Origin of the sequence: Xanthomonas sp. NCPPB 1325 (genome assembly GCF_041477645.2) — a bacterium.
Taxonomy (GTDB): domain Bacteria; phylum Pseudomonadota; class Gammaproteobacteria; order Xanthomonadales; family Xanthomonadaceae; genus Xanthomonas; species Xanthomonas cannabis.
This window is the reverse complement of record NZ_CM192985.1, coordinates 1,322,061-1,378,676: the sequence shown is the minus strand read 5'-3', so window position 1 is coordinate 1,378,676 and position 56,616 is coordinate 1,322,061. Positions and strand designations below refer to the sequence as shown.

The following is a 56,616-nucleotide window of genomic DNA, read 5'->3' as shown; positions in this document are numbered from 1 at the left end:
GCCCGCTCGTGCAAGGTCTCGACATCGGCGTTGCCGGTTTCGATCACGATGCGCGGGGTGTCGCCCAGCACCGGCGCCAATGCCTGAGCCAGGTTGGCGATGGAGCGCTCTGAGTTGAGGTATTCGAAGCCCGGCGCCAGCGCCAGCCGCAGCACGCCATCGCGATGCCCGATAAACGCAGCGTTGGCGGCAAGCTGTCGCGACGGGCCATTCAAGCCACTGCGCGTGACCAGCTCCAGCCACTGCTCGGCATCGGCGATGCGGCCATCGTCGATCGGCGCCGCCGCATCGGTGGAAGGCGCCGGGGATACTGCTGCAACGTGCGACGGCGGTGTCGCCGCCATCGTTTCGGTTGCCGCTGCCGGGTCCGCAGCGTCCAAGGGAGGCGCCATGGCCGCTTCTGGCGTGGCCATGACCGAGGGCGACGCGATCGACGGGGCAGTGGCCGTCCCGGATGCGGGAGCCGAGGTCTCCGTCACTGCGGCAGGCGTCCTCACCGGTGCGTCGTCCACCGCCCAGGGTGGGGTGTCGTCAGTGCGCGCAGGCGCAGCGCCCGCGGGAACCGCCGAAGCAGCCAGCGAGACCACCGGCGCTGCCGCGACGGCAGCTGGCGCAGCGGCGGCAACTGCCACGTTTGGCGCAACCACTGCTTCCATCGCCGCTGCCGGCATCGCTGCAGGAGCTGCGGCCGCGGCAGCAGGCGCAGCGGCCTGCACGCCTGCGCCCGGCACGCGTGTGCCACTGCCGGCACCGGCCCCACGGCCGTCGTCGCTGCGACCGGCAGGCACCGCCGCCGCGGGCCGGAAGGCCAGCATGCGCAGCACCGCCATCTCGAACCCGGCGCGCGGGCTTGGCGCCAGATACAGATCGCGGCGCCCGTTGAGCGCCATCTGGTACCACAGCTGCACCACTTCCGGGAGCAGCTGCGCGGCAAACGGGGTCGGGTCGATCCCATCGCCCACAAAGGCCACCGATGGCACCAACTGCTGCACCTGCACCCGGTGCAGTGCCTCGGCCAGGGCTTCCAGCACGCCGCTCCAATCGGGCGAAAATTCAGCCAGCGCGGCCACCACCTGCAGCAGGCGCTCGCCATCGCCATCGGCCAGCGATTGCAGCATCGCCCCGACCTGGGTGCGATCGACCGTGCCCAGCATGGTGCGCACCACGTCCTCGCGCAGCGCGCCGCCGGCGTAGGCGATCGCCTGATCCAGCAGCGACAAACCATCGCGCAGCGAGCCATCGGCCGCCTTGGACAGCTGCACGATCGCCGACGGATCCGATTCGATCTGTTCGGCCGCCAGGATCCGCGTCATCTGCCCCTGGATCTGATCCTCGTCCAGCCGCTTGAGGTTGAACTGCAGGCAGCGCGACAGCACGGTCACCGGCAGCTTTTGCGGGTCGGTGGTGGCCAGCAGGAACTTCACATGCTCCGGCGGCTCTTCCAGCGTCTTCAGCAACGCATTGAACGCCGCCTTGGAGAGCATGTGCACTTCGTCGATCAGATAGACCTTGAACTTGCCGCGCGAGGGCATGTACTGGGCGTTCTCGATCACCTCGCGCACGTCGTCCACGCCGGTGTTGGATGCGGCGTCGATTTCCAGCAGGTCGATGTAGCGGCCGGCATCGATGTCCAGGCAGGCCGGGCACGTCCCGCACGGATCGGCGCTGGTGCCGGTCTCGCAGTTAAGCGACTTGGCGAAGATGCGCGCAATCGTGGTCTTGCCCACGCCGCGGGTGCCGGTGAACAGGAACGCGTGGTGCACGCGCCCACTGTCGAGCGCGTTACTGAGCGCGCGGACCACGTGTTCCTGGCCCACGAGTTCGGCAAAACGCTTCGGGCGCCACTTGCGGGCGAGAACGAGATAAGACATCGGGCAACCAGCTTGTTCTGAGCCGATATTGTGCCACGGCCCGTCTCATCGACTGCGCCTGCAAGATTCAGCTTGTGGTATGGGCCGGCGACCGCTAGAATTTGCGGCCCTGTAAGGCCCCGGTCGTGCAGGTACGGAGAGGTGTCCGAGTGGTTGAAGGAGCACGCCTGGAAAGTGTGTAAGCGTCTAAACCGCGCTTCGGGGGTTCGAATCCCCCTCTCTCCGCCAGTTTCATGATGTGCGCGATGACACCGTCGCAGCAGATCCCGGGCCACGCCAGTGGCCCACGTCTTATGGTGGCCCCGTCGGTCCCTCGCGACGCTAGATCGAAAATCCCGCCAGGGCCGGAAGGCAGCAACGGTATCGATTGATGCGGGCGCCGAGGTCAACCGGCGGGGACACCACCCCAACCTCCAGCACGCGCCGGGCCGGCCAGTCGCCGCCACAGCGGTACGCTTGCCTGCATCACGCGGCGACCACGTTCTGCAGTTCCATTGGCGTTCTGCAGGAACATCAGTGCGCTGTTGTTGGCGATGTTGCCGTGCAGGCCGTCGGTGTCGTGCTGCGCACCGCATGCAAACCCCTCGTCCGTCCCTGATGGCGGTCTTGGCGACAGCCGAGCGCCCGCACCAGGAAACTGCGCGCCAAAGGCGCCTACGACGCGGATTGATGCAACGCGCTGCGACGCCCGGCTGGGCGTGAATCGCTCATTGCGCTCGACCAGATAAGCGGCCGGGACACCACCGGAGCTTCAATGCGTGCCCGCTCCTGACCAGCTGCCGCAGTTGCACTAAGGGGTTCGTGTTGCGGACCGACCTGGCGTGCGCAGGGCCGGGCACTACACAAGCGCGTTGACACGCGCGACAGATGCCTGAAGCCGCTGGCCATCGTCAACGTGAGACTTGCAGTGCTCGGCACGCCACTGCGCTGCCTTCACCTACGCCTCCGGATGCAGCCAGCCCGCATCCCCTTCCAGGTAATGCTCGTGCTTCCAGATCGGCACGCGCGCCTTGACCTCGTCGATGATGTAACGGCAGGCGTCGAACGCGGCGCCGCGATGCGCCGCACTCACACCGACCCACACCGCCATCTCGCCGATACGCAGCTCACCCACACGATGCACGCACTGCGCCTGCACGATGGCGAAGCGGCCGACTGCCTCATCGAGCACGCGCTGGCCTTCGGCCTGGGCAAGTGCGGCATAGGCTTCGTAGCGCAAGCCGGCAACGCCGCGGCCCTCATTGTGGTCGCGCACCCAGCCCTCGAAACTGGCGAAGGCGCCGGCATGCGGATGTTCCATCCCTGCACGCAAGTGATCGACCGGCAGCGCAATGTCGGACAGCGCAAACACGGCGGTTGTCTGCTCGCTCACGTTCAACCTCCCGACACTGGCGGAATGAACACCACTTCGCTGCCGTCGCGCACCGCATCCTCCCAGCGCGCAAACGCCCCATCGACGGCGACGCGCAACTGCGCCGGCGTCCAGCGCAGGCCGTGCCGTGCATCGAGCTCGGCATACAGGCTCCGCAGGTCCTGGGCACTGGACTGCACGCGCTCGTCGGCCACCCCTGCCGCCTCGCGCAGGCTGGCGAAATACAACACCGTTACCGTGGCAGTCATCGCGCCGCTCCGATGTCGCGCTTGCCGCCACGCTTGGAGACCAACCTGGTCGGCCCGATGGTCATGGCGTGCGACAGCGCCTTGCACATGTCATACACCGTCAACGCCGCAACGCTGGCGCCGGTCAGGGCCTCCATCTCCACGCCAGTGCGATGCACGCAACGGACCGTGCACTGGATGTCCAGCACCTGCTCTCCAGCCCAATCGATCTCGAAACGGCAGGCATCGATCGGCAACGGATGGCAGAACGGGATCAGCTCATGCGTGCGCTTGACCGCCATCGTGCCGGCGATCACTGCCGTCTCGACGATGCCACCTTTGGCACTGCGCAGGCCGCTGGCACGCAACTGGGCTGCGACCGCAACCGGAAAACGCACCCGGCTGACGGCCGTGGCGCTGCGTGCGGTGACCGCCTTGTCCGAGACATCCACCATGGTGGGGAGCCCGGCATTATCCAGGTGGGTCAGGCGCGCGGAACGTGATTTGGGAGGCATGGAGAACTACACGGTGACAGGCAGGCAGGATGCGGCATTCTCGGTGAACGAGGCGCCTTGATGGAACAGCAGCTGTCAGCAGTGTGCATCCTTGCGCCAGCGTGCGACGCGCGGCAGCACGCAATCCGGCAGTCGCCCGGCGGTCGACCGATGATCCAGCGGCGCGGGATTGCAAGAAAACAACGTTTTTAAACGCCGTCGACGCGGTCATCGACAGCGAAATCTGCACTTGGCGCAGCGATCGCTGCACATCGTCCGCTGCGACTGCAGGACGCCCGGACGCGGTGACGTCCAGTCGGTGCCGCGCAATGCGCCAACGCGCGCGCATCAGCAAATCGCGCAAGCACGCGTGCGGCGCACATAGCGCCAGAAGCACGCCCGCACTCACCCGCCGATCAGAAACATCTCCACCGGTTTGCCCCGACGCGGCGCCGCCACCGCACGCACCTCGCTGTAGCGGTCGCCACGCAGGCTCCAGCGCTGACGCAGGTGGTCCGCCAACCCGTGCTCGCCGTCGGACAAGGCTGGCTTCAGATCATGGCCCTGGCTGGCAAACAGACAGGTATACAGATGGCCGTCGGCTGAAACGCGCGCGCGCTGGCAGTCGCCACAGAACGGCACGCTGACCGAACTGACGAACCCCACTTCGCCGGCGCCATCTGCAAATGCGTGGCGCTGCGCGACTTCGCCGGTGTAATTGGCATCCAGCGGCACCAGCGGCCAGCGTGCATGGATGCGCGCGTGCAGTTGCGCAGAGCTCACCACTGCCTCGGGTGACCAACCGTTGCAGCTCCCCACGTCCATGAATTCAATGAAGCGCAGCACGTGCCCGGTACCGCGGAAGTGCTCCACCAGCGGCAGCACCTGATCCTCGTTGACGCCACGCTGCACCACGCAATTGATCTTCAACCGCGTGAAGCCGGCCTGCTCGGCAGCCGCAATCCCGGCCAGCACCTGGGCGATATCGCCGCGGTCGCCGCTCATGCGTCTGAACAATGCCGGCTCCAACGCATCCATGCTGACGGTGATGCGGCGCAGCCCGGCCTGGCGCAGCGCCACAGCCTGGCGCGCGAGCAGGACGCCATTGGTGGTCAATGCCAGATCCTCGATGCCGTCGATCGCCGTCAGACGCGCGATCAGGGCCGGCAGGTCACGCCGCAGCAGTGGCTCGCCACCGGTCAGGCGGACCTTGGTCACGCCCACCGAAACAAAGGCCCGCACCAGGGTTTCCAGTTGCTCGAAACTCAGGCGCTGCTGCGCATCGAACCCGTAGTCGTCCGGCACGCGATCGGCCGGCATGCAATAGCCACAGCGGAAGTTGCAGGCCTCGATCACCGACAGGCGCAGGTCGCGCAACGGGCGGCCGTAGCGGTCCTGCATGGGCGCACCGGCCAGGGTGGGCAGGGTCAGGGCGCCCATCAGCGCACCGTGGCAGCGGTCGAGTCCGCCAGTGCCAGATACTGCCCAGGCACGGCAACACGATGGCCGCGCGCGCGCAGCACATCGGCATCGGCGTCGCTGGCGTAGTGGTACAGCAGCATGCGGCTCAACAGGTCCTGCGGGTACTCCCGCTCCAAATCGTCCACGCCAGTATGCGACGGGTTGCCGTGAACACCGCAGTCATGCGCGATGAGCTCGTTGTCGTCGGCATAACGCTTCAGCATTTCCGGGATCGGCCGGGTGTCGCCGGTCCACACCAGCGCGCCCTTCAGACGCAGCCCGTAAGCGGTCTCGGGCCAGTGGTGGCGTACCGGGAACACTTCCAGCCGCACCCCGTCGTGCCAGAAGGCATCGCCGACCGGCACCAATTGGAATGCGTCCCAGAAGTTCGCCCCGCCTTCTGCCAGCACGTTCGGGTAATCGGCAATGCGCCGCTGCAGCAGCGGCACCACCGGCGCGGGCACATACAGACGCGTGCGCCCGCGCCGCTCGGAGAAATAGCTGTCGACGAACACCCGCTCCAGCCCGCCGACATGATCCAGGTGCACATGGGTGATGAAGATCGCCTGCGGCAGCTGGCCGTAATGGGCCTGATAGGCAGTCAGCCCCTCGCTGCCGCAATCGATGGTCAACCACGGCGCGCGGGCGCGCTCGATGGTGGCCATCGGCGAACCAAGCGCCACCGCCGACGCATTGCCGACCCCTTGCACCCGCAACGCCCAATGCATCAGTAGCCCCGGCCCCAGGCCAGCTCATACGCGCGGTGCAGCCGCTGGTAATCCTTGTCGACCTCTTCGCGGCTACGGTTGCCGCGCAGCTTCAGCAGCGAACGGTGCAGCCGCTTGAGGTTACGCTCGCGCCAGCGGGTGGCCGGAATGCGCAGCACACCGCGGTCGAAATCGATCAACCAGCCATGCCCGCCGGCATCGAACAGGATGTTGTGCGCGTTGAGGTCGGCGTGATCCAGCCCGGCGCGATGAAACCGCGCAATCAGTTGGCCGGTGGCCTCCCACGGCGCGCCACGCCCGGCCACCTGCGCGTGGTCGGCCAGCGAGCGCACATCTTCAAGCCGCTCCATCAACAAGGCCGCGCGGTAGCCCAGGCCTTCGCGCAGATAGCAGGCTGCCAGCGGACGCGGCACCGGCAACTTGCGCTTGATCAGTTCGCGCATCAGCCGGAACTCGGCAAAGCTGCGCGTGCGTCCGGCACCTTTCCACAGATACCGGTCATGGCTCACCCGCGCCGCCATGCCGCCACGCAGGTACTGGCGCAACACGCTGCGGCCGAATGGCGCATCCACGAACCAGGCCCCGCCGCGGCCGCCCTCACCGACCGGCCGCGCCCTGTCGCCCCAGCGTTGCGGCGAAAACAGCCCGGCATCGGCTTGCCGCAGCCGTTCGCGGTCGAACAGAATGGCGCCGTACCCGCGGCCCTCGCGGTACGGCGTCAGCGCTTCGGTGGCGTCGAAAGAAACCATCTATCGAGTCTAACAACACCATGGCTGTAACGCCTGCATCGCTGTGTCTGCTGCGCTTGTCCGCCCTTGGCGATGTCACCCATGTGGTGTCGCTGGTGCGCACGCTGCAAGCGGGTTTCCCGCAGACGCAGCTGCACTGGATCATCGACCAGGCGGGCCTCAAGCTGCTCGACGGCCTGCCCGGCGTGCAGTTCCATGCCTACGACAAACGCGGCGGCGTGGCCGGCATGCGCGCATTACGCCGGTCGCTGGCGCCGCTGGGGCGCTTCGACGCCTTGCTGCAAATGCAGGTGGCCTTTCGCGCCAACGTGTTGTCGGCGCTCGTGCCGGCGCGCCGGCGTATCGGTTACGACCGCAGCCGCTCCAAGGATCTGCACGGGCTGTTCGTCAACGAACGCATCCCCGACCGCCCGGGCATCCACGTACTCGATGCCATCGGCAGCTTCGCCGAGCCGCTGGGCCTGCGCCAGACGCAGGTTCGCTGGGACCTGCCGGTGCCCGCTGACGCGCACGCCTGGGCACGCGCGCAGTGGGACGACGACGGCCGCCCGGTGCTGATGATTTCGCCCTGCTCCAGCCATGTGCGACGTAACTGGTACCCGGAGCGCCACGCGGCGCTGGCCGATCACGCGGCGGCGCAAGGCTGGCGCATCGTGCTGTGCGGCGGCCGCAGTGCCCTGGAACGCAGCACGGCCGACGCCATCGTCGCCGCCACGCGCGCGCCGGTGCTGGACCTGGTCGGCAAGGACACGCTCAAGCAGCTGCCTGCGCTGCTTGCCCGCGCAGACCTGGTGGTCACCCCCGATTCCGGGCCGATGCACATCGCCAACGCGATGGGCACCAAGGTGCTTGGCTTGCACGCGGCCAGCAACCCCAAACGCAGCGGGCCTTACTCGGATGTGCGCTATTGCGTGGACCGCTACGACGCGGCCGCGCGCAAACATCTGGGCAAACCGGCCGAGCAGCTCCGCTGGGGCACCAAGATCGAGTTCGAGGAGGTGATGTCGCTGATTACCGTCGACGACGCGATTGCCGCATTCGAACGCTATCGCGCCGATCATCCGCGCTGAGCATTGGCCGCTGCAGCCACGCGCGTACCGGCGCGTTGCGCGGTGCGCCTGCGCGGCGCGCAAACGTGACGCAGCGACCTCATCGTCCCGCGAGGCGATGGGCAACGCCCTGATCGCCAGCCGCCGGGACACGCACCGCCGGCCCCGCGGTCCCACTGACATACGCCAGCGCGATCACCCGATCACGTCTCAGGCGCCGGTTGCGCGGTAATCCTGATAGGACTTCTCTTCCACATACGACGAGCCCAGCGCCAGATTGATCTGCTTCTTGATCCGCGCACGCTCGTCGTTTTCGATGTACACGCTGCGTGCCAGCTGCACGAAGCCGTCGTCGAAGGTCTGCGACTGTTCCTTGAGCCGGATGTCGTCCTCGATCACCCACAGCCGCTCGTTGACGGCTTTGAGCTCGGCGCGCAGACGCACGATGTCGTGGCCGGCGGCCGGATGCGCCATCCAGCTGTTTTCCAGCGCGGACAACTCGTTGCGCACATTCGCCAGCTTGGCCGCATCGCTCATGCGCTCGGACTTGATCTGCAGGATCGCGATCTTGTCGAGCAGCTCACCAAAGGACACGGGCACCAGGATCTCGGACATGACAGGCCTCCAACGGGGATCGATCGGATTGTAGTCATCGCAGCCACAGCCGGCTGCGACACATAAACAAAAGCCCCCTTGCGGGGGCTGATGCAAATCTGGCGGAGAGGGGGGGATTCGCTCGGCACTACGCGCCTTCGCCCTGCGGGCGGCTTCGCCGTGCAGACAGCTGCGCTGTCTGTCGAACCCGGGGCTTCTCACCCCCCAACGCCGCCGGCGAAACTCACGCGGCACTGGCACAACTGCTCGCCCTAATCTGGCGGAGAGGGGGGGATTCGAACCCCCGAGGCGCTATAAACGCCTGCCTGATTTCGAGTCAGGTACATTCAACCGCTCTGCCACCTCTCCAGATGGTCCCCAGTGTCCTGGGGCCGTGCATCATACGGGCACACGCGCCAGGCCACAAGCGGCCTGGGCCAGTGTCGGTGTCACCGCCTGCCGGCCCGGCGTGAACCGGCGCTGCGGCACCGGCAATGGCTCGGTTGCTGCTGACCGTCCCGGCCGCGATGATGGTGGCGCATCTTCTCCCTGGCGACCGGCCCTATGCTCGAATTCGGACACCTCACCCACGTCGGCCTGCGCCGTGACCTCAACGAGGACACCTATTACGGCGACAGCGAGCTGGGGCTATGGCTGGTGGCCGACGGCATGGGCGGTCACGCCTGCGGCGAGGTGGCCAGTGCGCTGGCGCGCGAGACCATCGTGCGCGAAATCCGCGCCGGCACCCCGCTCGCCCAGGCCGTGCGCATCGCCGACGAAGAAATCATCAAGACCTCGCGCCGCTGCAACGATACGTTGCCGATGGGCACCACCGTGGTCGCCGCACGCGTGCTGGGCCAGCGCTTCGAAGTGGCCTGGGTCGGCGACAGCCGCGCGTATCTGTGGCGCGACGGCCGGCTGGCGCAGTTGAGCCAGGACCACAGTTATGTGCAGGAACTCATCGCCCAGGGCACGTTGACCAGCGAGCAGGCGCGCGCGCATCCGCATCGCAATGTGGTGACCCAGGCGCTGGGCGTCACCGACCCGGCGCACCTCAACGTTGCCACCATGCAGGGCGAACTCAAATCCGGCATGCAGCTACTGCTGTGCAGCGACGGCCTGACCGAGGAAGTGGACGATGCCGCCATCGCCGCAACCCTGTCGCAGGCCGACTGCAGCGCGCAGGAGTGCGTGGAATGCCTGGTGGCGGCGGCACTGGATGGCGGCGGCTCGGACAACATCACCGCCATCCTGGTGCGCAGCTACTGAGCAAGCCTGCGCGCCGTCGGCCTCGGACGTCGGCGCTGATCGCCTAACACAGCGCCGTGCTGCACCCGGCACAGGCCCACCATGGCGTATGCCGCGAGCGCGTGACGGCAGACGCCCCCGGTGCAGCCGTCCTAGCCTGCCGCAGCAACCTCCTCAACCGGCGCATCCCACAGTGCACGACCGGCTTTCTTGCGCAACTGCGCCAGCCGCGCCTCGTGCGCCTGCGTTTCCGACGCGGTGACCACGACCCGCGGCCGCGGCAACAACAAGGCCGGGTCGAAGGTGATCATGCCGCTGCCGTCCTCGGAGCGTTGGCCGGCATCGGCGCTGGCAAAGCCGATCTCTTCCTGCCCGGAGGTCAGCGCGATGTAGACATCGGCCAGGATCTGCGCATCGAGCAGGGCGCCGTGCAGCTGGCGATGCGAGTTGTCCACGCCCAGGCGCTTGCACAAGGCATCCAGTGAGTTGCGCTGCCCCGGGTAACGCTCGCGCGCCATCATCAAGGTATCGGTCACGCTGGCGCGATCGGTGATGCGGCCATAGCCGCTGCCCAGCAGCGAGAGCTCGTTATCCAGAAAGCCCAGGTCGAATGCGGCGTTGTGGATGATCAGCTCCGCACCGTCGATGTAGGCGAGAAACTCCTCCACCACGTCGCTGAAGAGCGGCTTGTCGGCCAGGAATTCCAGGGTCAGCCCGGTCACTTCCTGTGCCCCGGGCTCGAAGTCGCAATCCGGCTTCAGATAGCGATGGAAATTGTTGCCGCTGGGCCGTCGCTCCAGCAGCTCCACCGCACCGATTTCGACGACGCGGTTGCCCTTGCGCCATTCCAGGCCGGTGGTTTCTGTATCGAGAATGATCTGACGCATGAATCCTCTTACGCAGTTGCAGCGCCACTGCGCTGGGCGATGGCCTGGTTGCGGGCGAGCACGTCGACGCGCTCGTTGTCCGGATCGCCATTGTGCCCCTTCACCCAGCGCCAATCGATGCGATGGCGCTGGGTTGCCGCGTGCAGCCGCTCCCACAACTCGCGGTTCTTGACCGGGTCGCCGCCGGCAGTTTTCCATCCGCGGCGCACCCAGCCGGACATCCATTCGGTAATGCCCTGGCGCACGTATTGCGAATCGGTATGCAGCACGATCTGGCACGGCTCGGTCAACGTTTCCAGGGCCATGATCGCCGCCATCAGCTCCATCCGATTGTTGGTGGACACCGCTTCGCCGCCGGCCAATTCCTTTTCGCGGCCGTTGTAACGCAGCAGCGCTGCCCAGCCACCCGGCCCGGGGTTGCCGAGGCAGGAGCCGTCGGTATGCACTTCAATTGATTTCATCAGGTTCCAAGAGTTGCAATGAGGCGAAGGTCAGATCGTGGCCACCGGTTGCGGCCAACGCGACGGCAGCGCAATCGGTGTGGGCGCGATCGGTGCCGAGGCGCGCTTTTCCACTTCAAGTAAATACACCGCGCGCCACGGAGCGCGGCCAGGATCGGAGGAGCCGCGCCCGACACGCCAGATCGGCCCCAGGTAGCGCTCTGTTTCCACGCAGTGCAGGCCGGCGCGCTGCGCCAGCAGCCGCCAGCGATCCGGGCGCAAGGCCACCGGGCCGCGGCGCGCCCAATGAAACCGGTAAGGGCTCAGCGGGTTGAGCGTAAACAGCCACAGCCGGCCACCCGGCATCAACAGCCGCTCGCACTCGCTCAGGAAATCCGCCGCACCGCCAACCACGGCATGTTGCACCACGATGGCCTGCAGGCTTTCGGTTGGCAGCGGGAACGGCATGGCGCAGCGGGCATCGCCGGCGAACCGCCCCGCGCTGCGGAACAGGCGCAGCCCGCGCCCATCCAGCGACTCGCGTGGCGGCAGATCCTTGTTCGGCGTCAGCCACAACCACGGCTGAGAGGGACGCGTCTGCAGCGCCTCCAGTGCCAGGCGACGCTCGGACTGGAGCAGGCCGCGCCCTGCCCCCGTATCAAACCAGGATGAGACACCAGCTTGACGGGAGAATGGCGGGGCAGGCATGGTCCCAATTCTATGCGACTGATCGCCCTGCCCGCATTCGATGACAATTACATCTGGGCGCTGGTCGCCGCGGATGGCCGCGCCATCATTGTCGACCCCGGACAGGCCGAGCCGGTCATCGCTGCCGCACAGCACGATGGCGTGGTACCCACCGCCATCCTGTTGACCCACCATCACGCCGATCATGTCGGCGGCGTGGCCACGCTTCAGCAGCGCTGGCCGGACCTGGAGGTGTTCGGGCCTGACGACGAGCGCATTCCCGGCGACGCGCATCCGGTCGGTCAGGGCGAGCGCCTGACGCTGTTGGGGACGGCATTGGAGGTGCTGGAGGTTCCCGGCCACACCCGCACCCATATCGCGTTTGTGACGGACACCCACCTGTTCAGCGGTGATACCCTGTTCAGCCTAGGCTGTGGGCGGATGTTCGAAGGTACCGCTCCCCAGATGTTCGACTCGTTGCAGCGCCTGGCTTCCCTGCCTGGCGATACGCTTGTGTGTTGTGGCCACGAATACACCCTGGCCAACGCGGCCTTTGCGCTGCATGTCGATCCCACCAACGCTGCCTTGCAGCGCCGTCAACAGGAAGCCCAGGCCATGCGTCATGCAGCCCGTCCTACCCTGCCGATTTCGCTCAAGAGTGAACTGGCCACCAATCCGTTCTTACGTACCAACCGCCCCGAGATCCGCGCCGCAGTCACAACGCGCCCGACTGCAGCGGCATCCTCCGAAGTAGACGTATTCGCCGAACTTCGGCGCTGGAAAGACGAATTTCGCGCATGAGGCGGTTGGTGTTGGCAGTGCTGGCCGCGTTTGCGGCCACTGCACCGGCAGCGGCCTCGTCCAACGACGCAGCCCGCCTGAAACCCGCAGACGGCCCCACCGCATCGTCCACCGCACCCAGCATGCGTAACGGGCGGGAGATCTTTTCGGCATTTCTGGACGGCCGTGCCGATCCCGGCTGCGACAGCGAACACAGTGACACGCGCTGGGAGCAGCACTTCTCACGCGCCCCGGCCCGCCTGGCCGACGATGCACAGGATGTCCTGCCGCTGTTCGGTTATGTCGTCGATGAATTGCGCGCCGCCGACATGCCGACGGAATTCGCGCTGATTCCCTTCGTCGAGAGCGGTTATCGCCCCGGTGCGCGTAACGGCAGCGGCCCTGCGGGCCTGTGGCAGTTTGTCGCCACCACTGCACGTAACCACCATGTACCGGTGGGCGCGCAATACGATGGCCGCCTGTCGGCGGTGGATTCCACTACTGCGGCGGTGCGCTATCTCAAGACCTTGTACGGCATGTTCGGTGGCGACTGGCGACTGGCGCTGATGGCGTACAACGCCGGCGAGTACCGCGTGCTGCAGGCAATGCGCAGCGCCGGGGTGAATGCCCAGAATGCCAGCCCGTCGCAACTGCCCGGCATGTCCAAGGTCACCTACGACTACGTCGAAAAACTGCATGCGCTGGCCTGTGTCCTGGACCACGCGCAACAACAGGGTACGTTGCTGACCTCGCTGGACCGCCAGGTGCCCGTACTGACCGAGCACGCACTCCCCGCCGGCACCAGCCTCAACACCTGGGCCGGGCAGCGTGCCATCGAGCCGCAACTGCTGGCCCGCCTGAACCCTGCCGTGGCAGGTGCGCGCGCGGCCCCCAGGGGCGTCCATGTCCTGGCTCCGGCAGCGCCCGCGCAGCCCGGCTCCAGCGGTGCCGTCGTCGCCTCGACGACTCCAGTGATGGCCACGGATAACGGCGCCGCCTCCACCAGTGCTGTGATAGCCAAGGCGTCCGGCGCGCCCGCCCGGACCCACACGGTTCGCAACGGCGAATCTGCCTGGGCCATTGCCCGCCGTTACGGCATCACCGTGGCCACCCTGCTTGCCAGCAATGGCCTGGACAAGCGCGCGGTACTGAAGCCGGGCATGGTGCTGTCGTTCAACGACGCACCCTGAGGGCGCACCGGTCGGCGCCCCCACCGTTCCGGGTGCCGAACTCCCCGACCGCCATAGCCATCACGCTCTTGCAGAAGCGGCCCTGGCCGCGAGGGGGGCGTTCCCGGGAACAGTCCCCTCACGGCCAGGGCCGCTACCACCACGACACTACGCGCAGTGCGTAACGACCCGGCTAGCCGCTCGTGCCCGGCATCCTGCACTGGATAGCTTGCAACGCCGCCCGAGCGCAGGCCATGCGCGTCATTGCCACTGAACTGCCTTGTCTGGAAACGTTTTTCCGAGTCCAGGCAGCAGATTCTGCATGCGCCAAGCGCTGGCACAGGCAAGCACACCACCTCACCTTCGGACTGTTCGCACAGCACGGTGACAGGCAAAGAAAAAGCCCGGTTACCCGGGCTCGTTCCTGACACCATCCGACAGCGCGACCTTACAGCTGCGCTTCTTCGATCTGGATCTTGTACCGCTTGCGCATTTCTTTGACGTAGGCCTGCGCGGCATTGTTGCCATCGATCTGGCTCAGCTGCTCGCGCAGCATCGTCTGCTGTTCGGCCGGCATCTGCTTGAGGTCGCCCGGCGTCGCCTTGCTGATGACGAAGACCGCGAAACGACCGCCATCGAGCTCCACCTTTCCTGCCGATGGCTTGCCTGCAGTCGGACGCGGGGCACTGAAGATTGCGCGGTTTGCAGCCGGTGTCGGAATCGGCGCGGTACGCGGCAACCCCGGGATCGGCTGCACCTGCAGCTTCTCGCTGGCAGCCAGTGCCTGCAGGGTCTCGCCCTTCTGCACGCGCGCCAGCAGCGCATCGGCCGCAGCAGCCGCTGCTTTTTCAGTGCGATCGGCGTGAACCGCGGCAATCACCTTGTCGCGCACCTTGTCCAACGGCAACGCCTGTTCGGCGGTGTGATTGGTTACACGCAGCACCACGCTGTGGTTGGGCGCGATGGTGATCGGGTCGCTCACCGTGCCGTCCTGCACCAGCGTTTCGGAGAACGCCGAACGCAGCACCGCCGGGTTGGCGGCAATGCCGCTGGCCGTGGTCCGCGAGAACGGGCCCAGCGTCTGCACCGGCAGGCCGACCTGCTTGGCCGCAGGCTCCAGCGCGGTGGGGTTTTTGTAGACCTGATCCACCAACTTGCCGCTCACGTCCGCAAATGCCTTGTCGGCGTCTGCCTTGAGCTGCTCGGCGGCCAGCTGGTCACGCACCTGCTCGAACGACTTGCCCTGGCCGCCCTTGACCTCACGCAACTGGATCACGTGATAACCGAACTCGCTCTTGACCGGCCCGACCACGTCGCCCGCCTTCATCGAAAACAGTGCGTCTTCGAATGGCTTGACCATGGTGCCCTTTTCGACCCAACCCAGGTCGCCACCGGCAGCCTTGGAACCGGGGTCCTGCGAGTTGGCCTTGGCCAGTGCCGCAAAATCGGCGCCTGCCTGCTTGGCTTCCGCTGCAAGCTTTGCCGCCTTCGCCTCGGCCGCCTTTTGCGCGGCAGCATCGCTGCCGGCACTGATCAGGATATGCGACGCCAGACGCTGATCCGGCTCGACGAAGCGCGCCTTCTCTTCCTCATAGCGCTTGCGCAACGTCGCCTCGTCGGCTGCCGTGGCAGGCGGCATCGTGGCGGCATTGAGCTCCACATATTCGATGGTCACCGTCTCGGGCTGACGGAAGTCCTGCGCATGCGTGTCGTACCACTGCTTGATCTGCGCATCGCTAACGGGTGCGGTATCGGCCGCCGGCGCCGGCAGCATTGCCAACTCCACATCGCGCGTCTCGCCCATCAGCTTGAGCAGACGCTCGAACTCGGCCTTGGTTGCAAACCCCGATTCGGCCACGGCCTGCGGGATCACCGACTGCTGCAGGCTGTCGCGTACCAGCGCGTCGAACTGCGCAGGCGTGCGCGGCGGCGTGCCCTGTGCCAGCGCGGCGCGATACTGGTCGGGGCTGAACTTGCCGTCGACCTGGAACGCCTGGATGTTGGTGATGTAGTCGCGCACCGTCGCATCGCCGATCACGATGCCGGCATCTTCCGCGCCCAGACGCACCACTTGTTCGTCGACCAGCTGGTCGAGTACCTGCAGCTTGTTCTCGCGGGATTCGAACGTGCGCGGGTCGAAATTCTCGCCCTGGCGCTGACGTTCCTGCATGCGCGCCTGCTCGAAGCGTGCACGGAAATCCTGCGTGCTGATCTCATGGTGCTGCCACAGCAGCGAGACCGGCCACCATGACGGCGCCGATTTCCACCACGTGGGTGGCGCCTGTACCTTGGCCACGTTGTTGGCGCCAATGCCGCCCAGGTAGCTGTTGTCGATGACGAACAGGAACGGAATCATCAGCAACCCCAGGATGGCGGTAGCGATCCAGCCTGACGTCTTGTCGCGAAGTTTCTGCAGCATTGGCAAATCACGGCCTGTGGGCGAGCCGCGCAGTGTAACCCGCTTGACGCCAAGCACCCAGCCCGACGCCCGCCACCACAGCGCGGCGATGCATAAAACCGGATCACGGCGCAGAGGCCGCGGCGCCCTGGACGTGGTGGAGAGAAGGACAGACATGGCACCCGCTCCGCCATGCCCAGGCCATCTGTCTGCAGCGCTGCAACCGCCAAACCCACCGCGAGACAGACACCATAAAAAAAGCCCCCGGCACAAGGCCGAGGGCTCGGGTACAACTGGCGGAGCGGACGGGACTCGAACCCGCGACCTCCGGCGTGACAGGCCAGCATTCTAACCAGCTGAACTACCGCTCCGCTTTAAACTTGGACATCTTCCCCACCGCATTCGCAGCGCGAATGTTGTGGAGAAAACGAAGCCCCCAATCGCTCAGGGGCTTCGGTGTAACTGGCGGAGCGGACGGGACTCGAACCCGCGACCTCCGGCGTGACAGGCCAGCATTCTAACCAGCTGAACTACCGCTCCGCGCTTGAAACCTTGCCTGGTGCTTAGTGGTGGGTGCTGAGGGTTTCGAACCCCCGACCCTCTCCGTGTAAGGGAGACGCTCTACCGCTGAGCTAAGCACCCTAGCGAGTCGATTAGTTTACTGCATCCTTCAGGGCTTTGCCAGCCTTGAATGCGGGATTCTTCGAAGCGGCGATCTTGATGCTGTCGCCCGTCTTCGGATTGCGGCCGGTACGCTCAGCGCGCTCGCGGACCTGGAAGGTGCCGAAGCCAACGAGGGTGACGGCGTCGCCCTTCTTCAGCGCCTTGGTGATTTCGCTCACAACCGCGTCGACAGCACGGCCAGCTTCAGCCTTGGAGATGTCAGCGGCAGCGGCAACGCCATCGATCAATTCGGTTTTATTCATTCTTGAAACTCCCTTTGCGGCAGATGCCGCGGAATCGACAATCGGCGCTCTTGCCGTTAGCGAAGAACCCGACACAAGTGGTATCGCGTGACGCATCACATTTTGCCGCGCCCACGAGTCGTGCATTTATACCAGCGCCCCCAACAGCACGCAAGCCAAAACCCAATAACGACGCGGGTTTTGGCTTGTTTCGGGATGTCCTAGACAGCGCGCGTTAGTGCTTGACGCGCGTGCCGGGAGTGGTGCGCGACTTACCGCGGACGGCAACGCGCGATGCAGTCTTGCGCGCCTTTTCCTTGCCGGCCTTTTTCGGTGCCAGCGGGCGCTCCAACGCCAGGTCCAGCACTTCGTCGATCCACTTCACCGGCACGATTTTGAGATCGCGGGTGACGTTGGCCGGGATGTCGGCAAGATCCTTGCGGTTCTCGTCCGGGATCAACACCGTGCGGATACCGCCGCGCAATGCCGCCAGCAGCTTCTCCTTCAACCCACCGATCGCCGAGACGCGGCCACGCAGGGTGATCTCGCCGGTCATCGCCACATCGGCACGGATAGGCACCTTGGTCAGGATCGACACCAGCGAAGTCACCATCGCAATGCCCGCGCTCGGGCCATCCTTGGGGGTCGCGCCGTCGGGCACGTGCACGTGCACGTCCTGCTTCTGCAGGAAATCCACGTCGATGCCCAGCCGCTCGGCGCGCGAACGTACCACCGACAGCGCAGCCGATGCCGATTCCTTCATGACGTTGCCAAGCTGACCGGTGAGGATCAGGTTGCCCTTGCCCGGCACCAGCGTGGATTCGACCTGCAGCAACTCGCCGCCGACTTCGGTCCATGCCAGACCGGTCACAAGGCCGATCTCGTTTTCTTCTTCGGCGCGCCCGAAGTCGAAACGACGCACACCCAGATACGTGTCGAGATTCTTCGAACCAACCGTTACCAGCGCCTTTGGCTTGCCCTTCTTGGCCACGGCTTTCTTGCCCGCCGGCTGCGGGCCGGCCAGCGCGATTTCCTTGACCACCTTGCGGCAGATCTTGGCGATTTCACGCTCCAGGTTACGCACGCCCGATTCGCGCGTGTAATAGCGCACGACATCCTGGATCGCATCGGCACCGATCTCGATCTCTTCCGGCTTCAAACCGTTGGCCTTGATCTGCTTGGGCACCAGATACCGCATGGCGATATTGAGCTTTTCATCCTCGGTGTAGCCGGGGATGCGGATCACTTCCATGCGGTCCAGCAGCGGGCCCGGGATGTTGAGCGAGTTGGAGGTGGCGACGAACATCACCTCCGACAGATCCAGATCCACTTCCAGATAATGGTCGTTGAAGGAGTTGTTCTGCTCCGGATCCAGCACTTCCAGCAATGCCGACGACGGATCGCCACGGAAGTCCATCGACATCTTGTCGATCTCGTCCAGCAGGAAAAGCGGGTTCTTGCTGCCGACCTTGTTGAGGTTCTGCACCAGGCGGCCCGGCATCGAGCCAACGTAGGTCCGGCGATGGCCGCGGATCTCGGCCTCGTCGCGGATGCCGCCCAGGCTCATGCGCACGAACTTGCGGTTGGTCGCCTTGGCGATCGATTGGCCGAGCGAGGTCTTGCCCACACCCGGCGGCCCGACCAGGCACAGGATCGGCCCCTTCATCTGCTTCACGCGCGACTGCACAGCCAGGTATTCAAGGATGCGCTCCTTGACCTTGTCCAGACCGTAGTGGTCGGCGTCCAGCGTGTCTTCGGCCACCTTGAGGTCCTTGCGCACCTTGGTGCGCTTCTTCCACGGCACGCCCAGCAGCCAGTCCAGATAGTTGCGCACCACCGCCGCTTCGGCGGACATGGGCGACATCTGCTTGAGCTTGTTGAGCTCGGCCTTGGCCTTGGTCTCGACCGGCTTGGGCATGCCCGCCTCGGCGATCTTGCGGGCAAGCTCTTCCAGCTCACCCGGCGCGTCGTCCAGGTCGCCCAGTTCCTTCTGGATCGCCTTCATCTGTTCATTGAGGTAGTACTCGCGCTGGCTCTTTTCCATCTGCGACTTGACGCGGCCGCGGATGCGCTTTTCCAGCTGCTGCACGTCGATTTCGCCGTCCACCAAGCCAACCAGCAGCTCCAGGCGCTCACCGATATCGGTGATCTCCAGCAGGCGCTGCTTGTCGGCCAGGCGCACGCCGATATGCGCGGCGATGGTGTCGGCCAGGCGCCCCGGCTCGTCGATGCCGGCCAGGGTCTGCAGTAGTTCCGGCGGCAGCTTGCGGTTGGTCTTGACGTACTGCTCGAACAGCGACATCAGCGAGCGCGCAATCGCTTCCACCTCGCGCGGCTCACGAGCATCGCTGGCTTCGACCTCGGTGCCTTGGCCCTGCAGTGCGCCGTCCTGCTCGACGACCTTGTCGACAGTGACGCGCGACAGGCCTTCGACCAGCACCTTGATGGTGCCGTCGGGCAATTTGAGCAGCTGCAACACCTGCGCCAGGGTGCCGACGGTATACAGATCGCCGGCCGCCGGGTCGTCGGTTTCGGCCGACTTCTGCGCCACCAGCAGGATGCGCTTGTCCGCTTCCATGGCTTTTTCCAGCGCGCGCATCGACTTGTCACGGCCGACGAACAGCGGGATCACCATGTGCGGAAACACCACCACGTCGCGCAGCGGCAACACCGGCAGATCGAAAACTTCTGATTGGGACTGGGCCATGGGGCGCTCCGCAGGAATGGGGGTTTAGAGGCACAAAAAAGCCGATGGCCCCGTTATGGGGCCATCGGCGAGGTGTTGCAAGTAGCGCTCGGAAAGCCTTTAGCCGCGAGCGGGGCCAGGCCCGGGCAACGCGGCCGCAGGACTCAGTCGCCGGACGCGGCCTTGGCCGGAGCCGGTTGCGCCTGGTAGATCAGGTACGGCTCGGATTTGTGCTCGATCACCGACTCGTCCACCACCACCTTGCTGACGTTTTCCTGCGAGGGCAGCTCGTACATCGTGTCCAGCAGGACCGATTCGACGATGGTGCGCAGGCCACGGGCACCGGTCTTGCGCTTGAGCGCCTTCTTGGCGATCGCGGACAAGGCATCCGGGCGGAACTCCAGTTCCACGCCTTCCATGTCGAACAGCTTCTTGAACTGCTTGGTGATGGCGTTCTTCGGCTCGGTCAGGATCTTGATCAGCGCCGGCTCGTCCAGCTCCTCCAGCGTTGCAACCACCGGCAGGCGGCCGACGAATTCGGGGATCAGGCCGAACTTGATCAGATCTTCCGGCTCGACCTCTGCCAGGATCTTGCCAACTTCCTGCTTGCGCTCACTGCTCTTGACCTTGGCACCGAAGCCGATGCCGCCAGCGTCGTTGGAACGCTGCTGAATCACCTTGTCCAGGCCGGCGAACGCGCCGCCGCAGATGAACAGAATGTTCTTGGTGTCGACCTGCAGGAACTCCTGCTGCGGATGCTTGCGGCCACCCTGCGGCGGCACCGAGGCAACCGTGCCTTCGATCAGCTTCAGCAGCGCCTGCTGCACGCCTTCGCCGGACACGTCACGGGTGATCGACGGGTTCTCGCTCTTACGCGAGATCTTGTCGATTTCGTCGATATAGACAATGCCCTGCTGCGCCTTCTCGACGTCGTAGTCGCACTTCTGCAGCAGCTTCTGGATGATGTTTTCCACGTCCTCGCCGACATAGCCGGCCTCGGTCAGCGTGGTGGCATCGGCGATCGTGAACGGCACATTGAGCAGGCGTGCCAGCGTCTCGGCCAGCAGCGTCTTGCCCGACCCGGTCGGACCGACCAGCAGGATGTTGGACTTCGCCAGCTCGACGTCGTCGTTTTTGCTGCGGCTCTCGATGCGCTTGTAGTGGTTGTACACCGCCACTGCGAGCGTGCGCTTGGCGCGCAACTGCCCGATCACGTACTGATCCAGCACTTCAAGGATCTCGCGCGGCTTGGGCAGGCTGGAACGTGCCGACTGCGCCTTCTCTTCGAGTTCTTCGCGGATGATGTCGTTGCACAGCTCAACGCACTCATCGCAGATGAACACGCTGGGACCGGCAATCAGCTTACGGACTTCATGCTGACTCTTACCGCAGAACGAGCAGTAGAGAATCTTGTTGCTGTCGCCGGAACGACCTTGGCGGTCTTCGCTCATGCTTCTGTTACCCAGTTACCCCACCCGATGTACGGGGGTTCGATTTCGAGAATAGCACAGGGTCGGGAGGACATTCGCCCCACCCGACCCTGCCGGTTTTTCCTGCAATTTCAGCGACCTGGCGATCAAGACGGCTGGATCGACTCTTCCGGACGACGCTCGAGCACCTGATCGACCAGACCATAGGCCTGCGCATCGACCGCACTCTTGAAGTTGTCGCGCTCGGTGTCGCGCGCGATGGTTTCCAGCGACTGACCAGTGTGCTTGGCCAGGATCTCGTTCAGGCGCGAACGCAGGGTCAGGATTTCACGGGCGTGGATGTCGATATCGGTCGCCTGGCCCTGGAAGCCGCCCAGCGGCTGATGGATCATCACGCGCGAGTTCGGCAGCGCGTAACGCTTGCCGGCCGCACCCGACGCCAGCAGCAGCGCGCCCATCGAGGCCGCCTGACCGACGCAGATGGTGCTCACGTCCGGCTTGATGTACTGCATGGTGTCGTAGATCGCCATGCCGGCCGTGACCACGCCGCCGGGCGAATTGATGTAGATGCTGATGTCCTTTTCCGGGTTGTCCGCTTCCAGGAACAGCAGCTGGGCCACGATGACGTTGGCCATATGGTCGTCGATGGGACCGACCAGGAAGATCAGACGCTCCTTCAGCAGACGCGAGTAGATGTCGTACGCACGCTCGCCACGGCTGGTCTGCTCGACCACCATGGGCACCAGGTTCAGGGCTTTGGTCACAATGCTCATCGGTCTTCCTGTTGTGGCAGCGGCCTGTGCCGACGCCCGTGTTCGATATCCGCACCCTGACGACGGCAGGGCGCGGTTCTCTTGCTACCGCCTCAGACCCGGATGGCGTCCTGGAACGACAGCGGCTGCTCGGTGTGCTGGGCGCGCTCGGCGATCCAATCGATCACCTGCTCTTCCATCACACGGCTCTGCAGCCCACCCATCAGTTGGGGGTCGTTGCGGTACATCTCAATGACCTGTTCGGGCTCTTCGTAGGTCGAGGCGATCAGACGCAGCGTTTCGCTGACGCGCTTGGATTCCAAACGCAGTTCATTGCGACGGGCCACTTCGCCCACCAGCAGACCGACCAGCACGCGCTTGGCGGCGGCGTCCATGAAGCCCTGATGCGCGTCGTCCGGCACCTGGCCCGGATCGCGGCCGCTGCGGCGAACCTGCTCAACCTGCTGGGCCAGCATCGAACGCGCTTCGTTCTCGACCAGACGCGGCGGCATTTCGACGTGCGCGTAGGCGGCAATCAGCTGCTCGCCCACTTCGCGACGCAGGCGGTTCATCAGCGCGCCCTTGAGCTCGCGCTCCAGGTTGGTGCGGATGTCGGCGCGGAACTGCTCGGCATCGCCACTCTTCACGCCGAAGCTCTTGATGAACTCCTTGTCCACTACCGGCAGCACCGGCTCGGACACCTCGACCGCCTTGACGTGCACCTGCACGGTCTTGCCGGCCAGCTGCGGCACGCGCCACTCGGCGGGGAAATCGATGGTCAGGGTCTTGTCTTCACCCTTGGTCAGGCCTTCCAGGCCCTTTTCGATCTGGTCGAACATCACGCCCGAGCCCAGCACGCTGCTGCCGGTCTCCACGCCTTCGGCGGGCAGACGCTCGTCGCCGGCCTGCGACCAGGTCTCCAGCGCCACCAAGTCGCCGACCTGCGCGCCGCGCTCGACCGGATTCCAGGTGCGGCGCTGCAGGCGCAGGTTTTCGATCATCTGGTCGATGTCGGCATCGGTCACTTCGGCGGTATGACGCACCACCGACAGCTGGCTCACGTCGATGTCGCCGAAATCCGGCACCACTTCGAAAGTGGCGACGAAATCGAAGTCGCTCTCGCCCTGGTCGATCCGCGGGTTGCCGGCCAGGCGCAGCGAGTGCTCGCGCACCGCCGAATCGAAGGTCTCCCGCAGCAGGCCTTCCATCGCTTCGGCACGCACCTGCTGACCGAAGCGCTGCTCGATGACCTTGGTCGGCACCTTGCCGGGACGGAAGCCCTTGATGCGGGTGGTCCGCGCAAGTTCGCGCAGGCGGCCACCGACATGCGTCTCCAGGCGCTCCTGCGGCAGGGTGAAGGTCAGGCGGCGTTCCAGATTGCCGGTGGATTCGATCGATGCTTGCATGTTGACTCCTGCCACCGACAGCGCACGGCGTCGGCACGAGATGGAAGATGCGGGTTGACGGATGGCGAGAAAGCCGCCGAGCCTTGTAGTTTCGCCGATAACGGCGGCCGCTGCCAGCGGGATGCGTGCAATGGCACGCCTGGCGAGAAAAACCTGTGGTCTACATGGGCGGCGGCGGCCGGAACACTCACGGCCGCGCTGCACTGGTGCGAAAGGGGGGACTCGAACCCCCACGCCTTGCGGCGTCAGAACCTAAATCTGGTGCGTCTACCAATTCCGCCACTTTCGCAGTGCTGTACGCGCCCGCCATTGTTGCAGGGATGCTGGCAAAGAAAAAGCGCTGCTGCCGGTCCAGGGCGGTCTGCCGCCATTTCTGACCTTCCTGGCGGCCCTTGGCTCCCTCTTCGCAGCGCTCCCGACATCTACCAGTACGCTAGAGTCCGGTGAATGGTTCAGCGTGGCGCCCTGCTGCAGCATGAAGCAGTGCCGTGTTCTTGTGCACGGCGACAGCAATGTTTGCGAAAATTCCGTTAATCAGCCGAGAGAGACAACCGCCGCGATGAGAGATCGGTATCGGCAGATCGTGGCACTGTCGCGAGACTGCATCAAAGAGATCGACCTCAACGGGCGGATCACGGCAGTCAACGTCAACGGCTTGACCGTCCTTGGCGCCAGCCACCAGGACCAGCTGCTCTCCCGCCCGTGGCGCGAGTTCTGGCCGGCGGAGTCCGTGCACCTGGTGGATGCGGCAATGGCAGCATCGATCGATGGCACGGTGCACGAGTTCGAGGCGGCCTGCGTCAATTTCGTTGGCGTCCGGCAGACCTGGCAGGTGGTCACCAGCCCGTTGTTCGATGAGTTCGGCAATGTCGAAGCCATCCTGGCGGTCAGCAAGAACATCTCTGACCGCCGGGCACTGGAGGCGGCCTTCCACACGCTGGACCGCACCCTGAAGGCAGAGCGTGAATTCTCCATCGGCGCGCTGATGCTGGCACGCACGCGCGAGCATTCGCTGTCGACCGAGCTGCATACCTTGCGCGACCTGCACGAGCGCACCGAAGGCGACCTGGATATCGCGCGTGCCGCGCAGGGCGCTGCGGAGAAGATTTCCGAGCAGGCGCAGAAAGGCGAGGCAGTCGGCCAATTGCTTGCCGGCGTCGTGCACGACTTGAACAACGTGCTGCAGGCTGCCACGTCGGCGATCGATCTGGTGGTGCAACGCGGGCAGATCGATGCACAGGATGCCAAGCTGCTCGGCGTCGCCGATGCGGCGCTTCAACACGGCTCGGTCATGGCGCAGCGCCTGGTCGGGTTTTCGCGCCAATATCCGTATAGCCCCGAAGTGGTCGACCTGGCCGCCCTGGCCGAACAGCTCAACCCGCTGCTGGAGCAGGTGATCAGCGCGGACCTGCAGCTGCAGTTGCACAGCGATGCGGGCGGATGCTGCGCGATGGTCGACCGACACACGGTGGAACGCGCGATCTTGAACTTGGTCATCAATGCGCGCGATGCCTGCGACAGCGGCGGCATCATCCGTGTCGAGACGGGCTACGCACGCGTGACCGAGGCCGACGCAAGCCTGACCAAACCCGCCGGGGCCTACGTCACCATCGCCGTCGCCGATAATGGTCATGGGATGGATCAACAGGTGCAGTCACGCCTGTTCGAAGCCTACTTCACCACCAAGGGTGCAGACCGCGGCGCCGGCCTGGGCCTGGCGCAGGTCCACAGCGCCGTGCGGCAGGCAGGCGGTTTTGTCGAAGTCATTTCGGCGCCGGGTGAAGGCGCGCGCTTCCTGCTTGCGTTTCCACGCGTGGATCAGGCTTAGCATCTGATCGGCGGGTGCAAGAGCCGACACACTGCATTGCGCCGCAAGCAAGTGAGATACCGGTGTAAACCGCTGCGTAATGCGGCGCACCGCATCACCGATGCCACAGGCCGATTACTGCCGCCCGCCGGCACTACCTCGGTCGTGTCGGCACCATGCCGATGTAGTTCAAGAAGTCGGCGGGACGTCTGCAACGATGACATGCGCTCGCGCTGAGAGTCATCCAGCCACCTTTGTGAGCGATGCAGCCTTGCCAGTCACTTGCCGCGTAGCCTGGATGCCAACCGAACCGCCTGGTGACGCCGACTCGTCCTGACTGGCCCTTGCACCGGGAAAAGCGGCGCCCCCTGGCGCACTGATGCTGGCCTGCGTCCAGGCAGCCGCGCCCAACATCCGATGAATCGATAGAGGCAAAGGCGTGCGTGACACCTCGCGCATTCGCGCCGGGAGTGCGCGCTTCGTTGTTGCCGAATGCGGCCCTGATCCACAGGCCCATAGTCTGGCCTCCTGAACAGTCAGGGCCTCGCCAGCACCCATCCATTACCTGTCGCAACGCCGTCACTGGCGATCAGGGCACCGCGTTCGCCTCGGGCCACACGCCCCGCTGACAACGCGCTGATCGCATGCAATCCATGCCACCACTGTCGGCAGCCAATACCTTGAAGCCTCCCATCACTCCCCCACGCAGCCGCATTCCCCTGCGGTCGCACATCAGGACACCCGCCATGGGAAACAAACGAAATCGCAATGCATCACGTCTGCTCACCGCCATTGGAACCGCGCTGGCCTTCCTGCCCGTGATCGCGATGGCATCGCCTGCGCGTGGCACCCTGCTCAACAGCAACTTCCTCACCAGCTATACCCGCACCGCGCTTGCTGCATTGCTGCCTAATGACAAGGCCAGCGACCTGCCCAAATGCGATGTCAGGGTGGCCGAGTTCACCTATGCAACGGTCGGCGTGAAGGGTGAACCGACCACGGCGTCTGGCGTAGTGCTCGTGCCAGGCGGTGCCAGCTGCACAGGCCCCTATCCGTTGCTGAGCTGGGACCCAGGCACCGAACCGCAACGTGCCGCAGAGCAGGCCAAGGAGATTCGTGACGCAAAGGGCGATGACCCGCTCGTCACCCGACTGGCCGGCCAGGGATACGTGGTGGTCAGCACCGATTATCTGGGCTTGGGCAAGTCCACCTATCCATTCCACCCCTACCTGCACGCGGACAGCGAAGCCAGCGCGACCATCGATGCGATGCGCGCCGCCCGCCAGGTCCTGGCGCGGCTGAACACCCCGCTGTCGGGCAAGGTGATGCTGTCGGGCTACTCGCAAGGTGGTCACGCCGCCATGGCAACCCAGCGCGAAATCGAGGCGCACTATCCCAACGAATTCAAGCTGGCCGCCAGCGCACCGATTTCCGGCCCGTATGCATTGAGCCAGACCTTCCTGGACAGCTGGAGCGGACGCAATGCCGTTGGCGAAAGCACGTTCGGCCTGGTGCTGGTGACCTACGCCCTGGTCGGCATGCAGCACGCCTACCAGAATGTCTACCTCTCGCCGTCACAAGTGTTCAAGGACCCGTGGGCGGGAAAAGTCGAAGGCCTTTTCCCGGGCAAGAACGATCTGATCGATCTGGCCGTCGGCGGACTGCTGCCGACGATCGACAAGGTCGGCAGCTATTTCCAGCCGAGCTTCTACAAGGATTTCCCGCTCAACCCCAACAACCGGTTCCGCCAGGACCTGGCGCGTAACGATCTGCTGGACTGGACGCCACGGACGCGCACATTGCTCTGCGGCTCCTCCAATGACGCCACCGTGCCACTGAAGAACGCGAGCACCGCCATCGACGCCTTCAAGCGCCGCGGCAGCACGCAGGTCTCGGTGGTGGATGTGGGCACCGGCAATCCCGCCGACAACGATGCCCTGGCACATCTGGCCAGCAAGGAAAGCTGCATGATCGCCGTGCGCCAGCAGTTGCTGGACAAGCAACGCTGAACGCAGGCGCTTGCGCACAGCGACACGGGACGCACGCAACACCAGGACGGCGCGCAGCGCATTGCCGCCGTCTGCACAGCGACGATGCCGTTGCCAGGATGAAAAAGCCGGGCGCCATTGATCTGGCGCCCGACGCGCCAGCGGTCATTGCACACAGCAAGACGCGCTGGATGCCACGCAGGCCAGGATTGCCTGCGTCTGCGACAGGCATCCGCGCAAAGAAAAACAGCCACTCAACTTGAGTTGAGTGGCTGCCTGTCTGGTGGGCCGTCAAGGATTCGAACCTTGGACCTATTGATTAAGAGTCAACTGCTCTACCAACTGAGCTAACGGCCCTGAAACTGGTCGCACATTGTATGCGCGTTTTTGCTTCGTTGCAACACCCCGCGACGCATCGGGTCAAACTTTCCTGCACTTGCCTGTCATTCAGTGGGGTGGCTGAGGGGACTCGAACCCCCGACATCTGGAATCACAATCCAGTACTCTAACCAGCTGAGCTACAGCCACCACTGAAAACCTGCTTCCTACCGTACCGCCGATGGCGCGCCCGACAGGACTCGAACCTGTAACCGCCGGCTTAGAAGGCCGGTGCTCTATCCGGTTGAGCTACGGGCGCCCGGACCGAACTTCGCATTCCCACGCCGCCAGGAGCTCGGAATGGTCGGGGTAGAGGGATTCGAACCCCCGACATCCTGCTCCCAAAGCAGGCGCGCTACCAGACTGCGCTATACCCCGGCGGGACCTTTCAATCCCGAAGGCTGGAAAGGTCGGCTATTTTGGGAACGATTGGCCTCGCTGTCAATCACCCTGTGTAAATTGGACGATCCGGTATCCTCTCAACAACGCGCGCCAACTCGGCGAGCACCTACTTTCATGGAGAACACGCATGCGTAGCGGTAACCCGGCCCTCCGGGAATCCACGTTCCTCGACCTCGGCTCCGGCTCGGTGGTCACCCGCGATGGTCAGGCGATGACACTCAACGGCACGGTCAACAAGACCGGCCTGCTGTTGCTGATGGCGGTCCTCACCGCTGCGTTCGCATGGTCGCAATCGCTTGGCGCCGACGGCGTCCCGCTGCCGGCCGCACGTATCTACATGATTGCCGGTGCGATCGGCGGACTGGTGCTCGCGCTGGCGACCAGCTTCAAGCCGACCTGGGCGCCGATCACCGCGCCGCTGTACGCACTGGTGGAAGGTTTCTTCCTGGGTTCGATCTCGGCCGTGTACGAAGCACGCTTCAACGGCATCGTATTCCAGGCGGTCCTGCTGACCTTCGGCACCATGTTCGCGCTGCTGTTCGCGTACCGCAGCGGCATGATCAAGGCAACCGAGAACTTCAAGCTGGGCGTGGTGGCGGCGACCGGCGGCATTGCGCTGGTGTATCTGGCGACGATTGTCCTGGGCTTTTTCGGCGTGCGGATTCCCTTCATCCACGACTCGGGCCTGGTCGGCATCGGCTTCAGCCTGTTCGTGGTGGTGGTGGCGGCACTGAACCTGGTGCTGGATTTCGACTTCATCGAAAGCGGTGTCGAGCAGGGCGCACCCAAGCACATGGAGTGGTACGGCGCGTTCGGCCTGATGGTCACACTGGTGTGGCTGTACATCGAGTTCCTGCGCTTGCTGTCGAAGCTGCAGTCGCGGAACTAAGCCGGGAATCGGGAATCGGGATTGGGGAATCGCAAGCGCGTTTCCCTGCGATCGATGGCATGGAGTGGCTTCAGACATCTCCAAGCAAAAGAAAGGGCGCCCTGGGCGCCCTTTCTTTTTTGTGCGGCGTTGCCAGTGCGCTCAGAGGCGGCTGGCGATGGCCTTGGCAAAGCCCATGGTGTTGCCGGTGCCGCCCAGGTCGGGGGTCAGCGAGTCCTTGGCTTCCAGGGTGGCCACGATGGCTTCGCGAAGGCGCTCGGCGTTCTGCGGCTGACCGATGTGGTCCAGCATCTGCGCGGCACCCAGCAGCAACGCGCACGGGTTGGCCTTGCCCTGCCCTGCAATATCCGGCGCCGAGCCGTGCACGGCTTCGAAGATCGCCGCGTCCAGACCGATGTTGGCGCCCGGGGCCAGACCCAGGCCGCCGACCAGACCGGCACACAGGTCGGAGATGATGTCGCCAAACAGGTTGGTGGTCACGATGATGTCGAACTGCTCCGGACGCATCACCAGCTGCATGCAGGTGTTGTCGACGATCATTTCCTGGAACTCGATTTCCGGGTACTGCGCGGCCACATCGCGGGCCACCTTCAGGAACAGGCCCGAGGTCGACTTGATGATGTTGGCCTTGTGCACCGCGGTGACCTTCTTGCGGCCGGTGGCGCGCGCCAGGTCGAAGGCGTAGCGCACGATGCGCTCGGAGCCCTTGCGGGTGATCCGGGTGCCGGAGAACGCGGTCTCGCCATCCTCGGACACGGTCTGGCCTTCGCTCAGGTAGGCGCCTTCGGTGTTCTCGCGGACGGTGATCAGGTCCACGCCATCGGCGAAACGCGACTTGGTGTTCGGGAACGACTTGGCAGGACGCACGTTGGCGTACAGGTCGAACTTGCGACGCATGGCGACGTTGATCGAGCTGAAACCTTCGCCAACCGGCGTGGTCAGCGGACTTTTCAGCGCCACCTTGTTCTTGGTGATCGACGCCAGGGTGGACTCGGGCAGCAGATCGCCGTGCTTTTCCAGCGCGACCAGGCCAGCGTCGGCGTACTCGTAGGTCAGGCCAGCTTGCAGCGCATCGAGCACGAACAGCGTGGCATCCATGATCTCCGGGCCAATACCGTCGCCGCGGATGACCGTGATTGTCTGCGTCATATCGTTGGGTTTCCGAACTTGAAGGGGGGAGCGCCAGCCGTCGAACCCGGCAGATCGGCGCAAGGAGGTTTCACGGGCAATTATGCCCGATGCCGGTGAAGGCGCCCAAACCGACCTTGGTCTAAGAGCGGCAGGCATGGCGCGGCGGTCGCTGCGCGACCGACGGATGCGGACGCCGCAGACCCTTGCCAGGCCATGCGCCCGCTGCCTGGCGGACGCATGCGCGACGACGCAAACCACAGGTGCCGGCGGCCGTGCGAAGACTGCCGCCTACCGAGACCCCGGCATCAACGCGTCAACCTGCCCCCAAACCCCTGCCCGCCCCGAGCACCCGACCGTCCTGCGCGGCGCTTACTTCGACAGCGCAGCGGAGCCCACCAATGCGTGCGGCCGGCGTACGCCGCCGCGGGCACCCTCGCCACGCACGCTGTCGGCGTGGGGCGGCCGAGCACCCAAACGCAACGCGCCGCCCTGACAACGGCGCGGCGACTTGCCTTTGACGAATTCCCGATTCTCGATCGCCAATCCCGAGCGGCATGCAGCCGCCCGGGCTCGGCCCCTCACTCGTGCGCGTGCTGCGTCGGCGCCTGCGCGCCGCCTTCGAGCTGGTCGAGGAAATCCACTGCGCGGCGCAGATGCGGGATCACGATGGAGCCGCCGACCACCAGTCCGACCGAGAAGGTTTCGAAAAATTCTTCACGGCTCACGCCAGCCTCTTTGCACTGGGCGACGTGGTAGCTGATGCAGTCGTCACAGCGCAGCACCATCGAGGCCACTAGACCGAGCAGCTCCTTGGTTTTCACGTCCAGCGCACCGGCCTGGTAGGTCTGGGTGTCCAGCGCAAAGAAGCGCCGCACCACCTGGTTGGGCTCGGCCAGGATGCGCTGATTCATGCGTTGGCGAAATTCGGTGAACTCGCGCAGGCGGTCGGCGCTGCCGTCGTCGGAACCACTCATGCCTGACCGCCCGTGCTGCCGGCCAGCAGCGGCTCGAGCTTGCCGGCGCGATGCAGGGCCATCATGTCGTCGTAGCCGCCCACATGGACGTCGCCGACGAAGATCTGCGGCACGCTGGTGCGCTTGGCCAGGGCGACCATCTTGTTGCGCTCGGCCGGGTCCAGGTCGATGCGCACCTCGGTCCAGGTCTGGCCCTTGCTCTTGAGGAAGTTCTTGGCCGCCACGCAATACGGGCAGATGGCGGTGGAATACAGGGTGATATGTGGGCCGCCGGCGGCGTCCTGCACGGTATGGTCTTGGCTCACGGGAAACTCCGTGGTTGGTCTGAGGTCTGACACATGGTAGCGGGCGACTGGAATTTCCATGTCGTCACCGCAACACTGTGGATTAATTGCCGATTCACGCCGCTGCGCTGCGCTGCCCGCATGCTCCGCGCATCACCTGGGAGTTCCACTTGCGCCTGCTTCCGCTTGCCACCGCCCTTACGCTGGCCGTTGCCGTGGGTGTGGCACCCGCGCAGGAAAGCCGTCTGCCCGATATCGGTTCCTCGGCCGGCGAGCTGCTGACCCCGGCGCGTCAGGCCGAGTACGGCAAGATGATGCTGGCCGAGCTGCGCAATTACGACTACGTGCTGGACGACCCGCTGATCGGCGATTGGGTGCAGACCATGGGCACCCGGCTGGGCGCCAACAGCGATCAACCGCAGCAGCCGTTTACGTTTTTCATGTTGCGCGACCGCCAGATCAATGCGTTCGCCACCCTGGGCGGCTATATCGCGGTCAACGCCGGGCTGGTGCTGACCGCCGAGCGCGAGGACGAGGTGGCGGCGGTGCTGTCGCACGAAATCGCCCACGTCACCCAGCAGCATGTGCTGCGCGGGGTGGAGCGGGCCCAGCGTGACCAGATCCCGATCCTGCTCGGCATGCTGGCCGCGGTGGTCGCCGCGCAGCAGGCCGGCGGCAACTCCAAGGGCGATGCCACCATGGCCACCATCACCAGTGCGATGGGGCTGATGCAGCAACGCCAGATCGACTACACCCGCTCGAACGAATCCGAGGCCGACCGACTGGGCATCCGCACGCTGGTGCGCAGCGGATACGACGTGGACGCGATGGCCGGCTTCTTCGAGCGCATGTCGGTGGCGATGCGCGCCAACGAGGGCGGCTACAGCGCGCCGGACTTCCTGCAGACCCACCCGGTCACCACCACCCGCATCAGCGAAGCCAAGGCGCGTGCCGAGCAGATGAAGAAGAACACCGTGGTGCTGACCACCTCGGTGCCGGGCGGAACGCGCCAGGAACGCGTGGACCCGGCGGACCCGAGCCTGTCGGAGCCGTTGAGTCGCAACGGCAACGCACTGCTTCCCTATACGCTGCGGCTGCCGGTGGATGCACTCAGCCGCGGCGGCGACCAGCAGGGTTTCGACTGGGCCAAGGAACGCCTGCGCGTGCTCAGTGCAAGCACCCCGGACGCCGCCATTCGCGAGTACGAAAACCTGCGCCGCAGCGCCAAGCAGGGGCTGAGCGATGCGCAGCGCTACGGGCTGGCGCTGGCGCGGCTGCGCAACAGCGGCGGCCGGCCCAACGAGCCGGTGGCCGAGCTGACCAGCCTGCTCGAGACGCACCCGGACAACCTGTGGCTGGCGCTGGGCCTGAGCGAGGCGCAGGCGCGCGTGGGGCAGCGCGAAGCGGCCAATGCGCGCTTCGATGCGCTGCTCAAGCAACTGCCGAGCAACCGCGCGGTGGCACTGACCTATGCCGGCGCGCTCAACGAGCAGGCCAGCAAGGAGTCCGGCCAGCGCGCGCGGCAGGTGCTGGAACCGTTGCTGTACCGCAGTGGCGAGGACCCGCTGCTGCAGCAGACCTATGCGCGTGCCTGCGAGCTGGCCGGCGATCATCTGCGCGCCAGCGAAGCCTATGCCGAGTCTGCTTACTTGAATGGGCGCCCGGAGCAGGCGCTGATCCAGCTGGAAGCGCTGAAGAAGAAGGACCTGGACTATGTGACACGGGCACGCGTGGATGCCCGCATCGCCGCGATCACGCCAACGGTGCTGGAGCTGCGCCGTCAGGGCATCCGCGACCCGGACCTGTCCACGCGCTGATGTCGCCGGGGTACGACGAGCCGGCCCGACCGCCGCATCCTGCAACCGTCGATACCGCCGCTGCACTACCAGCCCAGCCCGCTTCACAGAACCGCAGTGTGGCTGCAGCCTGCGCCCGGCATGTCACATGAGAGTCACAAAACCGTAGTCTACTGGCGATCACCAAAGCCAGACGGTAAGCCCCGCGTGCAGAAACGCATTCTGATCGTCGATGACGAACCCGCGATCCGCGACATGGTGGCGTTCGCGCTGCGCAAGGGCGAGTTCGAGCCCATCCACGCCGGCGACGCCCGCGAGGCGCAGACCGCCATCGCCGACCGCGTGCCCGACCTGATCCTGCTGGACTGGATGCTGCCCGGCACCAGCGGCCTGGATCTTGCCCGCCGCTGGCGCAAGGAGCAGCTGACCCGCGAGATTCCGATCATCATGCTCACCGCGCGCGGCGAAGAGAACGACCGCGTCGGCGGCCTGGAAGCCGGCGTCGACGATTACGTGGTCAAGCCGTTTTCGGCACGCGAGTTGCTGGCACGGATCCGTGCGGTGATGCGGCGTACCCGCGAGGACGACGAGGACGGCAGCGTGGCCGTGGGCCGGCTGCGCATCGATGGCGCCGCGCACCGCGTGTTCGCCGGCGATGCGCCGGTGCCGATCGGCCCGACCGAATATCGTCTGCTGCATTTCTTCATGACCCACCCCGAGCGCGTATACACGCGCACCCAGCTGCTGGACCATGTCTGGGGCGGCAGCGTGTATGTGGAAGAGCGCACTATCGACGTGCACATCCGCCGCCTGCGCAAGACGCTGGAGCCGTTCGGCCTGGAGAACATGGTGCAGACCGTGCGTGGCTCGGGCTATCGTTTTTCTTCGGCGACCTGACGTGCCGCCAAGCCGCCCGGCCGCATTCTGGCCGGAGCGGCTGCCCACCTGACGCTTCGTGATCACGCCTTCCATGCCCCAACATATCCGTTCCGCCTGGCTCAAGACGCTCGGCACCCTTGCGCTGTTGCTGGGCGCTGCCGTCGTGGCCGGCGTGCTGATCGGGCATGTCTGGATGGCGCTGACGCTCACTGCATTGGGCGTCCTGGCCTGGCATTACTGGCGGCTGCGTCAGGTGCTGCGCCGGCTCACCGCACGTCAGCGTGCCGAGCCTGCTGCCGGCGTCGGCGCCTGGAACGAGCTGGACCGGCTGCTGTATCGCAGCCAGGCCGAAATGCGCGGGCGCAAGCGTCGCCTGATCGACATGCTGCGCACCTACCGCGCCGCCGCGCAGGCGTTGCCGGATGCGGTGGTGGTGGTGGACCGCAACAGCCAGCGCGTGCAGTGGTTCAACAAGGCCGCGGGCGGCCTGCTTGGGCTGCATCATCCCGGCGACATGGGCGTGTCGGTGGTGGAACGCCTGCAACCGCTGCCGCTGGCACATTGGCTGGCGGCCGGCCGCAATGCCGAGCCGATGCTGGATGCGCCCTCGCCCGTGGACCCGGACCTGCGCTTGAACCTGCGCCTGATCCCGTACTCGGACGACTACTGGCTGCTGGTGGCGCGCGATGTCAGCAAGCTGCTGCGCCTGGAGCAGGTGCGCCGCGATTTCGTAGCCAATGTCTCGCACGAGCTGCGCACGCCGTTGACGGTGGTGCACGGCTACCTGGACATGCTCGACCCGGAAGACTTCCCGGACTCGGGCCCGATGCTGGCGGAGATGCGCAAGCAGTCGCAGCGCATGGCGCAGCTGGTGGAAGACCTGCTGACCCTGTCGCGACTGGAATCGCAGGAAGAGCTCGGCGAAGAACACGTGGCGATGGCGCCGATGCTCTCCACCCTGCGCCGCGAGGCCGAGGCGCACAGCCAGGGCCGGCACACGGTGGAAGTGATCGACGAGGCCGGGGTGGATCTGCTCGGCTCCAACAAGGAACTGCACAGCGCGTTTTCCAACCTGGTGACCAACGCGGTGCGCTACACACCCGGCGGCGGCACGGTGACGATCCGCTTCGTGCGCGAAGGCGACGGCGCGGCGCTGGCGGTGCGCGATACCGGTTACGGCATCCCCGCCTCGCATCTGCCGCGCATCACCGAGCGCTTCTATCGCGTGTCCAGCAGCCGCTCGCGCGAGAGTGGCGGCACCGGGCTGGGGCTGTCGATCGTCAAGCACATCCTGGGCCTGCACCAGGCGCGCCTGGAGATCGAAAGCGAAGTGGGACGCGGCAGCGAATTCTCGTGTCATTTCGTCGCTGCACGCATCGTGCAGCGCGAGCACTCCCTGCCACTGTCACGCTCGGCGTGATATGTAGGGAGCGACTGTCGCCACCGGCCGCGCTGCAGCTGCGCGACACAGCGTGTCCGCGCCGCGGGGCGATGCGCTTGCGGCGACCACGCACACCATCTCCGTCTTGATGACCGATTCCATGGGCCACGCCAAACAACTGCACGACATCACACCGTCCGAGGACATCGCCACCGATCCGTTGCGTGAGCCGGCGCTGTACATCAACCGGGAACTGTCGCAACTGGACTTCAATTTCCGGGTGCTGGCGCAGGCACTGGACGAGCAGGTTCCGCTGCTGGAACGGCTGCGCTTTTTGTGCATCTCGTGCACCAATCTGGACGAGTTCTTCGAGATCCGCGCGGCCACCGTGCGGCACGCGCAGGAGTTCGGCCTGCCGCCGGCCCCGGACGGGCTGAGCCCGACCGCCATCCTCAACGCGGTGCACGACCGCGCGGCCAAGCTGGTCGAGCAGCAGTACCACGCATGGAATGAAGTGCTGCGCCCGGCGATGGAAGATGCCGGCGTGGCCGTGCTCGGTCGCTCGACGTGGAATTCCCGCCAGAAGCGCTGGCTGCGCGCCTACTTCCGCAACGAGATCATGCCGGTGCTGTCGCCCCTGGGGCTGGACCCGGCGCACCCGTTTCCGAAGATCCTCAACAAGACCTTGAACATCGTGGTGGTACTGGAAGGCCAGGACGCATTCGGGCGCGCCGGCCATCTGGCCATCGTGCGTGCGCCGCGCTCGTTGCCGCGCATCATCCAGTTGCCGGCCAGCCTGTCGCCGGAAGGCGCGCAGAGCTTTGTGTTCCTGTCCTCGGTGCTGTCCGAGTTCGTGGACGAGCTGTTCCCGGGCATGCAGGTCAAGGGCTCGTACCAGTTCCGCGTCACCCGCAACTCCGAACTGGTGGTGGACGAGGAAGAAGTCGAAAATCTCGCGCTTGCGCTGCGTGACGAGCTGGTCACGCGCGGCTACCGGCCGGCCGTGCGGCTGGAGATCGCGCACGATTGCCCGGCGCCGATCATGCGTACCCTGCTGCAGAACTTCGGTTTGAACGAGAACGCGGTGTACCGCATCGTCGGGCCGGTCAACCTGAGCCGCGTCACCCAGGTCTACGACCTGGTGCCGCGCCCGGAGCTGAAGTATCCCGCGTTCAATCCGCGCACCTTGCGCGACAGCGAAGGCATCTTCCAGATCGTCAGCAAGGGCGATGTGTTGCTGCATCACCCCTTCGATGCGTTCACTGCGGTGCTGGATGTGATCCGTCAGGCCGCCGTCGACCCGAATGTGCTGGCGATCAAGCAAACGCTGTACCGCACCGGCAAGGATTCGCAGATTGTCGATGCATTGATTCTGGCCGCGCGCAACGGCAAGGACGTCACCGTGGTGGTGGAGCTGCGCGCGCGCTTCGATGAAGAGGCCAACCTGGGCCTGGCCGACAAGTTGCAGGAAGCCGGCGTGCAGGTGGTCTACGGCGTGGTCGGCTTCAAGACCCACGCCAAGATGCTGCTGATCGTGCGCCGTGAGGGACGCAAGCTCAAACGCTACGTGCACCTGGGCACCGGCAACTACCACAGCGGCACCGCACGCGTGTACACCGACATCAGCCTGATCACCGCTGATGCGGAGATCGGCAACGACGTGCACATGCTGTTCCAGCAGTTGTCCGGTCTTGCTCCGCGCATGCAGCTGGATCAGCTGCTGCAATCGCCGTTTACGCTGCATGCCGGCGTGCTGAAGCGGATCGAACGGGAGACGCGCTTGGCCCGCAATGGCCGCCCCGGCCGCATCATCGCCAAGATGAACGCGCTCAACGAGCCGCAGGTGGTGCGTGCGCTCTATGCCGCCTCGCAGGCCGGCGTGCAGATCGACCTGATCGTGCGCGGCGCCTGCACGCTGCGGCCCGGCGTCCCTGGCGTGTCGGACAACATCCGCGTGCGCTCGATCGTGGGGCGTTTCCTGGAACACAGCCGGGTGTACTGGTTCGGCAATGACGGTGCGGCCGAGTTGTACTGCGCCAGTGCCGACTGGCTGGAACGCAACCTGCTGCGCCGTGTGGAAACCTGCTTCCCGATCCTGGACCCGGACCTGGCCAAGCGTGTCTACCGCGAAGTGCTGCAGAACTACCTGGACGACAACGTCAGCGCGTGGGAACTGGATGCCGAGGGCGTGTACCACAAGCGCACGCCGGCACCGGGCGAGCCGGCACATTCGGCGCAGATGACCCTGCTCGACCGGATCTGAGAGGCCGCGGCCGTGGCCTCTCACGTGGCCAACGGCCCATCGGCTACCATGCGGCCATGCCAATGCCCTCCCCCACGATTCCGCCCCTGCGCGATGGCGATTTTCTCGCCGCCATCGACCTAGGCTCCAACAGTTTCCACATGGTCATTGCGCGCTACCTGATGGGTCAGCTGCGCGTCGTCGACCGCCTGCGCGAGACCGTGCGCATGGCCGACGGCCTGGATGGCAAGGGTGGCCTGTCCAACGAGGCGCGCCAGCGCGCGCTCGAATGCCTGGCACGTTTCGGTCAACGCATCCGCGAAGTTCCTTCGCTGCGCGTGCGTGCGCTGGCGACCAACACGGTGCGTCAGCTGCGCTCGCCGCAGGCCTTCCTGATGCCGGCGGAGACCGCGCTGGGCCATGCGATCGAAGTGGTCAGCGGGCGCGAGGAAGCGCGCCTGATCTACCTGGGTGTGGCGCATGCGCAGCCGCCCAAGCCCGACCAACGCCGGTTGGTGATCGACATCGGCGGCGGCTCGACCGAGTTCATCATCGGCCGCGGCTTCCAGACGCTGGAGCGCGAAAGCCTGCAGGCCGGTTGCATTGCCAGTACGCGGCGGTTTTTCCCCGGCGGCAAATTATCGAAGAAGAAATGGAAGGATGCGCTGACCGAGATCGGCGCCGAGTTCCAGCAGTTTGCCGGCCAGTACAAGGCGCTGGGCTGGCATGAGGCGATCGGCTCGTCCGGCACGCACAAGGCCATCGGCGAGATCTGCGCGGCGATGAAGCTGACCAAGGGCGCGATCACGGCGCAGGCGTTGCCGGCGCTGCGCGAGGAGTTGCTCAAGGCCAAACGCATCGAAGACATCCAGTTGCCCGGCCTTGCCGCCGAGCGCCGCCCGATCATCGCCGGCGGCATCCTGGTGCTGGAAGCCGCGTTTCAGGCACTGGGGCTGGAGAAGCTGATGGTCAGCAAGGCAGCGATGCGCGAAGGCATCCTGTACGACATGCTCGGCCGCGGCGGCGAAAACGACCCGCGCGACAGCTCGGTGGCCTCGCTGGTGCAGCGCTATGGCATCGATGAAGTCCAGGCGCAGCGCGTGGAAGCCACTGCCTGCCGGCTGTTCGACCAGGTCTGCGAATCCTGGCAACTGGACGGCGACGATGCGCAGGTGCTGCGCCGCGCCGCACGCCTGCACGAGCTGGGGCTGATCATTGCGCACAGCCAGTACCACGTGCACGGCAGCTACATTCTGGAACACTCGGATATCGCCGGGTTTTCCCGGCAGGAGCAGCAGGTGCTGGCGTCGCTGGTGCGCACGCATCGACGCAACGTGCCCAAGACCGCGTTCGAGGCCCTGCCCGACCGCCTGCTGTTGCCCACCCGCCGCAAGGCCGCGCTGCTGCGGCTGGCGGTGTTGCTGCACCGCGCGCACGAGTCGGACCCGATTCCGACCCTGGAACTCACCGCCGACGACACGCGGCTGTCGTTGATCCTGTCGCAAAGCTGGATCGACTCGCGCCCGCTGCTGCGTGCCGACCTGATCGGCGAAGTCGAAAGCATGGCCGGCCTGGGGATCGCGTTCAAACCGTTTGTGACCTGAGGCCTTCGGCCTCAGGCGGGATTTGGGGATTCGGGATTGGGGATTTGTTGATCCCGGCAGACCATGTGTTGCGGGCTTTCTGACATTTGCACAGCCCGCTCCTGCGAATCCCGAATCCCGAATTCCCACTCCCGTCGCGCTTGTCACCGCCACGTCTTATCGGCGCAACACCAATGCCATCGCCTTGCCCGAAGCTAGCGAAAACGGGAGAACGGCATGCGCTATGCGATCGTTACCGAAACCTATCCCCCCGAGGTCAACGGTGTTGCACTGACCGTCCATGGGTTGGAAACCGGCCTGCGCGCACGTGGGCACCAGGTGGATGTGGTGCGCCCGCGCCAGCGCGTGGAGAGCGATGCAACCGACGCGTTACTGGTGCGCGGCGCGTCGCTGCCGCGCTACCCGGGGCTGAAATTCGGGCTGCCGGCCACTCATCGCCTCATTCGCCATTGGCGCACGACGCAACCGGATGCGATCTACGTGGCCACGGAAGGCCCGTTGGGCTGGTCGGCGATGCGTGCGGCACGCCGGCTGGGCATTCCGGTCGCTTCGGGCTTCCACACCCGCTTTGACGAATACCTGCCCGACTACGGCGCGGCCTGGCTGCAGGGCACCGCATTGCGCTGGATGCGGCGGTTCCACAACCAGGCCGATGCCACGCTGGTGCCCACTCGCGAGCTGCTGCAGTTTCTGCGCAATGACGGCTTTGCACGCGTGCAGCTGCTGGCGCGCGCCGTGGACAGCCAGCAGTTCGATCCGCGCCGTCGCGATCCCGCGCTGCGCGCCGAATGGGGCATCGATAGCGACGGCTTTGCGGCGATCTATGTCGGGCGCATCGCCAACGAAAAGAATCTGCCGTTGGCGATCCAGGCATTTCGCACGCTGCAACGGACCCGCCCCAAGGCGCGCTTCGTCTGGGTGGGCGATGGCCCGGCGCGCGATAAGATCGCGCAGGAGCACCCCGACTTCATCTTCTGCGGCATCCAGCGCGGCGAGGCACTGGCGCGCCACTTCGCCAGCGGCGACCTGTTTCTGTTTCCCAGCCGCAGCGAGACCTTCGGCAACGTGACGCTGGAAGCGATGGCCAGCGGCGTGGCGACGGTCGCCTTCGACTACGGTGCCGCACGCGAATATCTGCGCAGCGGCCAGAACGGCGCAGCGGTGGACTCCGATGATGCATTCGTCCAGGCCGCGGTTGCGCTGACCCGGGACGACCCACTGCGCCAACGCCTGGGTACGGCCGCAGCGCAGGCAATGAAACGCCTGCATCCGGACAACGTGGTGTCCGATTTCGAAGCCTTGTTGCTGGGCATCACCGCGGCACGGGGGCGTTATGTCGTCAACGCGGCTTGAGGTCTTGCGCGGCCATGAAGCGCGCTGGTGCAGGCGCGCCAATCACTGGTGCCGGCGCCACCCGGTACGGCGCGCCTTCGCCACCATCAGCCGGCTGGGCGATGGCGTGTTCTGGTACAGCCTGATGGGCCTGCTGGTGGTGCTCGACGGCATGGACGGGGTTCGCGCCTCGGCGCATATGGCCGCCACCGGCGTGCTGGCATTGACGCTGTACAAGGCGCTCAAGCGCTGGACCCGACGCCCGCGCCCCTACGCGGCCGATGTGCGCATCCGCGCGTGGGTGGCGCCGCTGGACGAGTTCAGTTTCCCCTCCGGCCATACCTTGCACGCGGTGTCCTTCAGCATCGTGGCACTGGCGTACTACCCGTGGCTTGCGCCGCTGCTGGTGCCGTTTTCGGCCGGCGTGGCGCTGTCGCGGGTGGTGCTGGGCCTGCACTACCCCAGCGATGTGCTGGCGGCCACGGCGATCGGCGTGCTGCTGGCAAACCTGTCGTTGTGGGGGCTGCCGGCGATGTTGGGGTAAGCGCTGGCGGTTTGCGTGAGGGCGGCTTGCTGACAGGTAAGCGTCAGGGCAAACGGACAGTCACCAGGACGGTGCCGAGTAAGCAGCAAGACTTCTTCGCCGCGGCTTTCTCTTGCCGGGACATTGCCCTGCTTCATGGGGGAGAAGGTGCCCCGCAGGCGCTGATGAGGGTCCGTGCGAAGCCTCATTCATTCGGCGTCGATTGGTGTTTCGCACAAGTCGAAAAGAGCCACGACGCAGCAATTGCGACTTCAGCGCGTGGCTTCGCCCCGTACCCTCACCCCTACCCCTCTCCCGCAGGGAGAGGGGATCTTGCGCTGAAGGTATGCGGTGAGCTGACAGAAAGCTGCCCACCCACGCACAGTCCCACGGCGTGCGACCGGCAGATGTCTAAAAGGCGATCGCCAGCCTCCGGCGTAGTTGCAAGAATCGTTCGCACACCAATCGCTGCGCAGCCGAAACGCTTCTCCGCTTCCCGCTTCCCGCTTCCCGCTTCCCGCTTCTCCGCTTCTCCGCTTCTCCGCTTCTCCGCTTCTCCGCTTCTCCGCTTCTCCGCTTCTCCGCTTCTCCGCTTCTCCGCTTCCCGATTCCCGATTCCCCATTCCCCATTCCCCATTCCCCATTCCCGCCCCGTCCTGCCGCCGTACAATGGCGCAATGACGACCCTGTTCATTTCCGACCTGCATCTGGACCCGGCCCGGCCGGCAATCACCGAGCTGTTTCTGGACTTTCTGCGCACGCAGGTGCCCGGCAGCGACGCGCTGTACATCCTGGGCGATCTGTTCGAGGCCTGGATCGGCGATGACACGCCCTCCACCGCTGCCGATGCGGTCGCGGTGGCACTGCATGCGGTGGCCGACGCCGGCGTGCCGGTGTTCTTCATGGCGGGCAATCGCGACTTCCTGGTCGGCGATACCTACGCGCAGCGCGCGGGCTTCCGCATCCTGCCCGACCCCACCGTGATCGATCTGTACGGCCATACGACGCTGCTGATGCATGGCGACCTGCTGTGCACCGACGACACCGCCTACCAGGCGTTCCGCGCGCAGACGCGCGACCCGGTGTTCCAGGCGCAGTTCCTGGCCCAGCCATTGGCCGCGCGCGTAGCATTCGCGCAGCAGGCACGTGCAGCCAGCCAGGCACGCCATGCCGAACTCAAACAAGGCGACCAGTCGCGCTTTGAGACGGTCACCGACGTGTCGCCGGCCGAGGTGGAGGCCACCTTTGTCCGCTACGGACTGGATCGAATGATTCACGGGCACACCCACCGTCCCGCGATCCACACGCTACAGGCCGGCGAGCAGACCTGCACGCGCATCGTGCTGGGCGACTGGTACGAACAAGGTTCGGTGCTGCGCGTGGATGCCGATGGCGTGTCACTGGAGCAGCTGGCGCTGTAGTCCACGCGGCGCGGCGACAGCGCGCGCAGGCATCGGGCGTTCGGCGCGCTATACGCTGTTCAACCAGCCAGCCTCGGCGATGGAGCCGCGAGCCACTTGAGCGCACGACATCACTGCGTGCTACGTGCACGCTCGGCGTAGTCGACGAAATCGGCATTGACCACGTCGTACCAGAGCAATGTGCCATCGGCCTGGACGCGGAAGCGGTCACGCACCGGGCTGGTCTGCGGATCACCGGGGCAGCCGTCGCCGTGGCGCTCGCGCACCGCGAAGTCGAAGGCGTCCGTGGACGGCACATCGCCGTCTTCGTCGATGATGCTGATGCAGTTGTCCGGGTAGGCGTGGTCGCTCTGCAGCCGCGCTTCGAGCACATGCAGGGCGCGGGCCCGGGCATCGTTGGCGGTCGCCGGCGCCGGGGCTTCCACGGTGGGCGTGGGTGCGGTGGCGGCGGGCTCGGCCGGTTGCTGGCGGCAGCCGGCAGCGGCCAGTGCGACCAGACACAGCAGCGCATAACGCAGGAAGGTGGACATGAGGGCTCCGCTCGACAGGACGTGGCCGGCAGCGGCCGGCGGTGCGTCTAGTCTGCGCGATCGCCGTGCCCGGGTGTAGCGCATTGGCCCGGCACCTGCCGGTGCCGGACCGTGTGGAACGCGCAGCAGGATCAGCGGAAGCCGGCGATCGTGGCCTTGGTGTTGACCAGCACGCGCTGATTGTCGGCGGTGCTGGCATTGCCCATCGGCACGCCGTTGTAGCTGATGTTGGGGTTGGACCAGTAGTTCAACCGCGGGCAGCCGCTGGTGCAGTCGTAGGCCATGATGGTGCGCCAGCTGTTGCCGTAGCGGTAGCCATGGCCGTACGCATAGGGCGAGGTGCTCGGGTCGTTGGTGGCATCGTGGCGCGCACTCTGCAGATGCCCGATTTCATGCGCGAAGCTGTAGTAGCCGGTGGCGCAATCCCAGTACACCGAGGCGAAGGCGCTTGCGGCGGTCGAGCCGATCCCCGACGCCAGACCGCAGTAGCTACTGTTGTCCAGCACGATCACGCCCACATCGGCGGTGTAGGTGTTGCGGCTGGTGTGGATGCTGTCCATGTAGCCGTCGTTGGTGACACGGAAGCGCTGCAGGTCGGTGGTGAAGTTGCCGGTTTCGGTGTAGCTGGTGGTCTCGTAGCGCGCCAGTTGCAGGGTGATGCCCACGTTGCTGTTGATGTAGCCCTGGTTGGCCTCGGCCACCGCCAGCTGCACCAGCGACTGCATGTTGCCGCCATAGGCGGTGACCGCCTTGTTGGTGGCCACCACCAGCACGCGGATGGTGGCCGGGCTGCCGGACGATGCGGCAGCGGCGGTGACGCGTCCGTCGCCGGGCATGTCGAAGCGCGGCAGCAGGCTGTATTCGGCCGGATGCTCCTGCGGCATGCGCTGCTCGTCCACCTGCACCAGCACGTGGCGGCCATCGGCGAACGGACGCAGGCGATACAGCTTGCCGGCGTAGCGGATGGTGCCGGTGACGGTGTCGCCGCTACGCACCAGGATGGCCGAGTTCAACGGGTCCACACCCGACAAGGTGCGCGCGCGGGTGCCGGCGCGCGGGCCGAGGTTGCCGTACCAGACGCTGTCGCCGCCTTCCAGCGCATCCACCTTGGCTTGGGTGGCGGTGATGGTCTGGCCGTCCAGCTGCAGTTCCAGCAGTTTTTCCGTCGCGGTCACCGCGCCGGCGTCGAGCTGGACCACCTGTGCGTTGGCAGTGGACGGGGCGGTCAGCAGGCGTTGCAGCGCAGGTTCGGCTGCAGCGGTGGCAGTGGCGCTGCGGCTGAGCGCCGGGCCGGTCTGGTACAGCGGCTTGCCGGCAGCGGCGGCCGACCCGGCCAGGCACATGGCCACCAGGCCCAGCGTGGTGCACATCGACTTCGACTTCATCGTCTCTCTCTCCTTAGACATGGAAGTTACGGATGCGAAACACCGGGCCCCTGTCCCCGGGACGTCATTAGGGCGCGCCACAAAGGACAGATTGCAAGTTGTTACAAAGGAAAATTACAGTTTTGTGATGTTTGCCGATGACTGGATGCGATTCCGGCGGCGACATGGGAGGAACCAGCGCACAGTCCGGTGGGTCAGTCTCGGCACCGGGGGAACGCAGCGGCGAGGACACGTGCAGAATCTGGGCAGCACGCTGCCCCGCTACATGCGGGGGGCGTTGCGTTGGGCCATGCGCAGAGCGGGACAACGGCAGACCGGTACGGTCGGCGCACCGCTTGGCGTTGGGTCAAACCAAATGACAGCGACACTGGCTGATCGGTGCACGCGTTCGGCGGGGCGGTGTCGGCACGCATGCCACACCGTCTCGTGCGCGCATCGGCGCAGCGATCAGCCGGCCTGCTCCACCAGATCGGCCAGTTCATCCTTATCGAACCCGGCGAGCAACCGCGCCTGGATATTGAACGGCCCATGCAGGTAGCCGCCGGCGTACTCGCGCAATAGGGCCTTGAAGCGCGCACGCGGCTCGACGCCGGCCTGTTCGCAATACCAGCGGTACCACCGCGAGCCGGCCGCGACATGGGCCACTTCTTCGCGCAGGATGATGTCCAGCACGTCGGCGGTTGCCGCATCGCCGAGCGAGCGCAGCTTGACGATCATCGCCGGTGTCACGTCCAGGCCACGCGCTTCGAGCACGCGTGGCACCAGGGCCATGCGTGCCAGGCCGTCGTGCGCGGTTTTCTCGCACATTTCCCACAAGCCGTTATGCGCGGCAAAGTCGCCATAGTCGTGGGCATGCGCCTGCAGGCGCGCGCGCAGCAGCATGAAGTGGCGCGATTCGTCGTCGGCAACTGCCACCCAATCGGCATAGAACCCCTCGGGTAGCCCGCGAAAGCGATACACCGCATCCCAGGCCAGATCGATGGCATTGAGCTCGATATGGGCGATGGCATGGATGAACGCGGCGCGCCCTTCCGATGTTCCCAATCCGCGTCGCGGCAGCTCGCGTGGATGTACCAGGATTGGTGTTGGCGGCCGCCCCGGCATGCGGATCGGTTCGGGCGCAGGCGCCGCCGAATCGATCATGAGATGGCCTGCGCGAAAGGCCGCGGCGTACTGCTGGGTCAGTGCAACTTTCTGCAGCGGGTCGGCCTGGTCCAGGCACAGGCGCGCAGCAGCGAACAGATCGGTGCGTTCGAACGAACCGATGCTCATGCCGTCGGCCACGAGTGACCGCTTGCAGCAGCCACCCAGCACGCCCGCAAGCGCCCGCAGGCGTCCTGCCTTGCACAGCTTGCCGGCAGCATCAGCGCGGCCAGTCGGACGCGCCACCGCGGTGACTCAGGCGCGACGACGCTTCTTGGCATCGTCCGAGCGCAGCTGCTGGATGCGTTCGAAATAGCCCAGCTCGATGCCGGTGATGTACTCGCCGTTGAAGCACGAGGAATCGAACTGCTTGATCTCCGGATTGCCTTCGCGCACGGCCACTTCCAGGTCTTCCAGATCCTGGTAGATCAGCCAGTCGCAGCCTAGGAATTCCTGGATTTCCAGCTCGCTGCGGCCATGCGCAATGAGCTCTTCGGCCGCCGGCATGTCGATGCCGTAGATGTTGGGGTAACGCACCGGCGGCGCGGCCGAGGCCAGGTACACCTTGCGTGCGCCAGCGTCGCGCGCCATCTGCACGATCTGCCGGCTGGTGGTGCCGCGCACGATGGAATCGTCCACCAGCAGCACCACGCGGTTGCGGAATTCCAGATGGATCGGATTGAGCTTGCGACGCACCGACTTCTGCCGTTCGCCCTGCCCCGGCATGATGAAGGTGCGGCCCACGTAACGGTTCTTGACGAAGCCCTCGCGGTATTTCACGCCGAGCACGTTGGACATTTCCAGCGCCACATCGCGCGAGGTGTCCGGGATCGGGATGATGGTGTCGATGTCGTGGTCCGGACGCAGGCGCAGGATCTTTTCGCCCAGCTTCAGGCCCATGCGCATGCGCGCCTTGTGCACCGAGATGTTGTCGATCATCGAATCGGGACGCGCGAAATACACATATTCGAAAATGCACGGCGCGTTGTTGGTCGGCGAAGCGCACACTTCCGAGAACAGCTCGCCACGCGCGGTGATCACCAGCGCCTCGCCCGGGCGCACGTCGCGCACGCGCTGATAGCCCAGGATGTCCAGCGCGGCCGATTCGGAGGACACGATGTATTCGGTGCCTTCGGCGTGCTCGCGCTTGCCCAGCACCAGCGGACGGATGCCGTGCGGGTCGCGGAACGCCACCAGGCCCAGGCCCAGTACCACGCTGACCACCGCGTAGCCGCCCTTGCAGCGGCGGTGCACACCGGCCACCGCGCGGATTGCCGCTTCGGGGGTGAGCATGCGCTGCGCGTCCAGCTCGTAGGCGAACACGTTCAGCAGCACTTCGCTGTCCGAATCGGTGTTGATGTTGCGGCGGTCGGCTTCGAACACCTGCTGGCGCAAGGCCTCGGTGTTGATCAGGTTGCCGTTGTGCGCCAACGCGATGCCGTAGGGCGAGTTGACGTAGAACGGCTGCGCCTCGTCCATGCCTTCCGAGCCGGCGGTCGGGTAGCGGCAATGCGCGATGCCGACGCGGCCTTCCAGCACCGCCATCTTCTTTTCGTCGAAGACGTCGCGCACCAGGCCATTGGCTTTTTGCACGCGCAGGCGCGTGCCGTCTGCGGTGGCGATGCCTGCGGCGTCCTGCCCACGATGCTGCAGGACGGTCAGGCCGTCATACAGCTGCCCGGCGACGTTCTGGTTGCCGACAATACCGACGATGCCACACATGGTGCGCGTTCTCCGCTTCGGCTTGCGCCGTTACTGTGAAGGTGGCCGTGCCTGGCCTTGGGATTCGACCCGAGCCGGGTCGCTTTCTCCGCCGCGAACCTGCGCCGGATCGATATTGGCCGGCATCGCCTGCGTCGGATCGCGTCCGTCGCTGGCAGCTTTGCCGGGTTTGCCAAGCGCACGCGTGATGGTGTCGCTCAGGCCTGAACCGCCAAGTGCCTTGCCCAGGTCCGTATTATCGCCTGCCGAGGGCAACTTCCCCAACTCCGTTGGCAAGTTGCCGAGTTCCATCGATGGCATCTCCATCGATGGCATCCGCCAGGCCGGCAGCTGCGCGCGCATCCAGCCCGCACCGGGCTGGAGCATGGGCAGCAGCACCGACTGGCGCCAGGACGGCTCCCGCGGCAGCGGGGTGAAGCCCATCAGCAGCACCAGCACGCTGGCCAAGAACGCGCCGCGCACCACGCCCAGGCCGAAGCCGAGCATGCGGTCGGTGCCACCGAGTTTGACCGCGTCCACGCCGGCGCGGATCACCATGCCGATCACCGCCACGCTGATCAGCACGCCGACAAACACCATGGCGTAGCCACCGAACGACTCGGTAGCCGAGGGATGCTTGCCATCGGCCAGCCAGCGCGCCGCCGCGCCGCCAAACAGAAAGGTGGCCCAGCCGGCCAGCAGCCACGACAAGGTGCCGACCACGATGGCGACGAAGCCGCGCAGCAGCCCCAGCAACGCCGACACCACAATGATGACGCCCAGCACCATGTCGATCACTGGCGAGGTCTCCGCGCGGCGCGCGCGCCGTTGCTGCACTCTGGCTCGGTCGTCATTGCCCTCCCCTCCGTGGGTGCGAGGCGTTCAAAAAATCCAGCCGCAGCCGGCAGCGCAATGCGGGCAGCTAGCGGACACATGGCGGTGCGCCAGCCGTGCAGTGTACGAGCGGCTGCCGCACACGCAGCGGCCGCGCTTGCTTGCGGCCGGCGCAGGCGTTTACGGATGCGGGCGCACCATGCCGGAAATGCCGACCTTGGCGGCAACCTGCGCACGCAACTGCTCGGCATCGCCGCGATTGGCCACCGGCCCGACACGCACGCGGTTGAGCGCGCCCTTGTCGGTACGAACCTGTTCGACGAAGGCGCTGAAGCCGGCGGCGCGCACGCGGTCGCGCAGGGCGTCGGCATCTTCGGCGCGCCCGAATGCGCCCAGCTGCACGGCAAACCCGACGCCGCTCGCGGCAGGTGCTGGCGGCGCGGTCGGCGCAGCGGCAACCGGCTTGGCAACTTCGGGCTTGGCAGGTTCTGGCTTGGCCGGCGCTGCCTTGGCAACGTCTGGCTGGGCGGGTGTCGGCTTGGGCGCTTCGGCCGGCTTGGGTGCCGCTGCGACCGGCTTGGCCGGTTCCGGCGGAAGGCTCTCGGTCTTTGGCGCAGCCGGCGCGCTGGCAGCGGCCACACTGCTGCTCGGTTTAGCAGTCGGCGCGGGCGTCGGCGTCGCGACCGGTGCCGGTGCGGCGGCATTCGCGTCCAGCGTCACCACCTGCGCATTGACGTCGCTGCGCACCTTCACTGCCTGCAGGCGGGCCGATTCGGCCTGGGCCTGATCGGCATACGGCCCCACGCGCACGCGCCAGGCGGGGCGACCACCGATCTGGGTCTTCTCGCTGAAGCCAGGCAACTGCGCCTGCTTGAGCCGCGCAATCACCGCATCGGCATCGGCGCTGGTGGCATATGCGCCAAAATTCACCGCGTAGTTGCCGGCCGCCACTTCTGGCGCCGACGGCGCGCTGGAGGGGTTGGCGAGATCGGCGGCATCCGGGTTGTCCTGCACCGCTGCAGGCGCGCCGGGGGCACCCGCCATACCCAAGGCGCCACCAGCCGGTGCATTGCCCGGGGTGACCAGCGGCAATTCACGGGTTTCGAATTCGCCATTGCCGGGCGCGGCAGGCGCTTCGAGCGGGACGTCGGCCACGCCGCTGGATGGCGCGGGGCCCTTGACCAGCATCGGAAGGAAGATCACGGCAAGTGCCACCAGAACGATGGCGCCAATCAGTCGCTGTTTCAGAGCAGTGTCCACAGAAGAGAGCTAAAGGCGGCGTGGCGGGGTGCCGCGGCGATTATAAGGCCGGCGCCACCCCGCCGACCCTAGTGGGCTGAACGAAGTACGGTTAGCGCGTCGGCAACGGTAAGAAAGGAGCCAAAGACCAATACACGGTCGCCGGGCCGGGCGGCGGCCAGCACCGCGCGTAGCGCATGCGCGACATCGGCATGACACGCCGCCTGGGCCGCGGCCGTGCCCTGCAGACGCTGCTGCAAGGCCTGCGCCGATTGGGCGCGGACGCCTTGTAGCCCCGCCAGCGTCCAGTGATCCACCTGCGCCGCCACTGCCTCCACTACGCCCACCGCATCCTTGTCCGCCAGCGCGGCATAGACGGCATGGGTGACGCCGGCGATCGGCTGCGCGGCCAGTGCCTGACCCAGCGCGCGTGCAGCCTGCGGGTTGTGCCCCACATCCAGCAGCACCTCCACGCCGGCGACGTCCATGCGCTGCAGGCGCCCCGCCACCTGTGCGTCGGTCATGCCCTGCGCCCAGGCCGCTGCGGGCACGTCCATCGGCAGCGCCTGCAGCGCCGCGATGGCGGCTGCGGCATTGGCCAGCTGCACCGGCGCCAGCAGGGCCGGCATCGGCAGCTCCAGGGTCACGGCCACATCGCGCCAACGCCATTGCCGGGCGTCGATCGGCTCGAAGAAGTAATCGCTGCCGGCACGGATGGCATTGGCGCCCAGTTGGTAAGCGCGTCGCAGCACGCTGGAAGGCGGGTCGATTTCGCCCAGCACCACCGGTTTCCAGGCGCGGATGATGCCGGCCTTCTCGGTGCCGATCGCTTCGCGATCCTCGCCCAGCCAGTCGGTGTGGTCGATATCCACGGTGGTGATCACCGCCACGTCCGAATCGACGATGTTGACCGCATCCAGGCGCCCACCCAGGCCGATTTCCAGCACCGCCAACTCCAGCGCGGACTGCTGAAACAGCCACAGCGCGGCGAGCGTGCCGTATTCGAAATAGGTCAGCGTGGTATCACCGCGCACCGCCTCGACCGCAGCAAACGCTTCGACCAGCTGTGCGTCGCTGGCCTCGTTGCCGTCGATGCGCACGCGTTCGTTGTAGCGCAGCAGATGCGGCGAGGTGTAGGCGCCCACCTTCCAGCCGGCCGCGCGCCCGATCGCCTCGATGAAGGCCACCGTCGAGCCCTTGCCGTTGGTACCGCCCACGACAACGACGTGCCTGGCGGGCGCTTCGATCTGCAGGCGCGCCGCAACCTCGCGCACGCGCTCCAGGCCCATGTCGATGACGCTGGGATGCTGCTGCTCGATGTAGGCGAGCCAGTCGGAGAGAGAGTCGGTGGCGTTCATGGCAAGGGTTGCACGAAAGAGGGTCACATTATTGCCGTTTGTACTTGTGCAACGCACACTGCAGGGCTGCTCAAGACATCGCGATGCTTCGTCAAACGAAGTGCACGAAATCGACCAGCACATTGGCGAACGCCGCCACGCACACAGTCAAGCGTCTTCAGCGACCACCGCAATACGCATGCCCAGCGCAGACCGTTGACCACGCAACCGCACCGGCATCTGCTGCTCCGGATGACGTCGGTACAGTGCTTCGTCGATGCACAGATGGCCTGGAAACCGATGCGCGAGCGGCCCGCCACTCAACCGGTATTTGCAGGTCCGCGCAGTGCGTACATAGGCGGCCTGCATGACATGCACTTCTTCAACCTCAGCACCGGCGATGCGCGTGTAGACCCAAGGCCCACCTCTGGCCAGCACCAGCCAACACAAAAAACCCAGTAACGGCGGCGCGAGACAGACCGCCAAAATTGTATTGACCACGTGCTTGCCGATGACCGCCTTCCATCCACCGCCGCGGTACGCCTGCACAACGACAAACGCCGTCAATCCAGCACCCAGCAGCCACATCGGTGCGATCCAGCGTTGTCCGGATAGAAACGGTGCGGGAATGAGATCGGAAAACGCCCCGAGCACCAACACCGATCGCACTCGCAAACAGCGTGTAACGAACGGCGTTCGGCCAGCCGCGGATTGCGACGGTGTGACGCGTCATTGCGTGCCCTGGCGCCTTGCCTAGGTCGTCTTACAACGCCCGATGCTTGGCCTCGCCGAAAAACGGCGTGTGGTGGGCGCAGTCGTTCAAACGGACCACTTCGAGATGATCGACGTCGTCGCCTTCGAGCAGGTTTAGCGTGGTGGGCGCCTGGCGGAAGCTCCACAGCTTGGACAGCGGCAGGCCGAGGATCTTGCACAGGATCACGCGATTGACCGCATCGTGCGCAACCACCAGCAAGGTGTCGTCGGCACCCAGCCCATCGGCGGCACGCGCCAGGCCGCGCCAGCTGCGGTCCAGCACCTGACGCAACGATTCGCCGCCCGGCATCAGCACGGTGTCCGGCTCTTCGCGCCAGGCGCGCAGGCGGGCGGGATCCTTGTCGTTGATCTCGCTGGCCAGCAGGCCTTCCCACTCGCCATGGGCGATTTCCTGCAGGTCGGCATCGGTCTGCAGCAGGCTTTCGCGCGATGCACCCAACGCAGCCTTGGCGGTAGCCTGCGCGCGCGACAGCGGCGAGGCCACTGCGCGGTCGATCTGCAGCGTGTGCAGCCGTTCGCCCAGCGCACGTGCCTGCCCTTCGCCCACCGGCGACAGCGGGATATCGATCTGGCCCTGGTAACGGCCTTCGGCGTTCCACGGCGTCTCGCCGTGACGAGCAAGCAGGATGCGCATGCGCTGAGAGTTCCTTGGGGGAGGGGCGGCTCGCTGCGGCGAAACCGGACCGCATCATAACCGCTCCCCGCCCCCTGCCCGGCCGACCCAGCGCACACCCGGCGCCTTCGGTACCTGCAATGCGGGCGCCACCACAGTCATGATCCAGCGCAGATCGCTTTGTGCAGCGGTCGAGCGGGTCATCGCCGGGTCGGAGGTCCAGTCGCTGCTGGCCGACCCCCGGTTGCCGTCGAACCCCAGACCGACCAACTGCCCTGCGCATCCATTACCGCCACGCCGGCGTTGCTGCCACTGATGTCCATCTCCGACACGAAGTTGACCGGCACCGAGCCCAGGCGCGTATCTTCGAACCGGCAGCGCTTGGCCCTGATCGCCGTCAGCGACGGCTTGGGCGCGTCGAACGGGGCGGCGCCAGGTGCCTTTGGCGGCCAAACCACCCCGCGTGGTGAACGGCGTGCACGCCACGCCCGCGGATGCACGCAGCGGCAGGCCTCCGCTCAGGCGCGTCCCAACGCCGGATCGCTGCGACTGGGCCGGCCGGTTTCCAGATGCCCTGCCAGCCGGCGGCGAAATGCCGCACCCGGTTGCTCCACCACCACGTCGTACCAGTGATCGCTTGCCGCCCGCGCCAGATGGATGGTCTGGCGCTGGCCACCGGCCAGCTGCAGCGAGCGTGGACGGGGGTCGCCGTGGTCCAGCGCGCGCAGTTGCAGCGTGCAGGCCTGTTGCCCGGCATTGCCGATCTCCAGCACCAGCGCATCGCCCTCCTGCCGCGCTTCCAGCCACGGCGCCGCCTGCTGCGCCGATGCGGGCCGCACGACGCCGGCAAACTCGCGCAGGAATCCATTGGGCCCGTGCACGCGCAAGGCATACGCGCCATCTGGTGCAGCGCCCAGCGGCACATCGTCGAGCTGCGTGCCCGGCAACACGGTGTAATACCAGGGCCCGCCGCTGGCGGCGCCACTGTAGACATTGAAGGCCGCCGCCGCGGTGCCGGTGTTGACGAACTGCAGCTGCAGCGCTTCGCCCGCGTGTTCGCGCGCATGCACCTGCAGGGCGTAGGGCAACGCGCGTGCCGGACGTTGCCCAGGCTCCTGGCGCGGCATGCGCGCCGTTCCCGGTGGCGCCGGCTTCGGCTTGTTGCGGATCGCGGCCATGCGCGCACGGTAGTCGTCGATGGAGGGCAAGGCGCTCAGCGCCGAATCGTCCGGCTTGCGGAAGTCGAACACGCTGGTGAGATCGCCGCTGACCGCACGACGCCATGGGCTGATATTCGGCTCGGCCACACCGAAGCGACGCTCCAGCAGGCGCAGCACCGAGGTGTGGTCGAACACCTGCGAATTGACCCAGCCGCCCCGCGTCCAAGGCGAGATCACCAACATCGGCACGCGGATGCCCAGGCCGACCGGCACACCGTTGTACGACTCGCCGCACACATCGACATTGCTGCGCCCCATGCGTGCATCCAGCGCCGGCAGCGGTGCCGGCACATGATCGAAGAAGCCGTCGTTCTCGTCGTAGTTGATGATCAATGCAGTCTTGGCCCAGACCTCCGGATTGGAGGTCAGCGCGTCGATCAAACGCGCCACCAGCGATTCGCCGTAGGCCGGCGGTGCTTCGGGATGTTCGCAATACGCGGTGGGCGGAATGACCCACGACACCTGCGGCAGGCGATGGGCCTGCACATCGGCTGCAACGGCCGCAATCAGGTGATCGGCCTGGGTGTGTGCTGCGTTTTCTGCGGTGGACCCAGGCACGCAGGCACGTGCGCGCCGATAGCGCTCGTCGGCGCGATCGAGCCCCCGGTAGTGCGCAAAATACGCCAGCGAGTTGCAGCCGAAGTTGTCGTATTCCTGATACACGCGCCAATCGATGCCGGCGGCCTGCAACCGCTGCGCATAGGTGGTCCAGCCCATCGCCGCGTAACCGGGCTTGTCGCGTGCCATGTCGGCAGTCCAGTTGCCATCGTCGGCGTTGTCGGCCACCTGTGCGCGCAGGTCGCCCACGCTCAGGCCGCTGGTGCCGGTGAACAGGTACATGCGGTTGGGATTGGTCGGCCCGTGCATCGAGCAGAAATAGCCATCGCAGATGGTGAAGGCGTCTGCAAGCGCGTGGTAGTACGGGATGTCCTGACGCTGGAAATAGCCCATCGTCAGCTCGCCCTTGTACGGCACCCAGGCGTCGTATTCGGCCCAGCGTGCCGGGTCCTGCCCGTGGCCGGCTTTCCAGGAGTGATCCAGGCTCTTGATCAGCGGCGCGCAGGTGGTTTGCGAATCGAACGCGAACGGCAACAGGCGCCGTCCATCGGCCGCGGGCTGGCTCCAGACCGGGTTGCCGTCGCGCAGTTGCAACGCATGCGGGTCGCCGAATCCGCGTACGCCGCGCAGTGCGCCGAAATAATGATCGAACGAGCGATTTTCCTGCATCAGGATCACCACATGCTCGATGTCGCGCAACGTGCCGGTGCGCGAATTGGCCGGCAGCGCCAGCGCGCGCCCGATCGACGAAGGCAGCGCCCCGGCCGCAGTGAGTGCAGCAACCCGCTTGAGGAAATCGCGGCGCGAAGCAGATGACGTCATGACCAAGTTCCTAGCGAAGCCCATGCAATGCAGCGCGCAATGCGGCTGCAGAGCAGGTGTATAGCGGGCGAGCACGACAGTTTTGCGACAGCCACCGTCATCAATGTTTCATGAGCCGTTGACACCCTGCGTCGCGAAACGCCGGTGTTGCACCGCGCGTCCGCCCTCAGCCGTGCTCGAACAGGATTCCCCCATGACTTCCGCTCGTCGTTTTGATGTCACTCCGCTGGCGCTCGCCCTGGCCGCGCTGCTTCCCGTCATGGCGCAGGCCGCCGACCCGGTGACCGCCAGCATGGCCGACGCACCGGCAACGCCGGCCGATGCCGCAGGCAATGCAACGCAGCTGGACGCCATCAACGTGGTCTCTCAGGGCAGCACGCGGCAGGTGCAGCGCATCAGCCGCCAGGACATCGAACAACTCACACCGGGCAGCAGCGCCTTCAAGGCCGTCGAAAAACTTCCCGGCGTGCAGTTCCAGTCCGCCGACCCGTTCGGCACCTATGAGTGGTCCACGCAGGTGACCCTGCACGGCTTCGATCAGAGCCGTCTGGGCTACACGCTCGACGGCATCCCGCTGGGCAACATGAGTTACGGCGTCACCAACGGCCTGCACATCACCCGCACCATCATTTCGGAAAACCTTGGCTCGGTGGAAATCGCGCAAGGCGCCGGCGCGCTCGGCACCGCCTCCAATACCAATCTCGGCGGCACCATGCAGTTCTATTCGGCCGATCCGCAGACCACGCCCGGCGCGCGGTTGGTGCAGACGATGGGCAGCGATGCGACGCGCCGCACCTTCGTGCGCGCCGACACCGGCGACCGCAACGGCTTGTCGGCGTACCTGTCCTACGCCAATGCCAGCACCGACAAGTGGAAGGGCTTCGGCGACCAGACCTCCGAACAGGCCAACCTCAAGACCGTGTACCAGTGGGGCGACGGCAACCGCCTGAGCCTGTTCGTGGATACCTCGCGGCGCAAGGAATACGACTACATGGATCTGTCGTTGACCAGCCAGCGCGCACTGGGCTGGGACTACGATTACCTGCAGCCGGACTGGGCCACCGCCGTGCAGATGGCGCGTGCGTATCAAAACACCGGCGCCACCAGCGGCGTGGCCAACGGTTACCCGCAATCGCTGGCCGGACTGCCCAGCGATTACAGCTGGCTCGATGCCAGCTACTACGCCGGCGGCGGCCTGCGTCGCGACAATCTCGCCGGCCTGTCCGGCACCTTCGTGTTCGGTGGCGCAACGCTCGATGCCACCGGCTACTACCACGCCAATCGTGGCGAAGGGCAATGGGTGACGCCGTATGTGGCCACCTCGGCGCAGGTTCCGGTGTCGATGCGTACCACCGACTATGGTCTGGATCGTTTTGGCGGCACCAGCGCCTTGAAGTGGTCGTGGGGCAATCACGATCTGGAAGTCGGTGCATGGGCGGAAAACGCGCGCACCACGCAGGGCCGCAATTACTTCGCGCTCGGCAACGAGGGCTATACCTCGCTATACAACGTCCTTGAGGCACAGACCCCGTTCCGCCGCGATTTCCAGCAACGCTACACCACCCAGACCCGCATGCTGTACCTGCAGGATACCGTGCGCCTGCTCGATGACCGGCTGACGCTGAACTACGGCGCAAAGGCGCTGGACACCACCACACGCGCGCAATCGCTGGTGCCGACCACCGCACTGGCGCAGGGCCGCGTCCGTGCCGAAGACAACTTCCTGCCGCAGGTGGGCGTGAACTACAAACTCGACGAGCGCCAGGACATCTACGCGTCCTACAGCAAGAACATCGCCGCTTTCGGTTTCACTCCGTTCGCCACCTCGCAGGCCGCCTTCGACCGCAGCCGCTCCACGTTGGAGCCGGAAGAATCGCAAACCGTGCAGATGGGTTACCGCCTGCAGGACGAGCAGTTCCAGCTTTCGGCCGATGCCTACTTCACCAAGTTCTCCAACCGCCTGTTGACCACCTCCCCGTGCACCGCGGTGCAGACCTGCGCCTCGATCCTGAGCAATGTCGGCGCGGTGCACAGCGCCGGTGCGGATCTGGCGCTGATGTGGCGCCCGGTCGAAGGCCTGAGCTGGTTGAACTCGT

At 65.9% G+C, this 56,616-nt stretch carries 46 protein-coding genes, 10 tRNA genes, 1 other RNA gene and 1 pseudogene (2 of these 58 running past the window's edge); 18 read left to right on the top strand and 40 right to left on the bottom strand.

The window, feature by feature from the left end; translation table 11 throughout:
• Positions 1–1,871 carry the 5' portion of a DNA polymerase III subunit gamma/tau gene (dnaX, locus tag ACCQ10_RS05735; protein WP_372362458.1) on the bottom strand. Its footprint begins 130 nt before the window's first position, so only the first 1,871 of its 2,001 coding nucleotides appear in the window; it begins with the start codon at positions 1,869–1,871; the stop codon falls past the left edge of the window.
• 135 nt (positions 1,872–2,006) lie between these two features.
• Between dnaX and ACCQ10_RS05730 the strand changes: the two genes are divergently transcribed.
• Positions 2,007–2,099, top strand: a tRNA-Ser gene (locus ACCQ10_RS05730).
• 74 nt (positions 2,100–2,173) lie between these two features.
• Positions 2,174–2,270, top strand: an RNA gene (ffs, locus tag ACCQ10_RS05725) — signal recognition particle sRNA small type.
• A gap of 538 nt (positions 2,271–2,808) precedes the next feature.
• Here ffs and ACCQ10_RS05720 read toward each other — a convergent pair.
• From ACCQ10_RS05720 to ACCQ10_RS05695, 6 genes are all read right to left on the bottom strand, one after another.
• Positions 2,809–3,249, bottom strand: coding sequence for a molybdenum cofactor biosynthesis protein MoaE (locus ACCQ10_RS05720; RefSeq protein WP_047695419.1), 441 nt, complete (start codon positions 3,247–3,249; stop codon positions 2,809–2,811).
• A complete protein-coding gene (gene moaD / locus ACCQ10_RS05715) occupies positions 3,246–3,491 on the bottom strand; it encodes a molybdopterin converting factor subunit 1 (RefSeq protein ID WP_372362457.1) in 246 nt (81 codons plus the stop codon). The genes ACCQ10_RS05720 and moaD overlap by 4 nt, the downstream gene beginning before the upstream one ends.
• Positions 3,488–3,985 (bottom strand): cyclic pyranopterin monophosphate synthase MoaC, encoded by a 498-nt coding sequence (gene moaC / locus ACCQ10_RS05710; RefSeq protein WP_372362456.1) that lies wholly within the window; start codon positions 3,983–3,985, stop codon positions 3,488–3,490. Before moaC ends, moaD begins: the two co-directional genes overlap by 4 nt.
• 384 nt (positions 3,986–4,369) lie before the next feature.
• Complete coding sequence (moaA, locus tag ACCQ10_RS05705) at positions 4,370–5,404, bottom strand: GTP 3',8-cyclase MoaA (RefSeq protein ID WP_184376104.1); 1,035 nt, start codon at positions 5,402–5,404, stop codon at positions 4,370–4,372.
• On the bottom strand, positions 5,404–6,153 hold the full coding sequence (locus ACCQ10_RS05700) for an MBL fold metallo-hydrolase (protein ID WP_372362455.1): 750 nt from the start codon (positions 6,151–6,153) through the stop codon (positions 5,404–5,406). The genes moaA and ACCQ10_RS05700 overlap by 1 nt, the downstream gene beginning before the upstream one ends.
• Positions 6,153–6,902, bottom strand: a complete 750-nt coding sequence (locus ACCQ10_RS05695; protein ID WP_047695414.1) for a 3-deoxy-D-manno-octulosonic acid kinase — start codon at positions 6,900–6,902, stop codon at positions 6,153–6,155. The genes ACCQ10_RS05700 and ACCQ10_RS05695 overlap by 1 nt, the downstream gene beginning before the upstream one ends.
• Positions 6,903–6,922: 20 nt before the next feature.
• Here ACCQ10_RS05695 and ACCQ10_RS05690 point away from each other — a divergent pair, with 20 nt between their 5' ends.
• Entirely contained in the window at positions 6,923–7,972 is a 1,050-nt protein-coding gene (locus ACCQ10_RS05690) for a glycosyltransferase family 9 protein (protein ID WP_372362454.1), read from the top strand.
• A gap of 189 nt (positions 7,973–8,161) precedes the next feature.
• Here the strand turns inward: ACCQ10_RS05690 and ACCQ10_RS05685 are convergent, their stop codons facing one another.
• Both ACCQ10_RS05685 and ACCQ10_RS05680 read right to left on the bottom strand, forming a co-directional pair.
• Positions 8,162–8,566: a DUF6165 family protein gene (locus ACCQ10_RS05685; protein ID WP_372362453.1), complete on the bottom strand. Its 405-nt coding sequence runs from the start codon at positions 8,564–8,566 to the stop codon at positions 8,162–8,164.
• Positions 8,567–8,823: 257 nt separating this feature from the next.
• Positions 8,824–8,914 (bottom strand) — tRNA-Ser (locus ACCQ10_RS05680).
• 195 nt (positions 8,915–9,109) lie between these two features.
• On the opposite strand from ACCQ10_RS05680, the gene ACCQ10_RS05675 reads away from it, so the two are divergent.
• A complete protein-coding gene (locus ACCQ10_RS05675; protein ID WP_019302615.1) occupies positions 9,110–9,814 on the top strand; it encodes a PP2C family protein-serine/threonine phosphatase in 705 nt (234 codons plus the stop codon).
• Positions 9,815–9,945: 131 nt separating this feature from the next.
• Here ACCQ10_RS05675 and dnaQ read toward each other — a convergent pair whose 3' ends face one another.
• From dnaQ to ACCQ10_RS05660, 3 genes are read right to left on the bottom strand one after another with little or no spacing between them, the layout of a single operon-like run.
• Entirely contained in the window at positions 9,946–10,680 is a 735-nt protein-coding gene (gene dnaQ, locus ACCQ10_RS05670) for a DNA polymerase III subunit epsilon (RefSeq protein ID WP_166744017.1), read from the bottom strand.
• Positions 10,681–10,688: 8 nt separating this feature from the next.
• Positions 10,689–11,141, bottom strand: coding sequence for a ribonuclease HI (rnhA, locus tag ACCQ10_RS05665; RefSeq protein WP_104581088.1), 453 nt, complete (start codon positions 11,139–11,141; stop codon positions 10,689–10,691).
• 30 nt (positions 11,142–11,171) lie between these two features.
• Complete coding sequence (locus ACCQ10_RS05660) at positions 11,172–11,828, bottom strand: hypothetical protein (protein ID WP_372362452.1); 657 nt, start codon at positions 11,826–11,828, stop codon at positions 11,172–11,174.
• A gap of 12 nt (positions 11,829–11,840) precedes the next feature.
• Between ACCQ10_RS05660 and gloB the strand changes: the two genes are divergently transcribed.
• Together gloB and ACCQ10_RS05650 are read left to right on the top strand one after the other, a co-directional pair.
• Positions 11,841–12,608, top strand: coding sequence for a hydroxyacylglutathione hydrolase (gene gloB / locus ACCQ10_RS05655; RefSeq protein WP_372363061.1), 768 nt, complete (start codon positions 11,841–11,843; stop codon positions 12,606–12,608).
• Entirely contained in the window at positions 12,605–13,777 is a 1,173-nt protein-coding gene (locus ACCQ10_RS05650; RefSeq protein WP_372362451.1) for a lytic transglycosylase domain-containing protein, read from the top strand. The genes gloB and ACCQ10_RS05650 overlap by 4 nt, the downstream gene beginning before the upstream one ends.
• A gap of 427 nt (positions 13,778–14,204) precedes the next feature.
• On the opposite strand, the gene ACCQ10_RS05645 is transcribed toward ACCQ10_RS05650, so the two are convergent.
• The 10 genes from ACCQ10_RS05645 to ACCQ10_RS05600 form a co-directional block, all read right to left on the bottom strand.
• The gene (locus tag ACCQ10_RS05645) at positions 14,205–16,175 is read right to left on the bottom strand and encodes a peptidyl-prolyl cis-trans isomerase (protein WP_228891191.1); all 1,971 of its coding nucleotides are present in this window, start codon (positions 16,173–16,175) and stop codon (positions 14,205–14,207) included.
• A gap of 273 nt (positions 16,176–16,448) precedes the next feature.
• Positions 16,449–16,525 (bottom strand) — tRNA-Asp (locus ACCQ10_RS05640).
• A gap of 92 nt (positions 16,526–16,617) precedes the next feature.
• A tRNA-Asp gene (locus ACCQ10_RS05635) sits at positions 16,618–16,694 on the bottom strand.
• A gap of 27 nt (positions 16,695–16,721) precedes the next feature.
• Positions 16,722–16,796: transfer RNA gene (locus tag ACCQ10_RS05630), tRNA-Val, on the bottom strand.
• Positions 16,797–16,807: 11 nt separating this feature from the next.
• The gene (hbs, locus tag ACCQ10_RS05625) at positions 16,808–17,080 is read right to left on the bottom strand and encodes a non-specific DNA-binding protein Hbs (RefSeq protein ID WP_002806049.1); all 273 of its coding nucleotides are present in this window, start codon (positions 17,078–17,080) and stop codon (positions 16,808–16,810) included.
• A 214-nt stretch (positions 17,081–17,294) separates the two neighbouring features.
• Positions 17,295–19,766 carry an endopeptidase La gene (lon, locus tag ACCQ10_RS05620; protein ID WP_372362450.1) on the bottom strand — a complete coding sequence of 824 codons (2,472 nt, stop codon included), beginning with the start codon at positions 19,764–19,766 and terminating at the stop codon, positions 17,295–17,297.
• A gap of 143 nt (positions 19,767–19,909) precedes the next feature.
• Positions 19,910–21,196 carry an ATP-dependent Clp protease ATP-binding subunit ClpX gene (gene clpX, locus ACCQ10_RS05615; RefSeq protein WP_003483788.1) on the bottom strand — a complete coding sequence of 429 codons (1,287 nt, stop codon included), beginning with the start codon at positions 21,194–21,196 and terminating at the stop codon, positions 19,910–19,912.
• Between the two features lie 125 nt (positions 21,197–21,321).
• On the bottom strand, positions 21,322–21,948 hold the full coding sequence (clpP, locus tag ACCQ10_RS05610) for an ATP-dependent Clp endopeptidase proteolytic subunit ClpP (protein WP_002806026.1): 627 nt from the start codon (positions 21,946–21,948) through the stop codon (positions 21,322–21,324).
• A gap of 92 nt (positions 21,949–22,040) precedes the next feature.
• On the bottom strand, positions 22,041–23,333 hold the full coding sequence (gene tig, locus ACCQ10_RS05605) for a trigger factor (RefSeq protein ID WP_104581082.1): 1,293 nt from the start codon (positions 23,331–23,333) through the stop codon (positions 22,041–22,043).
• Positions 23,334–23,537: 204 nt separating this feature from the next.
• Positions 23,538–23,622: transfer RNA gene (locus ACCQ10_RS05600), tRNA-Leu, on the bottom strand.
• Positions 23,623–23,892: 270 nt separating this feature from the next.
• On the opposite strand from ACCQ10_RS05600, the gene ACCQ10_RS05595 reads away from it, so the two are divergent.
• Together ACCQ10_RS05595 and ACCQ10_RS05590 are read left to right on the top strand one after the other, a co-directional pair.
• The gene (locus ACCQ10_RS05595; protein ID WP_372362449.1) at positions 23,893–25,161 is read left to right on the top strand and encodes a two-component system sensor histidine kinase NtrB; all 1,269 of its coding nucleotides are present in this window, start codon (positions 23,893–23,895) and stop codon (positions 25,159–25,161) included.
• Positions 25,162–25,886: 725 nt separating this feature from the next.
• Positions 25,887–27,149 carry a lipase family protein gene (locus ACCQ10_RS05590; RefSeq protein ID WP_372362448.1) on the top strand — a complete coding sequence of 421 codons (1,263 nt, stop codon included), beginning with the start codon at positions 25,887–25,889 and terminating at the stop codon, positions 27,147–27,149.
• Between the two features lie 260 nt (positions 27,150–27,409).
• On the opposite strand, the gene ACCQ10_RS05585 is transcribed toward ACCQ10_RS05590, so the two are convergent.
• The 4 genes from ACCQ10_RS05585 to ACCQ10_RS05570 all read right to left on the bottom strand — a co-directional run bounded on the left by ACCQ10_RS05585 (position 27,410) and on the right by ACCQ10_RS05570 (position 27,884).
• A tRNA-Lys gene (locus ACCQ10_RS05585) sits at positions 27,410–27,485 on the bottom strand.
• A gap of 94 nt (positions 27,486–27,579) precedes the next feature.
• Positions 27,580–27,656 (bottom strand) — tRNA-His (locus tag ACCQ10_RS05580).
• Positions 27,657–27,688: 32 nt separating this feature from the next.
• Positions 27,689–27,765 (bottom strand) — tRNA-Arg (locus tag ACCQ10_RS05575).
• Between the two features lie 42 nt (positions 27,766–27,807).
• A tRNA-Pro gene (locus ACCQ10_RS05570) sits at positions 27,808–27,884 on the bottom strand.
• A gap of 151 nt (positions 27,885–28,035) precedes the next feature.
• Here ACCQ10_RS05570 and ACCQ10_RS05565 point away from each other — a divergent pair.
• The gene (locus tag ACCQ10_RS05565; RefSeq protein ID WP_372362447.1) at positions 28,036–28,797 is read left to right on the top strand and encodes a Bax inhibitor-1/YccA family protein; all 762 of its coding nucleotides are present in this window, start codon (positions 28,036–28,038) and stop codon (positions 28,795–28,797) included.
• Positions 28,798–28,938: 141 nt separating this feature from the next.
• Here the strand turns inward: ACCQ10_RS05565 and ACCQ10_RS05560 are convergent, their stop codons facing one another.
• From ACCQ10_RS05560 to grxC, 3 genes are all read right to left on the bottom strand, one after another.
• A complete protein-coding gene (locus tag ACCQ10_RS05560) occupies positions 28,939–29,946 on the bottom strand; it encodes an isocitrate dehydrogenase (protein ID WP_010368534.1) in 1,008 nt (335 codons plus the stop codon).
• 560 nt (positions 29,947–30,506) lie between these two features.
• Complete coding sequence (locus tag ACCQ10_RS05555) at positions 30,507–30,902, bottom strand: carboxymuconolactone decarboxylase family protein (protein WP_372362446.1); 396 nt, start codon at positions 30,900–30,902, stop codon at positions 30,507–30,509.
• Positions 30,899–31,207, bottom strand: a complete 309-nt coding sequence (grxC, locus tag ACCQ10_RS05550; RefSeq protein ID WP_039412239.1) for a glutaredoxin 3 — start codon at positions 31,205–31,207, stop codon at positions 30,899–30,901. The genes ACCQ10_RS05555 and grxC overlap by 4 nt, the downstream gene beginning before the upstream one ends.
• Positions 31,208–31,356: 149 nt before the next feature.
• Here grxC and ACCQ10_RS05545 point away from each other — a divergent pair, with 149 nt between their 5' ends.
• From ACCQ10_RS05545 to lpxH, 8 genes are all read left to right on the top strand, one after another.
• Positions 31,357–33,003, top strand: a complete 1,647-nt coding sequence (locus ACCQ10_RS05545) for a M48 family metalloprotease (RefSeq protein ID WP_372362445.1) — start codon at positions 31,357–31,359, stop codon at positions 33,001–33,003.
• A gap of 186 nt (positions 33,004–33,189) precedes the next feature.
• Positions 33,190–33,879 (top strand): phosphate regulon transcriptional regulator PhoB, encoded by a 690-nt coding sequence (phoB, locus tag ACCQ10_RS05540; protein WP_002806631.1) that lies wholly within the window; start codon positions 33,190–33,192, stop codon positions 33,877–33,879.
• A gap of 73 nt (positions 33,880–33,952) precedes the next feature.
• Positions 33,953–35,281, top strand: coding sequence for a phosphate regulon sensor histidine kinase PhoR (gene phoR / locus ACCQ10_RS05535; protein ID WP_039412235.1), 1,329 nt, complete (start codon positions 33,953–33,955; stop codon positions 35,279–35,281).
• A gap of 121 nt (positions 35,282–35,402) precedes the next feature.
• The gene (gene ppk1 / locus ACCQ10_RS05530; protein ID WP_372363060.1) at positions 35,403–37,505 is read left to right on the top strand and encodes a polyphosphate kinase 1; all 2,103 of its coding nucleotides are present in this window, start codon (positions 35,403–35,405) and stop codon (positions 37,503–37,505) included.
• A 62-nt stretch (positions 37,506–37,567) separates the two neighbouring features.
• On the top strand, positions 37,568–39,088 hold the full coding sequence (gene ppx, locus ACCQ10_RS05525) for an exopolyphosphatase (protein ID WP_355508324.1): 1,521 nt from the start codon (positions 37,568–37,570) through the stop codon (positions 39,086–39,088).
• Positions 39,089–39,304: 216 nt separating this feature from the next.
• Positions 39,305–40,441 carry a glycosyltransferase family 4 protein gene (locus ACCQ10_RS05520; protein ID WP_372362444.1) on the top strand — a complete coding sequence of 379 codons (1,137 nt, stop codon included), beginning with the start codon at positions 39,305–39,307 and terminating at the stop codon, positions 40,439–40,441.
• Positions 40,422–40,964, top strand: coding sequence for a phosphatase PAP2 family protein (locus tag ACCQ10_RS05515; RefSeq protein WP_372362443.1), 543 nt, complete (start codon positions 40,422–40,424; stop codon positions 40,962–40,964). The genes ACCQ10_RS05520 and ACCQ10_RS05515 overlap by 20 nt, the downstream gene beginning before the upstream one ends.
• Positions 40,965–41,620: 656 nt before the next feature.
• Positions 41,621–42,364 (top strand): UDP-2,3-diacylglucosamine diphosphatase, encoded by a 744-nt coding sequence (gene lpxH / locus ACCQ10_RS05510; protein WP_372362442.1) that lies wholly within the window; start codon positions 41,621–41,623, stop codon positions 42,362–42,364.
• Between the two features lie 110 nt (positions 42,365–42,474).
• Here lpxH and ACCQ10_RS05505 read toward each other — a convergent pair whose 3' ends face one another.
• The 11 genes and pseudogenes from ACCQ10_RS05505 to ACCQ10_RS05455 all read right to left on the bottom strand — a co-directional run bounded on the left by ACCQ10_RS05505 (position 42,475) and on the right by ACCQ10_RS05455 (position 54,520).
• Entirely contained in the window at positions 42,475–42,894 is a 420-nt protein-coding gene (locus ACCQ10_RS05505) for a hypothetical protein (protein WP_355607730.1), read from the bottom strand.
• 131 nt (positions 42,895–43,025) lie between these two features.
• Positions 43,026–44,279, bottom strand: coding sequence for a zinc-dependent metalloprotease (locus ACCQ10_RS05500; protein ID WP_372362441.1), 1,254 nt, complete (start codon positions 44,277–44,279; stop codon positions 43,026–43,028).
• A gap of 447 nt (positions 44,280–44,726) precedes the next feature.
• Positions 44,727–45,551 carry a ferritin-like domain-containing protein gene (locus ACCQ10_RS05495; RefSeq protein WP_372362440.1) on the bottom strand — a complete coding sequence of 275 codons (825 nt, stop codon included), beginning with the start codon at positions 45,549–45,551 and terminating at the stop codon, positions 44,727–44,729.
• Positions 45,552–45,677: 126 nt separating this feature from the next.
• Entirely contained in the window at positions 45,678–47,144 is a 1,467-nt protein-coding gene (gene purF / locus ACCQ10_RS05490) for an amidophosphoribosyltransferase (RefSeq protein WP_372362439.1), read from the bottom strand.
• A 30-nt stretch (positions 47,145–47,174) separates the two neighbouring features.
• The gene (locus ACCQ10_RS05485) at positions 47,175–47,921 is read right to left on the bottom strand and encodes a CvpA family protein (protein WP_184386748.1); all 747 of its coding nucleotides are present in this window, start codon (positions 47,919–47,921) and stop codon (positions 47,175–47,177) included.
• A 216-nt stretch (positions 47,922–48,137) separates the two neighbouring features.
• Complete coding sequence (locus ACCQ10_RS05480) at positions 48,138–49,217, bottom strand: SPOR domain-containing protein (RefSeq protein WP_372362438.1); 1,080 nt, start codon at positions 49,215–49,217, stop codon at positions 48,138–48,140.
• 68 nt (positions 49,218–49,285) lie between these two features.
• Positions 49,286–50,554 (bottom strand): bifunctional tetrahydrofolate synthase/dihydrofolate synthase, encoded by a 1,269-nt coding sequence (folC, locus tag ACCQ10_RS05475; protein WP_372362437.1) that lies wholly within the window; start codon positions 50,552–50,554, stop codon positions 49,286–49,288.
• A 147-nt stretch (positions 50,555–50,701) separates the two neighbouring features.
• Entirely contained in the window at positions 50,702–51,193 is a 492-nt protein-coding gene (locus ACCQ10_RS05470) for a hypothetical protein (RefSeq protein WP_372362436.1), read from the bottom strand.
• Between the two features lie 103 nt (positions 51,194–51,296).
• Positions 51,297–51,941, bottom strand: a complete 645-nt coding sequence (locus ACCQ10_RS05465) for a histidine phosphatase family protein (protein ID WP_039412210.1) — start codon at positions 51,939–51,941, stop codon at positions 51,297–51,299.
• Positions 51,942–51,995: 54 nt separating this feature from the next.
• A pseudogene (locus tag ACCQ10_RS05460) lies at positions 51,996–52,409 on the bottom strand (S46 family peptidase); the annotation flags it as partial.
• A 29-nt stretch (positions 52,410–52,438) separates the two neighbouring features.
• The gene (locus ACCQ10_RS05455) at positions 52,439–54,520 is read right to left on the bottom strand and encodes a phosphocholine-specific phospholipase C (RefSeq protein ID WP_372362435.1); all 2,082 of its coding nucleotides are present in this window, start codon (positions 54,518–54,520) and stop codon (positions 52,439–52,441) included.
• A gap of 103 nt (positions 54,521–54,623) precedes the next feature.
• Here ACCQ10_RS05455 and ACCQ10_RS05450 point away from each other — a divergent pair, with 103 nt between their 5' ends.
• Positions 54,624–56,616, top strand: the 5' portion of a protein-coding gene (locus ACCQ10_RS05450) for a TonB-dependent receptor (RefSeq protein ID WP_372362434.1). 422 nt of this gene lie beyond the right edge of the window; the window shows 1,993 of its 2,415 coding nt (coding positions 1–1,993); the start codon lies at positions 54,624–54,626; the stop codon falls past the right edge of the window.

Bases quoted from the DNA above. Each gene is read 5' to 3' on its own strand.
- moaD (WP_372362457.1), bottom strand. From the start codon at position 3,491: ATGACTGCCACGGTAACGGTGTTGTATTTCGCCAGCCTGCGCGAGGCG.
- moaC (WP_372362456.1), bottom strand. From the start codon at position 3,985: ATGCCTCCCAAATCACGTTCCGCGCGCCTGACCCACCTGGATAATGCC.
- moaA (WP_184376104.1), bottom strand. From the start codon at position 5,404: ATGGGCGCCCTGACCCTGCCCACCCTGGCCGGTGCGCCCATGCAGGAC.
- ACCQ10_RS05700 (WP_372362455.1), bottom strand. From the start codon at position 6,153: ATGCATTGGGCGTTGCGGGTGCAAGGGGTCGGCAATGCGTCGGCGGTG.
- ACCQ10_RS05695 (WP_047695414.1), bottom strand. From the start codon at position 6,902: ATGGTTTCTTTCGACGCCACCGAAGCGCTGACGCCGTACCGCGAGGGC.
- ACCQ10_RS05690 (WP_372362454.1), top strand. From the start codon at position 6,923: ATGGCTGTAACGCCTGCATCGCTGTGTCTGCTGCGCTTGTCCGCCCTT.
- ACCQ10_RS05685 (WP_372362453.1), bottom strand. From the start codon at position 8,566: ATGTCCGAGATCCTGGTGCCCGTGTCCTTTGGTGAGCTGCTCGACAAG.
- ACCQ10_RS05675 (WP_019302615.1), top strand. From the start codon at position 9,110: ATGCTCGAATTCGGACACCTCACCCACGTCGGCCTGCGCCGTGACCTC.
- dnaQ (WP_166744017.1), bottom strand. From the start codon at position 10,680: ATGCGTCAGATCATTCTCGATACAGAAACCACCGGCCTGGAATGGCGC.
- rnhA (WP_104581088.1), bottom strand. From the start codon at position 11,141: ATGAAATCAATTGAAGTGCATACCGACGGCTCCTGCCTCGGCAACCCC.
- ACCQ10_RS05660 (WP_372362452.1), bottom strand. From the start codon at position 11,828: ATGCCTGCCCCGCCATTCTCCCGTCAAGCTGGTGTCTCATCCTGGTTT.
- gloB (WP_372363061.1), top strand. From the start codon at position 11,841: ATGCGACTGATCGCCCTGCCCGCATTCGATGACAATTACATCTGGGCG.
- ACCQ10_RS05650 (WP_372362451.1), top strand. From the start codon at position 12,605: ATGAGGCGGTTGGTGTTGGCAGTGCTGGCCGCGTTTGCGGCCACTGCA.
- ACCQ10_RS05645 (WP_228891191.1), bottom strand. From the start codon at position 16,175: ATGCTGCAGAAACTTCGCGACAAGACGTCAGGCTGGATCGCTACCGCC.
- hbs (WP_002806049.1), bottom strand. From the start codon at position 17,080: ATGAATAAAACCGAATTGATCGATGGCGTTGCCGCTGCCGCTGACATC.
- lon (WP_372362450.1), bottom strand. From the start codon at position 19,766: ATGGCCCAGTCCCAATCAGAAGTTTTCGATCTGCCGGTGTTGCCGCTG.
- clpX (WP_003483788.1), bottom strand. From the start codon at position 21,196: ATGAGCGAAGACCGCCAAGGTCGTTCCGGCGACAGCAACAAGATTCTC.
- clpP (WP_002806026.1), bottom strand. From the start codon at position 21,948: ATGAGCATTGTGACCAAAGCCCTGAACCTGGTGCCCATGGTGGTCGAG.
- tig (WP_104581082.1), bottom strand. From the start codon at position 23,333: ATGCAAGCATCGATCGAATCCACCGGCAATCTGGAACGCCGCCTGACC.
- ACCQ10_RS05595 (WP_372362449.1), top strand. From the start codon at position 23,893: ATGAGAGATCGGTATCGGCAGATCGTGGCACTGTCGCGAGACTGCATC.
- ACCQ10_RS05590 (WP_372362448.1), top strand. From the start codon at position 25,887: ATGGGAAACAAACGAAATCGCAATGCATCACGTCTGCTCACCGCCATT.
- ACCQ10_RS05565 (WP_372362447.1), top strand. From the start codon at position 28,036: ATGCGTAGCGGTAACCCGGCCCTCCGGGAATCCACGTTCCTCGACCTC.
- ACCQ10_RS05560 (WP_010368534.1), bottom strand. From the start codon at position 29,946: ATGACGCAGACAATCACGGTCATCCGCGGCGACGGTATTGGCCCGGAG.
- ACCQ10_RS05555 (WP_372362446.1), bottom strand. From the start codon at position 30,902: ATGAGTGGTTCCGACGACGGCAGCGCCGACCGCCTGCGCGAGTTCACC.
- phoR (WP_039412235.1), top strand. From the start codon at position 33,953: ATGCCCCAACATATCCGTTCCGCCTGGCTCAAGACGCTCGGCACCCTT.
- ppk1 (WP_372363060.1), top strand. From the start codon at position 35,403: ATGGGCCACGCCAAACAACTGCACGACATCACACCGTCCGAGGACATC.
- ppx (WP_355508324.1), top strand. From the start codon at position 37,568: ATGCCCTCCCCCACGATTCCGCCCCTGCGCGATGGCGATTTTCTCGCC.
- ACCQ10_RS05520 (WP_372362444.1), top strand. From the start codon at position 39,305: ATGCGCTATGCGATCGTTACCGAAACCTATCCCCCCGAGGTCAACGGT.
- ACCQ10_RS05515 (WP_372362443.1), top strand. From the start codon at position 40,422: ATGTCGTCAACGCGGCTTGAGGTCTTGCGCGGCCATGAAGCGCGCTGG.
- lpxH (WP_372362442.1), top strand. From the start codon at position 41,621: ATGACGACCCTGTTCATTTCCGACCTGCATCTGGACCCGGCCCGGCCG.
- ACCQ10_RS05505 (WP_355607730.1), bottom strand. From the start codon at position 42,894: ATGTCCACCTTCCTGCGTTATGCGCTGCTGTGTCTGGTCGCACTGGCC.
- ACCQ10_RS05500 (WP_372362441.1), bottom strand. From the start codon at position 44,279: ATGAAGTCGAAGTCGATGTGCACCACGCTGGGCCTGGTGGCCATGTGC.
- ACCQ10_RS05495 (WP_372362440.1), bottom strand. From the start codon at position 45,551: ATGAGCATCGGTTCGTTCGAACGCACCGATCTGTTCGCTGCTGCGCGC.
- purF (WP_372362439.1), bottom strand. From the start codon at position 47,144: ATGTGTGGCATCGTCGGTATTGTCGGCAACCAGAACGTCGCCGGGCAG.
- folC (WP_372362437.1), bottom strand. From the start codon at position 50,554: ATGAACGCCACCGACTCTCTCTCCGACTGGCTCGCCTACATCGAGCAG.
- ACCQ10_RS05465 (WP_039412210.1), bottom strand. From the start codon at position 51,941: ATGCGCATCCTGCTTGCTCGTCACGGCGAGACGCCGTGGAACGCCGAA.
- ACCQ10_RS05455 (WP_372362435.1), bottom strand. From the start codon at position 54,520: ATGACGTCATCTGCTTCGCGCCGCGATTTCCTCAAGCGGGTTGCTGCA.